Source organism: uncultured Roseibium sp. (assembly GCF_963675095.2).
Lineage (GTDB): Bacteria > Pseudomonadota > Alphaproteobacteria > Rhizobiales > Stappiaceae > Roseibium.
The window spans coordinates 1-57671 of sequence record NZ_CAXXSJ010000014.1; the positions used below are offsets into that span (position 1 = coordinate 1).

Consider the following 57671-nt stretch of genomic DNA (forward strand, 5'->3'; position numbering starts at 1 on the left):
CGAGCGATAAGCCAGCGTCCGACACCCGAAAACAGTAATCGTTTTCTTCTCCGAACCCGTCTGGAAAGTTTTCCTCGTCAAAGTAGCCGACCTTTTCGATCGCTTCCCGGGTCAGAGCAAAGCAGAACCCGTGTATGAGCGGGACGCGCGGGACAAAATCTTCCGGGCTGTTCTCTTCGCACCAGCGGTTCATATCCGCCACTGTGTAGCCGCTCGGCAAGTCATTGATGGCGGTTTGCGTTTTCGTGCCTTTGTGATTGGGAACAGACTGATGGCTTGCAGCGCTCGAAAGCGGTCCGACCACGCCGATGCCCGGGTTGGTAAAAGCGGTGTCCAGCAGTTTCTCGATCCAGGAGCGGGCAACGACCGTGTCGCTGTTGAGAAGAATGGCCAAATCCGCATCCGGAGCCATTTCCCGCAGGCCCAGGTTCGCAGAACTCGTATATCCGCAAGGTTGGGCGCGAGAGATTAGTTCAGTATTGCTGGTTTCCCCGGCAAAGCCTTCAAGCCATTCGGCCGTCTCTGCAGACGAGCCATCATTGACAATGATGATCCTGTGACGCTCCGGGTTCCTGCATTCTGCAACCGATGTCAGACAGGGTTTCACGCTTTCCAACGCATCGTGAACGCAGACAATGACGTCGACTTTTCTCTCTGCCTGGGCAGCAGCGCGCGCATTCATAACGTCTGCGTATTTGCGCTTCGGGCGCGCAGGCAAAGCAGATGAAGAACAATCGGGAACCTGATCGTAACCGTGTTTGAACCAGGCCAGAGCCGGGTGATTGTGAACGCTGTCAGGGCGTGTCGTCAGGCGAAAATAGTCCGCATCCGCTTTGCGAAGGGAATAGTTGAAAGACAATTGATCGCGACGGGACCCTTTTTCGATTTCCGACCACCAGATATTCAGGAAGGAAGAGAGCTTGGGGTGATCCAGTCGAAACATCAGAAGGTTCGTCTCGACTAGGTCGTCGCATTCAAACCCTTCCGCTTCATATCTGGACATCTGCTTTCGGATAACATCCGGATCGTCTTTATCTTTTCGGATACACGCCTCGGCCTCTCCGTAAACCGAAGTTCGCACCGGATGGGGGATGCCGCCGACAGGGAAACCGGATTGAGCAAAGCGCTCGATCAAGTCCGACAGGTCATTGCGTATCAAGATATTGCCGTCGATCCAGACGGCGATTTCGTAGCCGGGCAGCAAGATGTGCGGATGCGTTTTGACGTATCGGGCGGATCTTGCTGAATCGTCATCGAAATAAGGTGTTTCCTTTACATCGAAAGCATATGTGTTGCCTTTGGCGTCATCCAGGAACATATGATAATCGGATGACTTTATGAGATCCTCGTGCGGCATTACGGGGTCGTGGGCTCCGGTAATGCAGCTATAGATCGCGCACCTGTCTTTTGACCCTGTTGAACGGTTTTCGGAATAGGTATCGACTATCGATCTCAGGCGTTCGTTTGACATGAAACGGTAAGGTCGGTCTCCGTCATAGTCACTCGTCTTAAACTGAGATTGAGGATTAAGCGCAAGAATCACTTCAAATATTTTCCGGGAGTCTTCATGTTTTTGATTGCTATCAAGGTCGTCCTTTAAACGAAACAGTCTTTTGACTGCGGATTCTTTTACGTCCAATCCTCCGTATCGAGAATTCACGGCCCGGTCGAAGTAGACTGCGGCGCTCAAACGTCTGTCGGTCTTGAAGAGCAATTCTCCGATGCGTACGCAGGTCCGGGCGTCGTTGGGGTTGATTGCAAACGCGGCCTGATAAGCCTGCAGAGCATCTTCCCACCGTTGTTGAGCGGAATGGGTGTCTCCAACAAAGTGAAGGTTTCGAATGGCTGCATCCTGATAGCCGCGATCGCCCGGTTTGATCTGCAAGGCGAGAGCAAAACGCTCTCCGGCTTCGGCATGCCTGTCGATCTTTGTTAAGACCCGGCCAATCAAAATATGGGCATAGGCCAACTGATCGGGATCGAAACCGATTGCGGCGGCAGTCTGGTAAAACTGGATGGCCACATCCCATCTGCCGGCATTGAAGTTTGCATCTCCAAGACAAGTCAGGTTCTTGAAAGCCGCACTTCGACAGTCCTGGTGATCGGATTTGATTTTCAGAGCCTGATCGAAATGACGGACCGCCTCAGCGCGCCGGTCGGACTTGGCCAATGTTCGACCGATCAGGAAATGCGAACGGGCCAGCTGATCGGGGCCGAGACCGATCGCAAGAGCCGTCTCGTAGGCCTGTACGGCTTCATCCCATTTGCCGGCATCGAAGTTTGCATCACCAAGGCATATGAGGTTCTTGAAAGCCGCACTTCGACAGTCCTGATGATCGGGATTGAGTTTCAGGGCCTGATTGAAATGATCGGCAGCTTCGGCGCGTCGACCGGACTTGGCCAATGTTCGACCAATCAGGAAATGCGGTTGGGCCAGCTGATCGGGGCCGAGACCGATCGCAAGAGCCGTCTTGTAGGCCTGTACGGCCTCATCCCCTCTGCCGGCATCGAATTTTGCATCCCCAAGGCATATGAGGTTCTTGGCCGCGGCACTTCGATAGTCATGGCGCTCGGGTTTGAATTTCAGAGCCTGCTCGAAATGGTGGGCCGCCTCGGCGCGCCGGTCGGACATCACCAGTGTTCGGCCGATCTGGGAATGCGCACGGGCCAACTGATCGGGGTCGAGACCGGTCGCGAGCGCGGCCTTGTACGACGCTACGGCCTCATCCCATCTGCCTGCATCGAATTTTGCATCCCCAAGGCATATGAGGTTCTTGAAAGCTGCACTTCGACAGCCCTGGTGATCGGGTTTGATCTTCAGAGCCTGCTCGAAATGACCGGCCGCCTCAACGCGGCGATCGGACTTGATCAGTGTGCGGCCGAGCTGGGAATGCGCATGGTTCAGTTGATCGGGGTCGAGACTTGTTGCGAGCGCGGCCTTGTACGACGCTACGGCCTCATCCCATCTGCCTGCATCGAATTTTGCATCCCCAAGACATATGAGGTTCTTTAAAGCGGCACCGCGATAGTCCGGATGATCGGGATTGATTTTCAGAGCCTGATGGAAATGACGGACAGCTTCAGGGCGCCGGTCGGACTTGGCCAGTGTTCGGCCAATCAGAAAATGGACATGCGCGGACTGATCTGGATCGAGACTGCAAGTAAGAGCAGTCTCATAACAAACGAGGGCTTTCTCCCACCGAGCTGCGCTGAAGTGCGTGTTGCCGGAAGCCAAGGTTTTATTGAACTTCCTTGCTAGACGCTGATTTCTATTCAAGACTTGAAAAATCGAATTTTGACTCTGATGGAATGCGCTCAGCAATTGGTCATGCGCCATGATGTCGGTGTTAATCCTCATAATGATATTTCTTACAGGAGATATGAAATCGCTTAAATGAACACCGCGCCTGCAAGAGCTGATTTGATAGCAATCATAACGAGTTATCGTGACGACAAATGATTGTTCTCTTGTGACATGTCAAGACAGGCGAAATGAACCAAGCCGGGTTTGCGGGTGGCTCCAGCTCCTGAGTGGGAGGGGATGCGGCTTGTTTCCGCGATCGTGCGAGTTCGTCAGCTAGCGGGTCGTTCGACGAAGCATTGCGTTTCTCCTGTTGGTTTTTGACTTCGGCAGGTTTTGCGCCGCCGATGACCAATACCTAATGCGGAAAAGGGCGACGGACCTGTGACGCGCGACACTGCGCAATCCGACGGCTGAAAAACGGGGAGGGAAGAGAGGGCGAGCCCACACTGGTACCGCTCCAGGCGGAGATCGCTTCAGAGCCTGAAGGTGCACTCTCATGAAATAGCTCAGATTGCCGTACCGGGCACATGCAAGCCTCCTAAGTCGCGCCCGTAAAGATCGAGCGCTGTCGGGTGGCTGGAACGTCCTGGACGAGCAGATGAATGACCTGGATGAATCCAAGTTATCCGAATTTCTCTATGGGTCGGCCCTGCAGCGATGGAGTGCAGGAGTCTGAAGCAAGATATCTTGATTGGGCGAGGGACTGTGAAAAACGGTGCCGCGCGACGAGTAGAATGATGACCGATAGGCGCTGCGCTCTGGAAAATTCAATTGTATCAATATGATAAAAAAATGGCGGACAGAGAGTCCGCCAGTATGTGTATCTATATCAGTCTCATATGCTCTCATTCGAGTTTTGCAACATATTGTTTTTACGAATTAATTTGTAAATCCATCATCAATTATCGTATCAATCACTATCAGCTCCCAACATCCCATCTCACGTTTTTTGATGGGCTGAATGATGGGCTGGAGCTTTAGCCCATCGTAGCGTCTTGAGGGGGGGGACATGCTGAGTGATGCCAAGGCACGGAAGATAAAACCTGGCGACAAGCCGCTCTCTGATGGCTCCATCAAGGGCCTCTATCTGTTTCCAGTGAAGACCCATGGTGCGGGGAAATGGATCTTGCGGTTCACCTCCCCTGAAACCATGAAGCGCCGGGACATGGGTATTGGCAGTTACCCGCTGATCTCCCTGAGCCAGGCACGTGAACTCGGCTTTGAAGCGCGCAAGCTGATCGAGCTGGGCAAGGATCCGATTGAGGAACGCAAGCGCCTTTTAGAGACGGAGCGAATTAAGCTCTCGATTCCAAGTTTTGCGGAGGCAGCTCGCAAGGTTCATGGGGACAGAAAAGAGGGGTATCGCAACAAGAAGCATGCGGACCAGTGGATCAACACACTGGAACAATATGTCTTCCCATTCATCGGGAATATCCAAGTTCCCCACTTGACGGCAGCGGACTTTGCCAAGGCGCTCAAACCGATCTGGCTGCAGAAGCCCGAAACAGCCTCGCGCGTAAAACAACGTTGCGATACGGTGATGAGCTGGTGCGCTGCCAATGGGTTCATTGTGGCAAGTCCCGTCAGTGTCGTGACGCAACTCCTCCCGAAACAGCCGGGTAAACGGGAGAGGGTCGCGCATCAGCCGGCTGTTCCCTGGCGGGATGTACCGGCCTTCGTTCAGGACGTGCTGCATTCAGGCCTGCTGACGCAATCCAAGCTGATGCTGGAAGTCCTGATCCTGACGGCAGCACGCTCGGGAGAGATCCGTCAGATGGAATGGTCTGAGCTCGACTTCGATAATGGTGTCTGGGCGCTGCCAGCCCAGCGCATGAAGGCCAAGGTCGCGCATCGCGTGCCTCTCTCGCCCTATCTGGTTGAGCTCCTGGAGGGGCTAAAGCCGACCGACGAGGACGAGACATCACAGCTTGTATTCCCGTCCCGCAACAATACGCCGATCAGCGACATGACGCTGACGAAATGCGTCCGGGATCATAATGTGAAGAGTGACACTCCCGGTCGTATCGCGACCGTCCACGGCTTTCGGTCATCTTTCCGCGATTGGGCTTCCGAGAACGGCTATCCCCGCGATCTTGCCGAACGGGCATTGGCGCATACGATCCGCAACGCGACCGAGGCGGCTTACCACCGGACAGATCTGTTGGAGCAGCGTCGGGAAATGATGCTGGATTGGGAGAGCTGGGTCTTGGTGGCTGCCAGCCTTCCTTCATCGCATCGGCAATCTGGTCGGTAAACGGCTTCATCAGGTGCGCCAATATGGTCCTGTTGGCCGTGGCCACGAAGGCCTCCACCAGTATTGCATAGTTCAAGGCGGCGAATTCCGGCGCTGCCGCCACGAATTCTCTTGTATGTATCAAATAATGAATCCGTGTAATCAAGTCCTATTTAAGATGGAAAAACGGCAAAACTTAATGCCATATTAAGAGTGAAGTCTTAAATTCGTTCTTGTCGATAGGCGGGTAATTACTTTTGAAAGGCGGAAGTTTATTTTTGAAGCTGATTGATTGGGGCGGATGGATTTGGGAACACGATTAAACAGGCCTCTTCTTGGCGCCAATTTCTTTGCCGGGGATGTTGTCGCAGGGCTCGGACCTTATCTCGCGATCTATCTTCTGTCCGCCTACCACTGGAAGCCGGGCGGTATCGGAATGGCCCTTGCCGCCGGTTCGATCGCCACCGTTTTGGTTCAGACACCGGCGGGGGCGATCATAGACGCCACGCGTTTCAAACGGGCCATTCTTGCCGCTTGCACGATCATCATCGGTGTTTCGGCGATCATCATCGTCATTACCGACGATCCGCCCTGGCTCATCTACTCCGCCCAGATTGCCATCGGCATCGCCTGTGCCTTTCTGGGGCCTGCCATTGCGGCGGTGACATTGGGCATCACCGGTCCCGACCGCTTTACTGCACAAAGCAGTGCCAACCAGGCCTGGAATCATGCAGGCAATGTCTTCGGCGCGGCTCTGGGAGCGGCCCTGGCGATCTGGTGGCTGCCGGACGGGGTGTTCTGGCTGATTGCCGCCATGGCCTGCGGAATGCTCGCCAGCATCGCCATGATCGACAAGAACGCGATCGATCATGATGTGGCCCGTGGCGGGCTTGAAGAGACAGGCCCCGACGAGGGACGGGCGGAGGGATTTCTGGCCCTTTTCTCCGACAAGCGTCTTCTCACCTTCGCGATATCGGTGGTGATCTTTCATTTCGCCAATGCAGCCATGCTGCCCCTGGTCAGCCAGCAACTGGCGCTTGGCAGCGACACAGGCATGGGCATTGCCTTCACCGCCGCCTGTATCGTGGCCGCCCAGCTGTTCATGATCCCCATGGCGCTCCTTTGCGGCGCGAAGGCCGACATCTGGGGCCGCAAACCGCTGTTTCTGGCGGCTTTTGCCGTCTTGCCGATCAGGGGCCTGCTCTACACCCTGTCCAACGACAGTTATTACCTGGTCGGCGTGCAATCGCTCGACGGCCTGGCCAACGGCATATTCGGGATGATTTTTCTACTCATTCTGGCGGACCTGACCCATGGTACCGGGCGGTTCAACGCCGCCCAGGGCGCTCTGACGACCCTGATCGGTCTTGGAGCAACCTTCAGCAACCTCATTTCTGGCTGGATCGTCGAACTGGCCGGGTATTCCACGGGCCTCCTGTTTCTCGCCGCGATCGCGGTTGTCGGCGCCCTGGTATTCGGCCTTGCCATGCCCGAAACGGCACCGACGCTGCAAAAGACGGATGGTGGGGCAACCCATGATCCTGGCATTACGAAGACCTGACATCGCAACATGACCTTCAGCCTGGCAGTCTCAACTGCGATCTTCGCCCTGATCTCGATCCGGCAATGGCTGCCGGAGTCGGTTCGTATCTGGCAGATCATGACGACGGGTGCGCTTGTCCTTGTGCTCTCCGGCGAAATTCACCCCTCGGAGGCGATAAGCGCGGTCGACTGGAACGTGATCGCCTATCTGTTCGGTGTTTTTTCGATCTCCCATGCCCTTTACGACTGCGGAATTTCCCATCGTTTGAGTGCGCTTATCCGCGACAAAGGCAAGTCTGCGGACCGGACCTTACTCCTGTTCATGGCTCTTGCCGCTCTCATCTCGGCGGTTTTGACGAATGATGCCGCAGCAGCGATCGGTACCCCGATCGCGCTCACAATCGCATTCGGACTTGGAATCCGCCCGGCGGTCCCGCTGATTGCCCTGTGCGTTGCGGTGACCATCGGCAGCATGATGTCGCCGGTCGGCAACCCGCAAAACATTCTCATTGTAACCGCCGGTCAATTCGACAATCCGGTCGGCACGTTCCTGCGCTGGCTATTCGCACCAACGCTGCTGTCTCTGCTCTTCGCCTATGTTTGGTACCGCCGTTGTCTCGCCCGCGAGGCAAAGGTTGAGACCAATAGCCTTTCGTTACCCGAACCGACATCAAACCGCCCCTGGCCCGCGCTCTCTGCAACAGCGCTTCTCACCGTTCTCGTCATTGCCGATAGCAGCTTGCAAAGCCGGTTCCCGGAAATCGACGTCCCGCTCGGGCTCATCAGTGTGGCCGCCTCACTGCCGATTTATCTGTTTTCAAGACGCAGATTGACGATCCTGCGAGAGGTCGACTGGCACACGCTGATGTTTTTCGTAGCCATGTTCATCGTCACCGGTGCTGTTCTGAAATCCGGAGCCTTACAGGATATGCTCGGGCCCTGGCAGGACCGTCTCAACGAACCGTTCATCGTGGCAAAAGTCAGCTTCTGGGCCAGTCAGCTCTTTTCCAATGTGCCGGTTGTCCAGATCTATCTGAACCTGCTCCCGTCCGCGGATACGGCGACCCTGATGTTGCTCGCCGGGATCAGCACGCTTGCCGGCAATCTCTTTATCATCAGCGCCGCAAGCAATGTCATCGTGGTCCAGCAAACCGAAAAACTCGGCGCCCGCCCGTTCCAGTTCTGGGAATTCGCCCGCTACGTTCTGCCGGTTACGATCGTTTCTCTGGCGCTATGTTACGGCTGGGTCGTATATGGCATGACGCTGCTTGGACTCGACGCAAGCTGAGTTATCTCACCATCAGAAGGGCTGTCTCATCCAACACTCATGGCAGAGGCCGCGGGACTGGGACCCTTCAAACGATGGCGTATCCGACACTTTCAACAAGTTCCCGGGTATTGCTCAGCCTTCCTTCATCGCATGGGCGATCTGATCGGTAACGGGCTGCATCAGGTAGGACAATATGGTCCTGTTCGCTGTGGTGACGAAGGCCTCCACCGGCATTCCGGGAACCAGACCCTGACCGTCGAGTTTGGCCAGTTCGTCCTTGGGGATCTTCAGCCGGACATTGTAGTAATGTTCACCCGTGCCAGGATCGATGGTTTCGTCGGCCGCAACCCGCTGCACCTTGGCGACCAGGCGCGGCGTCGTCCGGTGATCCAGACCCGGAAAGCGAATGAATGCGTCCTGGTTCCGGTAAACCTGATCGATATCCGATGGCGTGACCTGAGCATCGACGACCAATTGATCTTCCCGTGGAACAATGTCCATGATCGTTTCGCCGGCCGGTACGACGCCGCCGATCGTGTGGACGGCCAGTTGATGGACGTAGCCGGCGCGCGGTGAGCGGATCTCCAGACGGTTCAACTCGTCTTCAACGGTCACTTTCTGCAACTCGAGCTCCGCGATCTTGGAGACAACGTCCTGCAATTCCTGCAGCACCTCGGCACGCCCATCCTCGTCGATCTGAAGGATCTGCATTCGCCGTTCGCTGACGGTTTCCTTCAGGCCGGCGATCTCCGATAGCAGTTCGCTCTTCTGACCGACCATGCGGGTCCGGTCGCGCTCGAGGCTGGAGATGCGGTTTTTCGTGACCAGCTTCTTGGCAAAGAGCGCTTTTACGCCGGCAAGTTCATCGTCAAGAAGGTCGAGCTCCTCCGCCTGCGCGGACACTTGCGCCTCCAGCCCGCTGATCTGCGCTTCAAGCTGTTGAATCTGATCTCCAAGCTGTTCCTTGCGCTTGGTCTGGCTTCCGTTTCGGGCACGCATCAACAACGCCTGACGAAGCTCCGTTTCCGCGGCTTTTTCTCTGGCGATACCTTCCGGGCGCGGTGGAAACTCGATCTGGTCCTTGCCGTCCCGCTCTGCTTCCAGGCGCGCTCGCCGCGCCGTCAACTCACTCAGCTGGTTGATGATGATGGAGTGATTGCTCCGCGCCATCGTGTTGTCGAGGCGAATGAGAAGATCGCCCGCCGACACTTCCTCTCCTTCCCGAACAAGGATCTCCCGGACGATCCCGCCTTCGCGGTGCTGAACCTGTTTCACCTCGCTTTCCACAACGAGGGTGCCGCGCGCGATCACAGCACCCGCGATCTCGGTGAACGTGGCCCAACCGCCCATGCCCACCACCAGGATGCCGACGATCGTCACAGCCAGCGACAGATGGTTGCGAATGCTGAGTGTCAGCGTTTCATTGCCTTGGGGCGACCTGTTCGGAAACATGGTCATGCCTGCTGCCTCCCGGCTGCTACGGATTGAACCGGCGTCATCATCTTGCGCATGACTTCTTCCTTCGGCCCTATGGCCGCAACCCGCCCGTCCTTGAGGCACAAAACCTTGTTGACCGCACCGATTGCGCGGGGGCGATGGGCGACCAGAATGACGATGGAACCTTGTTCACGCATCTTCAGGACCGCCTCCGCCAGGGCAACCTCACCCTCCGCATCGAGATTGGAATTCGGTTCGTCGAGGACGAGGACAAAGGGATTGCCGAACAGGGCCCGTGCAAGGGCGATACGCTGGCGTTGGCCACCGGAAAGCGACACCCCTTCGGAGCCGATGATCGTGTCATAGCCATTGGGCAGGGAAACGATCAGGTCGTGCACATCGGCAAGACGAGCCGCCTCGATAATCTCTTCCGACGTCGCACGCGGGTCGAAACGGGCGATATTGCTGGCAATCGTTCCGTCGAATAACTGCAGCTCCTGGGGCAGGTATCCGATGATCCGGCCGCGCCGGTCGGTGCTCCACTGATCGAGCGTCGCGCCATCGAAGCGAATGTCACCCTTGAGCAAGGAGGCCGTGCCGACGATCGCCTTGGCCAGGGTGGTCTTGCCGGAGCCGGAAGGCCCCAGTATCGCCAGGCCGTCGCCGGCGGCAAGGTCCAGGGAAACGCCGTGAATGACAGGCTGGCGCATCCCTGTCGGCCCGCAATAAAGCTGTTCGACGGACAGATGCTTGCCCGGAAGCGGCAGTTCCACGTTCTGTGATGGTTCCATCTGGATGCGGAACAGTTCCTGCAGGCGGTTGAAGCTTTGCCGTGCCGAGACGAAGCCGCGCCAATGGGCAACGGCCTGCTCCACCGGAGAAAGGGCCCGCGCAGTCATGATCGAACTGGCGATCATGACACCCGGCGATATTTCCTGGCGGATTGCGAGCCAGGCGCCGGTCGCCAGCATCGCGGATTGCAGGATGAAGCGGATCGTCTTGATGGCCGAGCTGTAAAAGCCCGACCGGTCTGCGGCAAAGCGCTGCCCGGCGAGATACGCCCCATTCTCCGCGTTCCACTGTTCCGACAAGGCATGGCCCATGCCCATGGCTGAAATCGCATCGGCATTGCGCCGGCTTTCCTCGACCAGCGCGCCGCGTCTGCCCCGCATCCGCGCAGCCATTGCGGACGGTTTGCGGGACGATACCTCGTTGAGCAACACCAGGACGAGAATGATGACAGCCCCAATTAGGGCGACAAAACCGAGCAGGCTGTGCAGGAGAAAGACGAAGCACAGATAGAAGGGGAGCCAGGGAATATCGAAAATGGCGGCAGGTCCCTGACCGGACATGAACTGCGTGATCGTATCGAGATCCTGGACGGGACGCAGGGAGCGTCCCTTCGCGCCCATCCTCGTTGGAATGCGCGACGAAAGAACGAAGGCTTCCGATGACAGGTGCGCATCCACCTGCTGCCCGATACGGTACAGGACGCGCGCACGCAGCCCCTGAAGCACACCGAAAAACAGGTAGAGAGCCAGCGCGAGGATACCGATCGCCACCAGGGTCGGCACGGATCCGCTGACGAGCACACGATCATAAACCTGAAGCATGAACAGGGGGCCGGTCAGCGTCAGCATGTTGATGACGAAACTGACGCCACCAACGCCCCACAGCCAACCCCGAAGAGAGGAAAGCACACTTGCGAGCGGCGACTGTTCCTCACCTGCCTGCCCAAGCGCATAAAGAGAACTTGTCTCTTTCAGGTTATGGTTAACGTAGGACATGCGATCAAAACCCACCGACATCAATATCAAAGAGATGATGACGCAAAACGAGGTAGTTTTCCGCCTTTATTGTAATTGTTAATTCGTCGAATTCTTATTTTATGCAAGTTACATATTTTTAATAATCAAAAAAGCAGAGGTAAGTATTGGATTTTATCATCAACTGATACAATCTGATACATTATTAATCTTGAGATATACTAATCGATAGACAAGTCATAGGCGTTGGGTGGGGGAATGCTGATAAAGGAAAACCCTCATGGCAGGTACTTTCGAAGATTTTCTTGATGCACTTCTGGCGTATGAATCCGGTTGGGACCGGGAGCGCTACGATGCAGGCATCATTGTGGATTCGCAGCTCGACACATGGGCCGGCGGATCGGTTCAGGACTTTTTTCCTGACTACTCGAGCTGGAGCGAGCTGACCGACGAGGAATGGGAAACCATGGCCTATCGGTCCATGAATTCCTATGGCTTCGTCGGCTACCAGTTCGGAGAGCCGTTCCTGATCGATCTCGGTTATTATGACGATGACGCCTACTATGGAAACGGCGCCTCGACGAACACCTGGGACGGCACCTGGACCGGCAAGAACGGTGTCGACTCCCTTGAAGAATTCATGACCCAGGAAGCGCAGGACGTCGCTATCCGGGAGGCCTTCGGATTCAATCTGGAGACCATCCAGGATGGGCTGGCTGCTGCCGGCAAGAGCCTCGACGACTACCTGGGAACGACCGTGACCTACGGGTCCGGGGATTCCGCAGTTACCGTCGAGCTGACGCTGACCGGTATTCTCGCCGGCGCCCACCTGAGCGGCGCTCCGGCCATCGTCTCTTTGCTGCTCAACGGAACGCTCGCCAACGATGAATACGGAACCTCGATCCTTCAGTACATCGATCAGTTCGGCGGTTATGATTCTCCCAGCATCGATGAACTCATCGAATATTTCGAGGAACGCCTGACCGGCGACGAGGGCTTGAACAACGACGACAACGGCACGGCAGATGTCACCGCGGATACTGCCGATGTGGTCATTGACTGGAACTGGGGCACGAACGCGGTCATTTCCGATTTTAATCCGGATACCGACACGATCTATATCGGCTGGTTCACCTCAAGCCAGATCGACGTTTCCGAAAGCGATGGAAATGTCGTTTTCACGATCTCGTCCAACAACCAGACCGTCACGCTGGAAGGGGTCTCTCTTTCAGACCTGACCGCCGCCAACTTCACCATCATGGACGACACTGCCGCTGAGGAAATCCTCTCCCAGGTCAGCCAGGAAGACAGCTCGGACGACGATACGGACGACACCGACACGGGTGATACCGATAGCGGTGATAACGATAGCGGTGACACTGACAGTGGGGACACCGACACAGGCGATACCGATACGGGCGATACCGATACCGGCGACGCCGACGACGGTGATACGGATAGTGGCGATACCGACACCGGTCAGGATCCGGATCAGGGCCGTGAACACGGGACCGCGGATGTAACCCCGGAGACAGCGACTGTTGCCATTCTCCGAGATCCGGGCAGCGACCAGGTCATCACGGATTTCGATCCTGATACCGACACGATCTTCATAGGCCGGTTCAATGCGAGGCAGATCGAGGTGACCGAAACCGACGGCAATGTCGTTTTCACAATTGCCTCGACGCATCAGACGGTGACATTGGAAGGTGTCTCCCTGTCCGATCTCAGCGCCGATAATTTCACGATCAGAAATCCCAACGCCGCACAGGAAATCCTAAGCCTGATCGGACAGGACGACTCTTCGAATGATGATGCGGATGATGACGATAGCGGCGACACGGATAGCGGTGACACGGATACCGGCGACACGGATACCGGTAATACAGATACAGGCGATACGGGCTCCGATGACAGCGATACGAACTCGGGAGACGGTACCCAGGATACCGTCCACATGACCTGGAACTGGGGTGCCGAAGAGGTCATCTCGGATTTCAATCCGTCTGAGGACGTCCTCGATTTCGGCTCGCTCTCCTCAAGGCACGTTGAGATTTCGGAAGTCGATGGGGACCTGCATATCGAAGTTCTCGGAAACGGTGGTCACACCTACATCATCGAGGATGTTCAAGCAGAGGATCTCAGCCTCGAAAATCTTGCGGCAGCGTCCTGGAATGACGGGGTCCTGAATGATCAGGATGGCGTCATCGATCAATTGGAAGTTCTCGGCAACGACGAGATTGCGTAACTGACATCCCTCTGCGGCTCTGGCGTTTCACCTCTGGTGGCACTGCCGGAGCCGCACCGGCTTCTTTCAAAGCAGACTGCGGCAAGAGTGATACGGTACGGTTTGCAAGGTCATTGCCATTCTTGACGTGCCCCGAGGATGCGAACGGGTGCCGCGGCCAATTCTCCATTATGCCCTATCGAATATCGGTGCTGTAACCGAGCAGATTTCTCACGCGTCAATGTAAACCGCGCCAAATACCTCCCTTATAATCTTCTGTTGATCCCGTTTCAGAGAGAAGGAAATACCATTGCAGAGGTAGAGGAATGGGGTTTTCCTTTGACAGGAAGAACGTCCTTCCATCGGGACGTGCTAAAGGCCAATTGGAGGTTCAACTTGGATATTCCTGGAAAAGTCGCCCCTTTTTGCCACAGCCTGCTCCGCCTGGTCGCGGGGCTCCTGTTTCTGGAACACGGCACGTCGAAATTCCTGGATTTCCCGCACAGCCAGTATTCCGGGACCGAACTCATGAGCATGGCCGGATTTGCCGGCTCGATTGAACTCATCGGCGGGCTCCTGATAACGCTCGGTCTGTTCACCAGACCCGCGGCTTTCATCGCTTCCGGCACCATGGCGGTCGCCTATTTCATGGCGCACGCTCCCCAGAGCTTTTTCCCGTTGATCAACGGCGGTGCCGAAGCGATTTTGTACTGCTTCGTCTTTCTCTACCTTGCCGCCGCGGGCGGTGGACCGATCAGTCTTGACGCGATCGTTCGAAAAACGTCGGGATGAGGAACGGCCTCGGTCAGGTACGGATTGCCGCCTTCAGAAGGCGTTTCCTTTGAAGCCCTCAAACCGAGGACACCGCGTCTATTCAGCGCCTACAAAGCGGACGGCCTTTTCATAGATCAAAAGCGCGATACAACCGTTCTTGCTGCCCGGCGAATGGCGCGTGCCGGGGCGGTTGATCACGAAGCTGCCTTCGGGATAGGTGCCATGTTCGTCATACTGGTCCCCCCGGATGAGATAGATATGTTCATGCCCCAGGTGTTCATGCAGAGGGACCCGCGCACCGGCTTCGTATCGTAGGAGCACGGAGGCCGCGCCGCCGTTCCCGTCATCGTAAAACCAATGCGCGGTCACGCCTTCATGGAAGGGTTTCCAATCCGCAGGTCCGTTCAGGCTGTTTGCGTATCCGGCGAGGTCCTGCAAGTTCAGCATGGGGGGCATTTCGATCATGTCGCTTGTTCCTTGACCGGTCCTCGGCGCTGCGGAGATGCGAGCGGTGACCCCGGCTCGTTTTCATCTTCGGTCCGGGCCCGAAAACCATGATTGTCGATCCAGTCCAGCGCCAGCAGAAACCAAACCGTCAGGACGAACGGGGCGGATAGCGCCTGTAGGCCCAGGAGCGAAAATAGCGGCATCAGAACGGTCGCAAGAAGTGCTGCAAGAAGAGAAAGCGGCAGGCGTCCTCCGCAAATGACATAGACTGCGACAGCCGCAAGAACACCGTTGAAGCCATAGAGGCCCGTGTCGGCGTTCGCCGCACCGGTGCCGCCGTAATAGTAGGAAACCAGTGTCCCTATTGCTGCTCCAAGTAAGGCAATAATGGCGTGACGCCAGTTGCTCACAAGAAGCCCGAGCAGGAACAGGGAACCGGACACGACCGTTGGCGAGAACAATGCCTCTCCCAGGCTGCGACCGACCGCCGTGAGCGGATGAAAATCCGCAACCTGCGTCGCGCTGAATTCGATCGGCTGAAGCACATCCAGATAGGGTGCGAGAGCCCACAGGACCCAGAAAATGATGAGAAACGGCAGTGCGGTGATCGGGAACGGCAGCCTGGCAACCAGGATGCGCACAAGAACGATCGCGGCAGCCACACAGCACAGCAACACGCCCCACATGCCGAAGTCGTTCCATCCGGTGTGATAAAACGAAGGAAGTGAGATCGCGATCAGACAGGGATTGATGCCGGGCAGCCCGGTTTCGAGTGTCTGCTTCTGGCCCAGCAGCATGCGTCCGCCGGGTGCCAGGATCGCCGCGACCAGCATATAGGCTGCAGTTAGCGGAGAGGCGGCAAGAACGGCCGCAAGAAACAAAAGCCCCGTCAGTTCATTGGTCTGGAAACAAAGCTGGGAACAGCCCCTGAGCACCAGCCTCCAATACGGAAGCTTGCCGGAGACTGCCGGAGGCAGGATCATCTCTACCAATGGGGTCATGGAACCAAAGCCTCACACACCTGAGCGTCACCAATCCGGGAATGATTGGCAGCGGTGTTGCGGACGGCAGCAGCGCGTCCGCAACCCGGTTGCATCAAAGCGCGGCGATCAGGTCGAGGACCTTTTTGGACGGTGCCGTCCAGCCGACGATCCCGCCTTGTGCGGTCAGGGCGCGCAGCGTGACTTCCTTGAATTCGGGAAAGAAGCTGTCGGTACCGTCTTCGACCAGGAGACAATCATAGCCGCGGTCGTTGGCGCAGCGCATGGTGGTCTGGACACAGACTTCCGTCGTGACGCCCGTAATCACGAGATTGGAGATGTTCCGCTTCATCAGATACTCGTGAAGGATGGTGTCATAGAACGCGTCCTTGCCGGGCTTGGAGATAACCAGTTCGCCCTCCAACGGTGCGTTTTGCGGAATGAAATCCGATCCCTCTTCGCCATCGATCAGGATGCGGCCCATCGGGCCCATATCGCCGATCTTGATTTTCGGATTGCCACGGTTGCGCTTGGCTGTCGGCAGATCCGAGAGGTCCGGCTTGTGGCATTCCTTGGTGTGGATCACGGGAAGGCCGGCCTTGCGGAAGGCGGCCTGCAAATCGGCGATGACCTGAATGCAGGGTTGAATGTTGCTGAGATCGTTGCCGAGCGATTCCGCAAATCCGCCGGGCAAACAGAAGTCCCGCTGCATGTCGATGCAGATCAGGGCAATGTGGTCGATATCGAATTCATAGGGAAACGGAGTCGCGTCGAGAGTCGGCATTCAAAGGTTCTCCTGTCCAGAGCTGCTGACGTTCTGATCGAGCCGTTTATCGACTTGTGCAGACGTCAATCAGGTTTCCCAAAGTCTCCCGCTAAACGCCGGAATACTCTCGGAAGACTTAAAACGGTTCTTGGAGAACTATCATGCAGACCTTATTAAACCATTGAAGAATATGAGTAAAATAGGATCAGCGTATCATAAAGAATAGGATGCCCGTCTCACGCGGCAAATTATTCAAGAACTAGATACTCTGCAGCCACGCGCTCAACTGACCGTAGTTGATAGTGTTGTGGCTTATGGGGCTCTGCGCTTCTTTAAAGTGCCTTCCGCCCCGCAAATTGGTTGCCTCCATGGGTGTCATTCCGAACCGCTGGCGAAACAGCCGGCTGAAATGAGCCGGATCTGAGAACCCGACACCGTAGGCAACTTCCTTGATGCGGCGTTGTCCGAAGGGGACGGATATGAGCTGATAAAAGGCGCGTTCCAGACGGCGCATGGTGATGTAGTTTGCGACGCCTCCGTACTGAGCGAACTCCCTGTACACGGACGGCCGGGAGATATTGAAGATCCGGCAAAGATGCGCAACTCCCAGTTCCGGGGTCGCCAAATTGCGGTTGATATAGGCCTGCATTTCCTTTCGCCGCTCGTCGCGCTTTTTTTCTTCGGACGGCCCAAGCGGAGATCCGGAAACAAGAACATTTTCCATCAGGCCGCAAAACCCGCTCGCCAAATCCTCCTCTTCGTCTTTTTTGATGTCCGGGAGCTGATCCAGCAAAGCGCGCAAGGTATTGGCGAGAAACCGCCCGATCCCCGTATCATGCGAAAAGACCATATGGCCCGGATGCAGGGCAGGATCGTAGCCGATTTTCTCGTGCGGAATGACGACGCCCACGACATTCGAATCGCAAGCCGAGGAATAAAACTCCCTCGAAAAATCATAGACGTGGATGTCTCCAGGAGATAACTGCCAGGACTGATCTTCGATCAATCCTTTGGAGCCGCCTTTTTTATAAAGCTGAAGGGAAATGAAATTCGTGTCTTGTGCCAGCCTTGCGCCATGACTGAAGGTCTGGGCGGAGAACTCCACATCTGTGAATATCAACCCGTTCATCAACCACGCAGTCACGCTTTCCCTGGTACTTGAACCGTCCGCCAAAGGATTGACGTCGTATACCGAGCGTACGGCCTCGCGCCACGCGTCGAAGCAGTATTCATCTCCAACAATCGACGCATCAAGATGCAGGGATGGGATAGAGGTGTTGTCGGTCATAGGGTCGATTTGGTTTCTTGTCGTTTTTACCTAGCTCTACATCGGGATATGGGCCTTGGCGGTTCCGTTTGGCCTCCACGGGGACGCATTTACGGATGTCTTAAAAGTCGGCATGCATTTCAGCAGACGCCAAAGGCGCGTTTCATTTCCAAGATTATCCGCAAAAACAAAACTCCGTAATGGTTCGATAGCGGTTATCCCCATAGTACTGCCAGTAATTGACACTTTCCGACCCTTCGTTTTCGACTTCCAGAAACAAATAGAAACATAAGTCAGGTAGTAACCGTGCACCGGACTAAATGTTATATTATTCTTGAAACATTTCCTGGCGCTGCTTCAGCTCTGTTTCCATTCTGCCGGCGTCTTCGCAATCCAGCCTCGCAAGCATCCGTACAGACATGGCAGACTTGTCGGTCGCCGATTTCGCATGAACGTAGAGGAGCCTGTCCGGTCCGGACATCGTCACATGGTCCAACCCGCCGTTGGGGAAACCGAATGTCAGGTAACCGGCCTGGGGGTTGTAGGCTCCATTCTGGTAGGTCGGGCCGAGCACATAGGTGTTCTCGTCATCCCATTCATAGATATGGCTGAAGACAAGGTAGTCCGTGTCCTCGATCATGCGGATCTTGAGCCACATCTTTTCGCGTACGAGTGTCGCGCTTTCGGGCTTGCTGGCATCGGCCAGCAAGGATGTCGGCGCAAAGCTCTCGCTGACCCAGCAACCGATGAATGGCTGCAGGCCACTACCCTGCGCTTGCGCGAGAGCGGAAACGGGCAGGAACAGCCCAAGCAGCAGGAACAGACAGGCTCTCACGGGACCTTCCTTTCGTCGGGAACCTGAGGGATCACAAAGTCCCTGGTGTGGCCGGAATAGCCCGGGTTGCTTTCCGGCCCGATGATCGGCGTAGAGCCGCGATAGCCGAGACGCGAAATGCCCTTGTTGCCGATTGTGAAAATATTCTTTGCCGGGAGACCGGCATCGATGAACGCATCCGTCACGACATCGGAATCGACGTAGCCATAGCGCGGATCCAGGCCGAACTTGCCTTTCGCCTCTTCGACAAAGGACTTGATCAGCGCCGTTCCGTGATCGCCCATCCACTCGGCCATGGCGGTTCCCCGGTCCTTTGCTTCCGTCACCGCGGCATCGCCATTGCGCAGCAACAGGAGCGTGTCGCCTTCTTCCACCGGGAAACCGTTTTCCTGAAGCCAGTCCAGGGTCGCCTGACACATCGACTTGCCGAGCACTTCCATTTGCCGGGGGCGGCCGGCCATATAGACGATCGCATATCCGCGGCGATGGTAGATGTTGAGCATCAAGGCGGCATCTTTGCGCGGGTAACTCACGCCGATGTCGAGAAACGCTCCATTCGTCGGACCGTAGTCAAGCAGGATGTACTGCCCGAGCACACCGTCTATGTCGGTCACCACCGCGGGCCTGTCCTTCAACATTGCCGCGGCCTGCGGGGTCACCTGCCGGCAATAGTCCGTTTCTTCCGCCACAGCGGGAGAGACGATTATTGAAAGCAGTACGGCTGAAACCAGTTTCTTGAGCATCGTAATCCCTTTGCCTCTTGTCGATCGGGGACGGGAAGGGGTGCTGCCGCCGACCTCTGTTCGCTACGGAACGATCCTGAAATTCTGCAGCATCCCCGTTTCCTCATGTGCGAGGAAATGGCAGTGGAACACGGTCTTGCCCACAAGCTCCGGATCGAACCGCATCCATATGCGCAGCATTCCCTTTTGCGGGATGATGATCGTGTCGCGCCACATGTTCGGCCGGTCCAGGTGGCGCATGGCGTTGATACGGTTGGTCACGATCTGGCGCTGGTGTTCCGGAACCAGTTTCTCGTCGACCGAATAGGCGCCGTACACTTCCTTCACCTGGAACGGATTGACATGAATATGAAACGGGTGCGTCGCTGCCGAAGGGCTGGAGATCACCCATTCCTCGGTCGTGCCGGCCTTCACATCGAAATAGGTGTCGTCCGGGCGGTAGTCCCTGTCGTCGATCCGGAACTGGGGGAACGGGAACTTGCAAGTGTCGCCGGCCAGATCGAAGACGAAATGGCGCCGCCGGACGATTTCCTCTTGCCGGATATTCTGTTCCGGCGGGATACCCGGGGTGAAGGTCATTTCGGAAATCAGCGCTTGTCCTTCCGCCGTTTCCTCCGTCACCCGGAACGTTGCCAGCAACTGATCCTTGGGGCCGCCACCATAGAACTGGATGGTGCCGCAATGATCGCTCCAGACCTCGTAGATCCCGGCTTCGGGGAATTGCACCAGCAGGTCGTGCCGTTCGCCGCCGCCCATGACCATGGACATCCGCCTGACCGGCCGATCGTAGGCGATGCCGTCGGATGCGATGATGTGGAAGGGAATGTTGTCGTCATCCGTGTCAGGTGGAGTTGGCGTACCCGTTCCCCTGGCCTTGACGATCCGGAAGGCGTTGAGGTTTTCGATGGTCGCGCTGAGATGACGGATGAGGAACACCTCGTTGCGCTTGACCGTATATTCCGGCCGGTATCGCCCGGTCACCATGAAGGAATAGTCATCGCCGGTATTCTGGGCCGCCAGGAACCGGGCGACCTTGGCAACGCCCGGCGTTGCCTTTTCCGGCGCCTTTTCAACCGTGTAATGCGGGTCGTGAACGGCGAAGGGAATTTCCGTCGTGACTCCGTAGGATTTCAGTTCCGCGTCGTACTTGCCGCGGACAAGCACCATGCCGGCCATGCCGCTCCAGGCCTGGATGGCGACGGAATTGTGCCGGTGCGGGTGATACCAGAAGGTGCCGCAGGGATGATCTTCGGCCAGGGTGAAGGTGTAGGTTTTTTCCTCGCCCGGTTTGATGGTGATGTAGTCGGAGGCCTTTTCGAGCGTGCCTTCCGGCTCGAACAGATGCGGCGTGATCTGAAGGCCGTGCAGGTGAAGGTTGGTCCAGTTGTAATTCTTCGGGACGTTCACCTCGTCGACCGTGAAGTCTGCAATCGGCGTCGTCGGCTTGCACACATTGGCGAAGGGCATGCCGAGCGGATCCTGTTCGTGCAGGAAGGAATAGGGACCGTTCTTCTGCCGGATGATGTTCAGCCAGTCCTCCGCCTTCGGCTCGGCGGGACCGATCCCTTCGTAGATACCGTCTTCTTTCAAATCGTTGACGATCTTGATGCTGAAGGTCTGGCCGGGCTGCAGCTCCAGGACCGGGCCGAGGAAGTTTCCGTCAAAGACCCCGTCAAGCCCCCAGCTCCGGCAGAGATACTCGAATTGGCCCCGGGCCATTGTATCGCTGCCCTGGTCGACCTTGCCGTTCTTGTCGACACCGTATTCCAGCTCGAGGGGATAGGTCGCAAACTTGGCGACCAGTTCATAATCCGGCTTCACCGGCACCAGCGGCTCGCCCTGCAGAGCCTCTTTGTTGGTCGTGGTCTGGGCATATGAAAACGGCGGCGCGGCAAAAAATGCGGCGCTTCCGGCAAGCCCGGAAAGAAGCGCCCTTCTGGAGACTCCGTTGCTCAAGGTCGCGTTTTCGGTTTCACCGTGATCAGAAACGAAGCGGTTGGTCTTTGCCATGAATTCGATCCCCTATGGATTGGGATTTTGGGCGCCGACGGCGCCTTGCAGATCATTCACATTCAATTTGCCGTTTCCTCATCGGCTGTCTTTTCCGCGAGCCATTCGTTCAGCGACTGGATCGGAGAGACGATGCAGCCATCGGCTTCCGGGTTGTCGCAGCAGCGCTGCAGGTCCATCACGTCCTGCTGGTAGATCCTGTTCCATTCGGCGAGCGGCAGGTCGTTTCCCGGCGGCATCCAGTAGGAATGCGGATAGGAAGAAGCCCACTTGCTGTAGGGATCGGGCGGTGCCTCGTGGATTGTTCCGGGACGCGCACCGAGCCGCCCGTGCGGGGCCTGTCCGATGGACTGAAGCATTTTCGCCGGCTGCTCGCCGAAGGTCGGAATATCCCTCGACCCGCAGGTGTTGAGAGATCCGATCCTGTGGCAGCCGGTGCAGGTGTTGCCTCGGGTGGAGATGCTTTTCGGTTTGGGCCATGTCTTGAACGGGCCGCCGGCATCCACCGAATGGAACCCCCAGGGGTCGGCCGGCAACTGGCCGTTTTGTTCCGACCATGGCGTTCGCATCCAGGGGTCGCTGTCATGGCAGTAAATGCAGCCGTGCTGGACAACTTCCTGAGGCGTTGCCCAGAGCTTTTCTGCGGAAATCTTGCCCTCCGGCGGCGAAAGCTCGGACGGAGGCGGGACCCGGCTGCCGTCGTCGCCTTCGGGTTTTTCGCCGAAGTTCTTGGAAATGAAGAAGCAGGTGCTGCCCGATTTGACGTTGTGCATGATGATTTCGATGGAATCGAAATGCGGATCGTCGACCGGCCGGATGAACATGCGGCGGCACAACAGGACCATTTGCACATCGTCGTCCCGGTAGGCCGTCATACGGCTGTAGGGCGCGCACTGACCGTCGGTCTTTTCCGGATAAGGCAACATCGCCGGGCGGTCGCATATCATGTCCGGCGTGTAAGTCTCCGGAACCTTGCCATTGACCGTTACCGGAACCAGATCGAGGTCCAGGCAATTGAAGACCGGCGCTTCCGCGATCAGGCTGGCGCATTCCTTGCCGTAGTCGTTGAGCGTATAGCTCTCTTCGGCAATGGCCTTCCCGAGGCCGCAGCTCAACAGCATCGCGGTGACTGCGCCGGTCAGGTTTTTCATGGCCACCCCTCCCATCACGTCACCAGCCCCGGTGTTTCCAGAAGGACCTGTCGGATGGCCTGGTGATAGCGGACGTAGCCGGTGCATCGGCAGACGTGCTGGCCGACGGCGTCCTCGATGGCCTCGTCCACCTTGTCCGCGGGGATCGGTTGCCGCTTGAGCCTGTCCAGAAGCGCATAGGACGCCATCAGAAAACCCGGGCAGCAATAGCCGCATTGGAAGGAGAAATTGTCCAGAAACGCCTGCTGAAGCGGATGAAGGGTTCCCGCTTCTTCAAGCCCCTCGACCGTCGTTACATGCCGCCCGTTGATGTCGCTAAGCGGCGTTGTGCAGGAGCGGATGGCTTCCTGATGGGCGCCTTCCTCCCGGGCAACACTGACCGTGCAGACCCGGCAGACGGCGATGCCGCAACAGAACTTGGTGCCGGTCAGACCGAGGTCTTCCCGCAGGAAATCGACGAGCTTCATGTCACCTGGAACGCCCGTCCGGCTGACCTTTTCGCCGTTGAGTGTGAACGCGAGATCGATCTTTTCCATCATCCCCTCCACGCGGCCCGGACGTCTTCAGGCAGGATCGGCAGCTTCCGGAACCGGATGCCGGTGGCATGCGCGAACGGCATTGCCGATGGCAGGGGCAATCGGGATCATCGCGACTTCCGCAATGCCCCGTGCGGGGGCATCGGGCGCTTCAGGCGGCAGGATGACTTTTTCGACCTTGCCGAGGGCGATGTCGGACGACAAAGGGACGTGATAGCGGTGAAGGTTCCAAAGACCGTCTCCCGCACCGGTTCCGTCAGCTGGCGTCACTTCAAGCAGGGCCTGTCCGACCCCCATCGCAAAACTTCCGTCCATCTGCCCGTCAACAAGGTCTTTCTGCAGGACTTTGCCGGGCGCCAGGAACTGAACGGCTTCGTCCAGCCGGACCTGTCCGGTCCGGCGGTTGACACGAACCGCGGCAAGGCAGGCCGAAGCGCCCGAAAGACTGCCCGTTGCCTTCCCAGATGCTTTCAACCGTGTAGAGCTTCGGGTTCTTGCGGTCGATCAGGTCCCGGTCCTGCCGTCCGCCGCGCCGGACCGAGAGCGCATCGATCTGCCAGCGGAACGTTTCTTCACCGACCGTGTAATCCGCCTCCACCCAGCGTCCGCTAAAGAACGCGTGGATCATGGCCGACACGACAAGGCCCTTCTCGTGCGCGGTTTTCGCCAGTACGGGAAGCGGAATCGGCGCATGCCCGTCACTGACGAGCTTGCCGTCCTCCCATCGCACGGCATCGAGAGAAAGTTCGCCGGAGCCCCAAAGCGCGCGGGCAGCGGGCAGAAGACCCGGTCGCCAGAAGCACCAGACACGCCTGCTCAACGCCGTGCACCCATTTGGAGGAGGTCGACGATGCCTTGGTGGATTCGAAAATGAGCGGCGTCCATCGCGGATTGTCCGGCTGCATCTTGAACCCTTCTTCAAGCTGCAGATCCGCAAAGGGTGCCAGGAAGCCGGTGTTTATCTTCGCCGCATTCGCGCCCAGGTGTTTTGCCGTGGCAATCGCCAGGGTCGTCGCAGTGCCGGAGCCCATGTCGATGACGTTGGTGGTTACCGTGATATTGCCCTGCGCATCGATCGCCACTTCGTCGAGCGCGGCATCCGCGCCGGTGCCGTAGTTCTTGATCGCCGCGGCGAAGCCGACACCGTAGGCCTCGTCGCTGCCGGCGGCTTCTTTTTGCCTGCTGTTGCGGTCCTGCCAAAGGCGGTGTGCGGCGGCTTGCTCACACATCTCTGCCAGACCGGGAGGCGCCACCGGTGCGCCGGTGCCTAGAACATCGCCTTCTGAAAGAACGTTCAGCCTGCGGAATTCGATCGGGTCGGCGCCGATTTCCACCGCCAGCTCGTCGACGATGGTTTCAATCGCAAACTGGCTTTGGACAGCCCCGAACCCGCGCATCCGAACCGGCCGTGATCGCCTGGGTTTTTCGGATGCCCGGGACCAGATATCGGCAAGCGGTACCGAATAGGGACCGGTTCCGTTGATGCCCGCTACCTGGGCCACATACCCGCTGACGTTTCGGCGGCCGCCTCCGTTCAGATAGATGTAGTTGCTGAGCGCCGTGAACTTCCTGTCCGGACCGACGGCAAGCTTCACTTCGCAGCGCGAAGCATGACGTTTAACGCCCGCCTGGAACTGTTCGAACCGGTCGTTGACGATCCTGACCGGCTTGTCCGAATAGGCGGCTGCGATCGCAAGATGCAGGCACAATATCGAAGTGTCGCGACCGCCGAACCCGCCGCCGGGATAAGCCGCGATCAGGTTGACGCGTTTGACTCCCAAGGCAGACATCGGTTCGGAGAAAATCTGAAGGGCGGCCGTGGCATCGTAGCTTGGCGATTGGGTCCCGATCAGCAGATGCAGCGTTCCTTCCGCCCTGTCGAACCAGGCAAGGCCGGACTCCGGTTCCATGAACATCGGATCGACCATCTGGGTTTCATAGGTCCCGCTGATGACCTTCCAATCCTGGGCTTCGGCGTCCCTCGAATTTCTCGCGGATCCTGTCCACCCAGCCCATCGCCTCGATATCGCGCTTGGTCGTGGCGAGCTGCGGACGGACCGGGCCGCCGGAGACCTGGGAGAAGACCTCCTTGCCTGCCGCCGACTTGACGTGAATAATACTGGTTTCGGGTGCGTAGTATTTCGTCCTGTCCGCCGGCACTTCGTCACCGAAGACGAGACATGTCGTCATGTCGGATCGGATCTCCCGCCTGGCCTTGTCCATCGTATGATAGTCGTCGAAATAAAGCAGTCCGACGGCCTGGCCGAGATAATCGGGAACCTTGTTCTTCGGCAGCAGATAATCGCCTTCCGGATAGTCCGATTTCGCCAGGCCGGTCCGGTCTACCTTTAGGTTCTCCGCGGTGACCGTCTTTGTCGGAATCAACTCTTTGGGAAGGCGGCTGAGGTCGAGGCCGAGAAAGATCCGGTCCGCGATCGGTGTCCTGGCAATCAGGACCACCTCTTCCGTATCCGGCCATCCGTCCAGATCGCGCGCACGAAAATCACGTGCATAGATTTTCCGCCCCGTTACCTTGTCGAGGCCGTCGATACGAAACTTCGCCTTGCCGGGGCCGCCGGACCAGTCGGGCGGGCGGTGCGATCGTCGCCGCATTCGCCGCTCCCGGCCCCAGGCGCAATCCGGTCTGCCCAAGGGAACACACCGTCAGCGCGATGCCGCCCACGGTCGTTTTCAGGAAATTACGGCGTGTCGTATCCAATCGCGACCAACCTCCGTCTTTGGCTGCGCAGGGTATTCCGGCAATCTTGTGCGGGCCTGAATGCGCCAATTCTCCGGCACGGAATCCCAACTCGAGGACCTTTGAGTTTGGAGCCGGGTAGTGCCTCTTCCTCAGCGCGCGCTGTCATTTGGCTTTTTCAAACTTGATTCTGTCCATGGATGGACGTCTCTAAGTTTCTTGGATGATTATCTCATGGTGCCTGACCCGCTTTTCTATCCACAATGAATGCGGCGAAGCGTTTTTGGGCTGAAGTTCAAGGCTCCGGCCCAGTTGCTCCCCTAAAGTCCGTGTATCCGCGGGCCTCGGCCTGCTTGGTCTTTGCTTTCCAAAACCTGCAGACTTCGATTTACGTTTTTCCGCTCAGGCTCAGTTGCATGCGCTTGTTGCGCCAGGGGATAAGGTTGGGACCTATGAAGAAGCGTGAAACTTCCGACAATCAATCGAAATCCGAAAGTGGTTCCGCAGGGGTGAGCCGAAGGACAGTCCTGCAGGCCGGAACGGGCGCGGCCGCTCTTGGAACCATCGCTGGTCTCTCAACCGCCGACGCACTGACGACCGCGTCCCGCCGAAACAACGCAATCCGGTTCTCAACCGGCGAGCCGCGAGACACCGGCGGACCATCCCTATAACGTGATCCTGATCATTTCGGACGAGAGGCCTACCACATCCGGCCGGCGGACGGTTATCCACGCCCGCCCGCGAGAACTTCAGCGCCGGGCACGACGTTTCACAACCACTACATCGGCGCGGCCATGTGTACCCCTTCGCGCGGCGTCATGTTTTCCGGCCAGACCCCGCAGGTAAACGGTGTCTTCGATCAAATGGAGGCCGGCTATGTGCCCAGCCTTCGAACCGACAAGCCCAGCATGGGGACGATTTTCAAGGACCTGGGATACGAGACCGCCTATTTCGGCAAATTCGAGCTGCGCAAGGATATCATCTCACCCAAAACCGACGTGAACTACACGGATGCACTGCGGGAATACGGGTTCGACACCTTTGCTCCGGACGGCGACAAGGTCGGTGCGCCGGATCAGGCTTATGATACCGACACCTACACCGCTGGTGCGGCCATTCGCTGGCTAAGGACCAATGCACAAGAGATCAACCGCCAGGGCAAGCCGTGGTGTCTTGTGGTCAGTTTCGTGTCGCCGCATGACATCATGTATGCGGACGTCAACCCGCCCGGTGAGAAAGTGCAGGTCTCGCAGGTCGGCATGAAGATCGTACCGCCGCCGGACAACGCTCACTTTGAAACGCAATGGAAATTTCCGCCGTCGCCGAGCGCGCTTGAGCCGATGGATTCCCCCGGCAGGCCGCGTGCGCATTTGTCCTACATGGTTGGCTGGTCGGCTTTTCTCGGAGAAATTCCGGTTCACGAAACCCGGATGTGGAACACCTACTACAACTTCTATCTCAACCTCATTCGCGATAATGACCGGAACCTTCAGTCGGTGCTGGATACGATCAGCGCGCTGGATCTTTGGGAGTCCACCGTCGTTGTGAGAACGGCCGATCATGGCGAGCTGGGAGGCTCCCACGGCGGGCTGCGCGGCAAGGGCCCCTTGCCTTACGAGCAGGAAGTTCATGTCCCCAGCCGTTGTTGTTCACCCCGAACATCCAGGCGGCGGGAACTGCAATGCGCTGACAAGCCATATTGATTTGCTACCGACACTCGTTGGAATGACGAACGCAGATGAGGCCAAGCGCAAGGCTGCACTATCCGGCCTGCCGGGCCACGATTTCTCGTCCGTGTTGTCTTCGCCGGATCAGGCTGCCGCAGACGCTGTCCGCGAAGCCGTTCTCTTCAATTATGTGGGCCTGCAGACCGTCGATTCCCTCTACATGATGCGTGTTTGCCGCGACATATCCGAAGGCCGCTTCGCTCCGCCTTTTGCCGAAGCCAAACCGGACATGTCCCGCCGCGGCTTCATCAGCTTTGTCTTTGACGGGCGCTTCAAGTTTTCGCGCTATTACGCTCCCGACAATTTCAATACGCCCGAGACGCTGGAGGATCTGTTGGCAAACAATGAGATCGAATTGTTCGATCTGAAAAATGATCCGGACGAACTCGATAATCTTGGCGTCGATACGAAGACAAATGCCGAGCTGATCATGCGCATGAACGGCCTGCTCAATCGCATGATCGCCAAGGAAGTCGGCAGCAATGACGACAGGTTCTTCCCGGAGGATCTGCGCAAGGCGTAAAACGCAAGCCGCCCAGTGCCTTCGGTTGGCGCGTCCTTGCCCGTTGCCGAGGGATGCCCGACCGGCGCGCATGGCGACGTTTCAGAAGGTTCTTTGAACCCGAAATGTGGCGTAGAGTTCATTCTTGTCGGTCATGCCCGAGGCGGCCTTGTAGTTGACGCGACGATACTGAAGTTCCGTGCCGACATCGAGGCCGCTGATGGGTGACCAGACCAGGTTGCCGGTAATGCCCCACTGGGAAAGGTCGCGGGCATCCGTTGACGCATCGGCGATGTGATAGCCACCTTCGAGGTTAGCCTGCAGCATCTCGGTGAGATTGTGACTCCAGCCACCGGACAAGTTCCATGACCGGGTCGTGCGGGTGACGCCACCGGAATTGATCGCGTCCGTGATAAAGCTGTCCCAGTCATCAAACGGATAGCCGCTCGCCCCCTCCGCATAACCGGCCTGGAGGGCAATTGTATCGCCCTTTCCGAAAGCCGGAACATTGACCTCCAGACCCCCGCCAAGCGCCCAGCCCAAAGCGCCCTCGGCCGCGCTGTCTGCAAACCTGACATGATGAAGCGCACCCATGATCTGGGCCGTTCCCCATCCCTGTTTGATCCGGAGATTGGCGACCAGGTCAGGCCATTTCATTCCTGCATTGCCGTTTGGAGATGAGGCTGGGGTTGCAGGAGCGACGAGCATGGACTGCCGTGTCACGGATCCTTCAAGCGAAACGGATGCGGACAGGCCGTTTCCGAAATCGGCCGTATAGGCGAGAACCTCGTTCTGGGCGTCGGAGGCGTCGTCCAGTTGGGCGCCGAAGTTGTAACCGATCCAGAAGTCGTAGAAGGATTGCGCCCGACCGAATGTGAACCCACCGAATTCGACATATGCATATTCGACCGTGGTCGATTCAGCACCGGACTCATGCGTGAAATACACGCTGGTGTAGGTTCGAAGGAGACCGAATTCGGTTTGTGTCCGTGAGTCCAGATAGACGTAGGCGCGCGCCAGAAAGGCGGTCGCATCATCCTCGTTGTCGTCCCATTCATTGGGCGAACTGCCGAAGTCGTTGAACTCGTAGTCGAGCCGGGCACGGCCGCCGACGCGCAGACAGGTTTGTATCCCCGGAACATAATGAAACCGAAGCCCGTACGCGTTGCATATGCGCACGTAGTCGACGGGCTCCGGTGCGACCGGAAAATCGGCCGCCAGTGCGGACCTGACTTCGCTTTGAAGAGATGTCAAGGCAGCCGAGATGACGCAAACGACACCATATCTGAAGCGCATCAATATCCTGCCTTCTCTGCACCACCGGAGCGGTTCGGTGGCGGCGCAATTGTAGTCGCCTGGGCGGCTTGCAGTCCGAGGGTCAAATTGCTTTCCGGCGACGCCCGCGCCTCGAAATATTTATCTCCGGCCAGGGAAAAGGGATCGACAATCGGACTTCTTCTCAAAGCTTTCCCGATTGTTTCCAATTCGTTCCCTGCCTTTTCCTTTAGATAAGCGGCCGAGTGCTGATTCTGTCGATAGACGGATGTCTCAAGTTTGACTGGAGAGTTGTTTCATGCGGCCCGGTCTGGCGATTGTTCTGTTGAGACGAGGGCAAGGACTGCCTTGTTGCCCCGCCAGAGAACGGTCATGAGCGCCAAGGCCAAAGCGCAACTCCCGATGGCGATATAAAGCGGGAGTGCGGGATCAAGTGCCGTCGCGGTTCCGCCGGCGATCGAGATCGACCCGGAGCCCAGCGTATAGAGCGCGACACAGACGCCCATTGCCCAGCCCTGACGACTGGCGTCTACGCTGGCGGAAAACATCGACAAAAAGGTCGGATACGTAATCCCGAAGGCCGCAATGATCGGGATCACCAGCACAAAGGCGAGCCATGCGACCTGATTGAGGAGATAACCCGTCATGAACACGATCATGATCGACACCGTGACGGCGATAATGTCGATACTCCGGAAGCGCCTGGAGACAGGTCCGACCAGGTACAGGCTTACGGACCCCATGGTTGCCCCGAGAACCACCAGTACGGCGCTGTTTTTGAAAGCGCCGAACGCGAAACGGGCGATCAGAAAATCATCGAGAAAAATGTAGAAGGCGTTGAAGCCCATAACCGCAAAGAAGAAGACCGGTGCAAGCCGAAGGGTAACCGGATTCTGGACGACACGGACAAGCGTCAGGAAAACCTCGCTCGGCCCGAAATCGATTTTGCGGCGCGCCGGCAGGGTCTCGCGGAAATACCGCAGGATCAAAACAATATTGACGACGACAAGCATAAGCGCGGCCAGGACCGGCAGTTCGAAGCCTGCGGATTCCCCCATGACGGCCTTGCTCGTGAGGGAGGCTGTCAGGAGGGGGCCGGAAACAAGGCCGATTGCAACCGCGGCCACCATTTGCCCCATGAATTTGGCTTTCTGCTGAGCGTCTTCCGCTTCATCGATCAGGGCGGCCTGGGCGATCGGCTGATTGCCGGCTGTAAACCCTCCGATGACACGGCCGGCCAGCAGCAGCAGAACGCTCGAAGTTTCCAGCGCCAGGAATGTCAGGAGATATCCGGAGAAGGCACCGCAAAGGCAGATCAGGATCGCGCTCTTGCGGCCAATATAATCGGACAATTTCGATATGAATGCCGCGCCAAAAAACCAGGAAAAGAAGAACGCACCTAAGATTGTTCCGTAAAGAAGTTCGCGCCGGTCCCCACTCACCGAATTTGGCAAGAATTTCTGTCCCGGATCCAGGAGTATTTCGCTCAATACGGGGATCATGAGCCCCAGTCCAAGAATATCCACGAAGACGACAAAAAGAACCGCGAGACGTGGCAAGTCTTTCACCTTCTATCCGATAGCTCTCGGGCGGCAGGAAGGAGGTTGCAGCATCCGGTTCTCAGCTTCCACCTTCGGAAATTTCCGGTTTTCGAGAAACCTGTCCAACAACATTCGAGACCCTCATCCATCGACAAAACCCGGCAATACACAGAATCTCATAACCAGTCTCCGATTCGTTTTTTCAGTTGTCAACGTGAGGCGAGCCGCGAAAGCAGAAATATTCAGAAATACTTATCCTGGGCTGGGGCGTGAGGCCATGAAAAGAAGAAATAATTTTTGCGAAAGTGTAAGGGTTTTTGCTTGTTCGAAAGGGCGTGACTACGAAAAATGTTTCTCGGACATTACTCTCTTTGATGTCCGGGCAAGTGAAAAGGAAAGACTGACAGGCAGATCCTTGCGTGCGTTTATCGCATCGAACGCTCTTCCCCTGTTCTTGGGGTTGTTGTTTATCAACACCACAACCCAAGCTCTGGCCGACTGCTCGACCTCGGATTCGATCATTACCTGCAGCGGGGACCTGTCCTCGGACCAAGCCATCGATGTGGATGACGTAACCGAAATCGATTTCGAAGATCTGACCGATGACACGGGCGAATTGAGCATTTCTTCGGAAGGGGACGACGGCAGCGATGGGGTGTTTGAGGACATCGATGGCGGCGACGGATCGGGTGCAAACTCCTACACGATCACCTTCGACGGGTCCTCGAACTACGGCATAAGCACGAGCAGCGATTATGCGTTCGAGCTTTCTTCCACCGGCGGGACGGGCGGCGAGGGCGACGAGTCGACAGGTGTCAGCGGATCAGGCGGTGACGGAGGCGCGGCCGGCGATGTCAAGCTGACCATCGGCAATGCGACGACCTTCAGCGCGGACACGGTTTTTTATACCGTTGTCGTCGGAGGAGACGGCGGAAAAGCCGGCGCGGCGAAGAACACCGCCAGCAGTTCGGCCCATGCGTCCGACGGTGGCGATGGCGGCGATGGCGGCGCGATCACGATCACCGTCGACGACGGTGAACTCTCCTCCATGACCGCGAACAGCGGGTCCCTGCTCTATCTCATTTCCCAGGGCGGAGATGGCGGGGAAGGCGGCAAAGGCAAGGACGAAGGCATTAACGCCACCAACGTCCATGGCGGCGACGGTGGCGACGGTGGCGCGGGCGGCGACGTAACGGTCACCCTGTCGACGACCGCAACAACATCGACGGAGGATGAAAACGAACCGGGGTTGCGGGTGGAATCTCTCGGCGGTGCGGGCGGTAAAGGCGGAAAGACCGAAGGCACTTTTTCAAAAGTGGCGTCCGGTGGGGACGGTGGTTCAGGCGGCGCGGGCGGCACCGTCGAGCTGACGTTCTCGGGCGCGACGATCAAGACTGTCGGCGAAAGATCAATCGGGGTGCTGGTGCGCAGCTATGGCGGCGCGGGCGGAGACGGCGGCTCCGGGCATACCAGCGACGGCTCCGGGGGCGGCAGCGAGGGGGGAGGCATTGGCGGAGACGTGACTGTCGATCTTTCCGCATCGGTCACCACCTACTCCGACGATTCCAGTGCCGTTCTCGTGCAAAGCGTCGGCGGGTTCGCCGGCGATGCCGGGACATCGACAATTACCAGTTACGGAGCCAGCGACGAGAGTGGGGGGGATGGCGGAGCTGCCATGCTCACGCTCGAGGCGGATGGCACCTACAGCGCTTCGGGCGACGGTTCCCACGCCATCCTGGTGCAAAGTCTCGGCGGCGGCGGCGGCAAGGGGAGCTCCAGCGACGGGATAACCGCTCTCGGCGGGTCCGGATCCGCGGGCGGCGACGGCGGCACAGCGACCCTGATCGTCGATGACGGCAACTATATTTCTACGGCCGGTGAAAACGCGACCGCCATATCGCTCATGAGCGGCGGCGGCGGCGGCGGCTCGGGAGGCGGAGCAGACGGCATCAAGTCGGTCGGTGGGTCGGGCGGCTCCGGTGGCGATGGCGGCGAAATATCGCTGACCCTCGGTGTGGCGACCATCTATACCTCCGGCCTCGCATCCGAAGGGGTTTATGCATCGAGCTATGGCGGCGGCGGCGGCTCGGCGAAATCGACGGACGGCATCACCAGCATCGGAGGAAGCGGCGGCTCCGGTGGCGATGGCGGTACCGTCGAAGCATCGCTTGCAGGAACCGGAATTCAGACCCTGGGCAATGATGCATCCGGTATCGTCCTGCACTCGATCGGCGGCGGCGGCGGGCGCGGCTCGAATGCCCTGGATATCGGCGTCGACTTCTCCACAGCCGTTGGTGGGTCAGGCGGAGATGGGGGCAGCGGCGGCACCATCACCTTCGATAGCGACTCCGGCTCGATCGGAAGCATTCAGACCAGCGGGTCCCGGGCGAGCGGTCTCGTCGCTCAGTCGATTGGCAATGGCGGTGGCCACGGCGGCAACGATATTTCCATCAGTGCCGGAATTGTCGTGGATGTGAGCACTGGGTCCAGCGGCGGCGGGGGCTCCGGGGGTGACGGCGGTGAGATCGACATAAAGCACACCTATTTCACAATCGACACGGAGGGGGATCACGCTCACGGCATCCTCGCCCAGTCGATTGGGAATGGCGGCGGGTCTTCCGGCTCGGACATCAACTATTCCGGAGCCGTTGGCGTGGACGTGAATACAACCACCGGCGGTTCCGGTGGCGAAGGCGGCGATGGCGCCAAGGTCCAGGTTACCGCCAATGAAAAGATCACGACCGAAGGCGATAAAGCGCATGGCATTCTCGCTCAGTCGATCGGCGGCGGCGGCGGAGCCTCGGGGACGGTAATCGCAGGGGATTCACCATCCGCCGCCACAATGACGGATACGGTCGGCGGCAGTGGTGGCAAAGGTGGAGACGGTTCTTCAGTAACCGTAACGACCAAGGCCGATATCGGAACGAAAGGCGACGGTTCCGATGCAATCCTGGCCCAGTCGTTGGGCGGCGGTGGCGGATCCGGGGGCTGGACGTCATCCATCGATACCATATCCGGTGCGACGATTGACTTCACCACGGGGAGCTCCGGTGGCGACGGTGGCGACGGTGGCCGTGTGGAGGTCTATTCCCAGACCGGTGCGACAATCTCGACGACCGGCGACAACTCGGCCGGTATCAATACGCAAAGCATCGGCGGCGGCGGCGGCGATGGGAACATCACTGTTTCCGGCGACCTTCTGTCCGGAGCCCAGCTCAGCCTGACAACCGGCGGCTCCGGAGGCGATGGCGGTGACGGTGGTAATATTATCATCGTGACCGACGGCATGATTGAGACCGAAGGCGCAAACAGCGTCGGCATTTTGTCTCAAAGCCTGGGAAATACCGGTGGCAACACGTCGTTTGCGATGAGCGCGAACACCTTGAACGCGGGGTCGCTCAGCGCGAACGTTTCGGGCAATGGCGGGGACGGTGGCAGCAGCGGCACGATCACGATCGACAACGGCGCCGGCATCACCACTGAAGGCTACAATTCCAGCGGGATCATCGCGCAAAGCATCGCCGGCGGAGGCGGGAACACCACCGGCAGCATCGATGTCGATGCTCTCACGATGAGCGAGTTATCCGTAAGCGTCGGCGGATCAGGCGGCGAAGGCGGCAAGAGCGAAGAAGTAAAAGTTTCAAACACCGGCGACATCAACACCTCCGGTGTCGCATCCTACGGCATCCTTGCCCAATCGATTGGCGGGGATGGAGGCAACGGCGGCTATTCCATCGATGGCGGCTTTACGGCAGGCACTTATACCGGCGATATCACGATTTCAGCGAGCGGTGATGGTGGATCCGGAAATGAAAGCGGCCTGGCTTTTGTCAGTAACACGGGCGATATCACCACCGAGGATTACCAGGCCCGGGGGATTTATGTTCAATCCATAGGCGGTTCGGGCGGCAATGCGCATGCAACCCTTTCCGGCACACTCTCTGCGTCGAGTGAATCGTCACTTACAATGGATTACTCCATCTCCGGTGACGGGGGCGACGGGGGGACTGGCGGCGATGCCGAGGTTAAAAACTACGGCAACGTGACAACGAAATGGCATTACGCGGACGCCATCGCCGTACAATCCATTGGGGGCGATGGCGGATCGGGGGGCAGTTCTTTCGTTGTAACCGGCGATGGCTCCGCGGAGGGGAGCGTTGCGGTCAGTGTTGCCGTCGGTGGATCCGGAGGCTCCGGCAGCGTCGGGGGAGATGTAAGTGTCCTCAATGCCAGCACGCTGACCACCAGCGGCAACTCCTCATCCGGCATTTACAGCCAGTCGATAGGCGGCAACGGCGGGCAAGGCGGCTCCGCAGGCACATTCCTGGTCGACTTGACATCAGGTTCCTCCTCTTCCCTTGCAATATCGGCAGACGTCTCGATCGGTGGAGAGGGAGGAACCGGCAGCGACGGAGGAGAGGTCACAGCCGAAAATTACGGTGACATCTACGTCTCGGGCATCGCTTCACGCGGCATCTTCAGCCAATCGGTCGGCGGTGGTGGTGGGGATGGAGGTTCAGCAGCTGCCTATTCTTATAATTCGATCCTGGGTAGCTCGTCGAGCAATGCCTCCACGTTCAGCGTGTCGTTCTCACTGGGCGGAGATGGCGGTGCGGGTGGCGATGGCGGCATTGTAAAAGCGACGAACACCGAAACCATCAGTTCCTCCGGCATCGCAGGTTACGGCATCTTCGCACAATCGGTCGGCGGCGGGGGCGGCAATGGCGGCGATGGCGCACTTGGCGCGACTGCCTTTGTGGATGACGTATATGACGCGATTGAAGCGGGCGATACCGACAGCGCCAAGTCAGCTTTTCAAGACTTTCTGTACACCTCCAAGTCAATCGCAGATGAGGCGTTCACCTGGTACTCTGACATCAGCGATGTTACCAGCATCTCGTCAGTTTTGGACTCATTTTCGGTCGCTATCGGGGGGGCCGGCGGGGCTTCTGGTGATGGCGGTGATGTGACCGTAACCAACTCCGGTGACATCACGACAACGGGCAGCAGCGGCACAGCGATTTACGCCCAGTCCGTCGGCGGCGGCGGCGGCGCAGGCGGCGATGGCAGCAGTGGTTTGCTGACGGATGCGACCGTCGGGGGCGGCGGCAGTGGCGGCGGCGATGGCGGCACGATCTACATTGACCACACCGGGACCATCAAAACGACAGGTGCCGGAGCCATGGGGATGTTCGTTCAGTCCATTGGCGGCGGCGGTGGAGCGGCAGGGGACGTCGAACTCGGATTTAGTGAAAGTGTTCTCGATCTGAGCAGCACGTTTGGCCTGGGTGTGGCAACGCAAGAAGACGCCGGCGACGGCGGTGACGGCGGTGATATTACAATTGAGTCCGGCGCGATCACGACAACCGGCAAGCAATCTCATGGCATCTGGGCACAGTCGCTTGGTGGGGGTGGTGGCGCCGCCGGCCTCGCCGATGTTGACGACCCTTTTACATTTGCGGGTAACTCCGGCGACGAAGGTAAAGGCGGCAAGATCGAAATAACGTTAAACGATGCCATGAGCCTGTCCGGCGACTATTCGACCGGGATCTTCGCGCAGAGCCTCGGCGGGTCGGACAGCGACGGCGGCGAAATCGTCATCACCCTGAACGCCGACCTGTCGTCCTCGGGCACCGGCGGTTGGGGCATCGTCGCCCAGAGCGACGGCTATGACAGTGGGGGTGCCGTCTACATCAACGTGGAAAGCGGTGTCACCCTGTCGACGGGCAGTTCCACGGTTGAAGGCAATGCGGCCATCTACGCTATATTCGGCGGCGGCGTGAGCATCAAAAACGCCGGCACGATCACCAACCTTTATGCCGGCGACGCCATCGTCTCCGAGACGAAGGTGAATATCACCAACAGCGGTACCATCTACGGCAACTTCGATCTGAAGGATAGCGTTGCCAACAGCGTGATCAACGAAAGCACCGGCGTGCTTGAGCCCGGCTCGACCTTTGATATCGGCACCAGCGGCACCTTCTACAACTCCGGCACCCTGTCGCCGGGCGGGGAAAACAACATCATCAACACCGATGTGACGGGGGCCTTCGATCAGGATACGACCGATGGCACCCTGCTGTTCGATGCGGAATTGCAGGCAGGTGACGAGGCAGGCGAGATGGACCTGCTCAAGTTCCAGGACACGAACCTCAGTGACAAAACCTGGTATCTGACCGGCACGCTCGATGTGAACGTCACCAGCGACAGCCTGATGTCCTCCGGCGACAGCGGCACGGTCGGTTTTGCCGAAGTGTACGACCTCGTCAATACGGTGGATATCAGTGGCCTGACGGTCACCGACACGGCCACGGTCGATTATGAGATCTCCACGGAATATGACGACTATCTGGCGCTTCTCAGCTACACCGTGGATTATACGTCAGACTCGATTGAGTTTTCGTCGAACCAGCAAACGGCCGGCGATCATCTGGACACGTTGATCAGCGAGCGCAAAAGCGAAGTGGCGGCGAGTACAGCCTCAAGCGCGGCCTCGAGCCTGGAAGCTTCAGCACTCTCGGCGTCTAGCCTCGACGGATCGACGTCCGCCGGCGCCCCGGCCGCGGGCTTTGCAAACCGCTACGCCTTCATTCAGCCGATCGCCGCACGCATCATGAACCTGAAAACGGCGGAAGAGCTGAAGGCGGCCTATGACCAGCTGGCGCCGGGCGATGTCTTTGCCGCGACCGATGCCGCACTCTACGCCTCGCTGCGTTTTTCCGGCCAGTTGGCGTCGGATTGCTCCGGCAATGGGGGGCAGTCGGTCGCCCTGTCGGAACCGGGCGCCTGTGCCTGGCTGAAGGTGGGCGCGAACCACCATCGCCGCGAAGGGGGCTCCAATGCGATCGATTATGTAGAGACGGCGCTCGGCACCGCCGGCGGTGTCCGCATTCCGTTTGCCGGCGACTGGTATGGTGGAACCGCCTTCGCCTACGAAGATGTTGCCCAGTCGAACCGCAATTCCAACTCCAAGGGGTTCCGGCTCCAGGGCGGCGGTTTGCTGGGGTATGCCTTCGGGGCAACCGATGTGTCGGCCTCCCTCTCCGGCGGCTACGGCTCTTACCGGTTCCGGCGGGACACGTTCGAGGCCAACGGCACGGGCCTGGCCACGGCACACCCGGACCTCTGGTGGGGTGCGGCCCACGTGATGCTTGCCCACGAGTTTGCGCTGAGCGAGGCCTTCAGCATCAAGCCGTCCATGGATGTCGGGGCCACCTACACCCTGCAGCCATCCTTCAATGAATCAGGGCAGGGCGACACCCATTTGCGGGTGAGCGAGATCGAGAACACGGTCTACAGCTTCAATCCCGGTCTGGATCTGACGTCCGCCTTCCTGATGAACGGGCTCAAGTCCAAAGCAACGCTGCACACGGGTCTTCTGGCGCTGGCGGGCGACACGGACCAATCCGCGACCGCGCAATTCGCAGCCGTCACCAGGAACGGGCCGAAGTTCGGGCTTGTCGACGAGGGCGAGCACCTGTTTGCCGAACTCGGCGTCTCGTTCGAGACCGAGATCCGAGAAGGTTTTTCCTTCCAGGCAAGCGTCGACAGCCTGCTGTCCACCGAAAGCCAGAACCTCTCCGGTTCGGCCAGGCTCAACTTCGCGTTCTGAACCCACAGCACCTGACGTCCGCCAAGCGCAGCATGCAGAGCAAGACGACACCCAATTGGAGAACTGATGACCCGTAACATTGCCTCCTTCTATTCTCCCGCCTGTCTTGCTCTGACGGCACTTGCAGGGTCCTTTGCCGTTTATTCGACGGTTCCGGCGGTGGCCGCCTGCTCCACGGCCAGCGGCATGGTCACCTGCGAGGGCGATCTGTCCAGCGGGGTCGATGTGGACGTCACGGGCGTCAGTACTGTCAACATCGACAATCTGACTGCGGATACCGGTGAGATCTCCCTGTCGGAGACCGCCGCAGACAGTTCCACCACAGGCGATCCGGGCGGGGATGCCAGCACGATCGACGTCACCTTTGACGGTTCGTCCACCTATGGCGCGGTGAATGCCGACGGCACGGCCCTTGAGATCGTCCTCTCGGGCGGCGACGGCGGCAAGGCGTCAAATAGTTCGGACGGTGGCGATGGTGGTTTCGGTGGGGCGGTAACCCTGTCTTTCACCGATACGACTGAGATCTCCGGCGAAAGCCCGATTTCCATCACGGTCACCGGTGGTGATGGTGGTGATGACACAAAAAGGCAGACCTCTAAACGACGAACGGTGCGAGGGACGGATGGAGGTGCAGGCGGTGCGGCAGGAGATCTGACGCTTGAGATCGAGGGCGATGTCGACACCCTGCAGTCCACCGACGGCACCCTGGTCTTCCTGTCCTCGCAGGGCGGCGACGGAGGCTACGGCCGTGAAATTAAGAACGAAGGCGATGGCAAAGCAGAAGGGGGTGATGGCGGACAGGGCGGGGCCGGCGGCGATGTCACCCTGACGCTGACCGGCATCGACACGCTGTCCGCCACCACGACCGGCGACGGGATCGCCGGCGTTCGGGTCGAGTCGTTCGGCGGAACGGGGGGCGATGGCGGAGAAGCCACCAGTGGCGGGGGAGAAGAGAACCAAGGTGGCGATGGCGGCGGCGGCGGTGCGGGCGGCACGGTGACCGTCGAACTGTCGGACATCACCATCACGACCTCAGGAGACCTCGCCTTCGGTGTTCTGGCGCGCAGTTACGGCGGTGTCGGCGGCGATCGTGGAACGACTACTTATGGCACCAACGGTTCCTACGGCGGTACCTTCGAACTGGGGACCGGCGGTGAGACCAGCCTGACCTTCGATGGAACGGTGACCACCTCGGGAGACAATGCCACCGGCCTGCTCGTCCAAAGCATCGGCGGGTTCTACGGCGCCAGTTCTGACGCCAGTTCCGTTTCCGCCTATGGGCTGTCGGGGGAAAGCGGCGGAGCCGGCGGAACCGCCAGCGTGACCTTGAGCGGCACGGACACCGTGATCAAGACAGGCGGTGTCAATGCGGAGGCCGTCCTGGTCCAGAGCATCGGCGGCGGTGGTGGCAAGGCGGATGCGGACGATGATGTCACCCAGCTTGGAATGGACTCCCATTCGGGCGGGGATGGCGGCGAAGCCACCGCGACCCTTGGCTCCGGGGTGACGCTGGAGACCGAAGATGAAGCCGCCTCTGTTCTGGTGCTGCAAAGCATCGGCGGTGGCGGTGGAGCCGCCTATGACGAGTCGGACCACGTCACGCGCCTGGGCGCTTCCGGCGGCCTCGGCGGCACTGGCGGCACGGTCTCGGCCACGCTGAACGGGGCAGGTCTGACCGGCAACAGCAATTATTCAACCGGTGTCCTGCTGCAGTCGGTCGGCAATGGCGGCGGTGTCAGCGACAGCGTGCTCACCCGCACCAGCGACCTTTCGCAGGTTCTGGGGGGCAGCGGTGGCGATGGCGGCGACGGCGGCACCATCACGGTCGATGGCGACGGCACAACCGGCAGCGTTCAAACTGCGGGGGAACGCTCGCGCGGCCTTGTCGCCCAATCCGTCGGCGGCGGCGGCGGCGACAGTGTCCAGGAAATCACCACCGCCGACGATATCTCGATCAAGCTGTCGCTCGGCCAAAGCGACGGCAGTTCCGCAGGCGGCGATGGCGGCGAAGTCAATATCACTCACAGCTACTTTACGACCACGACCAGCGGCAACAACGCTCACGGCCTGGTGGCCCAGTCCATCGGTGGCGGCGGCGGATCCGCCGGTGGTGTGCTCGAGTATTCCACCAACACGGATGCGACGGCAGAGGTGATCCTGGGAGCAAGCGGCGGCAACGGCGGTGACGGCGAGGATGTGAGCGTCTCCGTCGATGGCGACGTGACCACCGGCGGCAGCAATGCCCACGGCGTTCTCGCCCAGTCCATCGGCGGTGGCGGCGGAGACACCGGCTTTACGCTGACGGGCTCGACGCCGAGCGACCTGACCCTGTCCTCCACGCTTGGCGCCAGCGATGCAAGCGGTGACGGCAGCACGGTGACCGTCACGGTCAATGAGGAAATCGAGACGACGGGCTTTGCCTCCTATGGCGTTCTCGGACAATCGATCGGCGGCGGCGGCGGTCTGGCCGGCTGGGTGTTGTCCATCGATGACGTCAGCGGTGCGGACATCGCCATGACCCTGGGCGGATCCGGCGGTGACGGCGGCAGCGCGGACGAGGTCTGGATCACCAACAGCTCCACCATCATGACCAGCGGCGACAGCAGCTCCGCGATTGTCGCCCAATCGATCGGCGGCGGCGGCGGTCTGGCCGGTTGGGTGTTGTCCATCGATGACGTCAGCGGTGCGGACATCGCCATGACCCTGGGCGGATCCGGCGGTGACGGTGGCAGCGCGGACGAGGTCTTGATCACGAATACCGGTACCATCAAGACCAGCGGCGACAGCAGCTCCGCGATTGTCGCCCAGTCGATCGGCGGTGGCGGCGGCCTGGCGGGCGATGGCCTTGGGGACGTGATTACCGATGCGGCTGCCGGCGGACAGGGCAGCGGTGGCGGCGATGGCGGCTCGGTCGAGATCAATCACAGCGGCACGATCACCACGTCGGGCGACGGCGCGATGGGGGTCGTCGCGCAGTCGATCGGTGGCGGCGGCGGCCTGGTCGGCGATGTCGAGCTGATCTTCGGCTCCGATTTTTCCACCGATGACGTCGGCCTCGGGGTGATCGACCAGGACAGCAGCGGCGATGGCGGCGACGGCGGGGATATCACCATCAGTGCCGGATCGATTACCACGACCGGCGATCAGGCGCATGGCATCTGGGCCCAGTCGATCGGTGGCGGTGGCGGCGCCTCGGGCACGGGAGACAGCAGTTCGTCCTCCGCGGTGGCGGGCAATGTCGGCGATACGGGAGAGGGCGGTGACATCAAGATCACCCTGAACGATGCCATGAGCCTGTCGGGCGACTACTCGACCGGGATCTTCGCGCAGAGCCTGGGTGGCTCGGACAGCGACGGCGGCAAAATCACGATCACCCTGAACGCCGACCTGTCGTCGTCGGGCACCGGCGGCTGGGGCATCGTCGCCCAGAGCGACGGCTATGACAGTGGGGGTGCCGTCTACATCAACGTGGAAAGCGGCGTCACCCTGTCCACGGGCAGTTCCACGGTTGAAGGCAATGCGGCCATCAACGCCATATTCGGCGGCGGTGTGAGCATCAAGAACGCCGGCACGATCACCAACCTTTATGCCGGCGACGCCATCGTCTCCGAGACGAAGGTGAATATCACCAACAGCGGTACGATCTACGGCAACTTCGATCTGAAGGATAGCGTTGCCAACAGCCTGATCAACGAAAGCACCGGTGTGCTGGAACCCGGGTCGACCTTTGACATCGGCACCAGCGGCACCTTCTACAACTCCGGCACCCTGTCGCCGGGCGGGGAAAACAATATCATCAACACCAATGTGACCGGGGCCTTCGATCAGGATACGACCGATGGCACCCTGCTGTTCGATGCGGAATTGCAGGAAGGTTACGAGGCAGGCGAGATGGACCTGCTCCAGTTCCAGGATACGAGCCTCAGTGACAAAACCTGGTATCTGACGGGCACGCTCGATGTGAACGTCACCTCCGACAGCCTGATGTCCTCCGGCGACAGCGGCTCGGTCGGTTTTGCCGAAGTGTTCGACCTCGTCAATACGGTGGATATCAGTGGCCTGACGGTCACCGACACGGCCACGGTCGATTATGAGATCTCCACGGAATATGACGACTATCTGGCGCTTCTCAGCTACACCGTGGATTATACGTCGGACACCCTGGGCCTCTCCGGCAATCAACTGACGGCCGGCACACACCTTGAGACCCTGATCGACCTTAGAAAGGCCGAAGCGGCGGCGAACGCGGCGTCCAGTGCGGAGCTTTCGACGGTATCGGCCTCAAGCCTCGGGGGATCGTCGTCCGCAGACGCCCTGGCCGCGACCTCTGTAAACTACTACGCCTTCATTCAGCCGATCGCCGCACGCATCATGAACCTGAAGACGGCGGAAGAGCTGAAAGCGGCCTATGACCAGCTGGCGCCGGGTGATGTCTTTGCCGCGACCGACGCCGCACTCTACGCCTCGCTGCGCTTTGCCGGACAGATGGCGTCGGATTGCGCCGGCAATGGCGGTCGGTCGGTCGCCCTGTCGGAACCGGGCGCCTGTGCCTGGCTGAAGGTGGGCGCGAACCACCATCACCGCGATGGGAGCTCCAATGCGATCGATTATGTAGAAACGGCGCTCGGCACCGCCGGCGGTGTCCGCATTCCGTTTGCCGGCAATTGGTACGGCGGAACCGCCTTCGCTTACGAAGATGTCGCCCAGTCAAACCGCAATTCCAACTCCAAGGGGTTCCGGCTCCAGGGCGGCGGTTTGCTGGGGTATGCCTTCGGGGCAACCGATGTGTCGGCCTCCCTCTCCGGCGGCTACGGCTCTTACCGGTTCCGGCGGGACACGTTCGAGGCCAACGGCACGGGACTGGCGACAGCGCGCCCGGACCTCTGGTGGGGGGCGGCCCATGTGATGCTTGCCCACGAGTTTGCGCTGAGCGAGGCCTTCAGCATCAAGCCGTCCATGGATGTCGGGGCCACCTATACCCTGCAGCCCTCCTTCAATGAATCGGGTCAGGGCGACACCCATTTGCGGGTCAGCAAGATCGAGAACACGGTCTACAGCTTCAATCCCGGCGTGGATCTGACCGCCGCCTTCCTGATGAACGGGCTCAAGTCCAAAGCAACGCTGCACACGGGTCTTCTGGCGCTGGCAGGCGACACGGACCGCTCCGCGACCGCGCAGTTCGCGGCCGTCGCCACGAGCGGACCGAAGTTCGGGCTTGCCGACGAGGGCGAGCGCCTGTTTGCCGAACTGGGCGTCTCGATCGAGGCGGAGATCCGAGAAGGTTTTTCCTTCCAGGCAAGCGTCGACAGCCTGCTGTCTTCCGAAAGCCGGAACCTCTCCGGATCCGCACGCCTGAATATCGCGTTCTGAAAGTCAGGTGGCATCACCTTTGAAGCCATCTCGCGACCGCAAAAGCAGCTGGCCTTCGTGACCGTCATTGCCGTCCGGAATCTGCAGAGGTTCGATGCCAGGACGACAAGTCTGTTTCGCAAATTTCCCTTCTAGAATCTAACCTGAGACACGAAAACATCCAGTTTGAAGTAGAATTCGTCGGTACCAGGAAATGGACGAAATGAAGCGTTCACGGTTTACGGAAGACAAGATTATCGACATTTTGCGGGATTAGGAGAGCGGTCAGAAGGTGGTTGATGATTGTAGGAGGAACGGAGCTCCAGAAGCTCCTAGTGGAGGCCATTCTCAACAACGCCAGGCTGTACGCTACTGTTTAAAAAAGTGATTGCAACCAATGCAAGGCGAAGTGCGGTGGCTCGCTTGTGCACTGGTCATGGTCTAAGCCAACGCTGCAACCGCCGGTTCTTTTATAATTCCGCCTTAGTATAAATGCGATCGGTGCCTCCGAAAACCAGGAAGCAAGTCAGATGCATCCTGCCTCTCAGTCAGTTTTTCAGAAGAGCATGAGCCATAGTCTTCAACACGCACCGATCCTCTGGAGATAGTCGTTTGATCAGGTCTGCCAGCTCTTCATCCTCTTCGGGAGCTTCCCTTCGCTCCCACATTCCCAAAAGCAACTCGTGCTGGCGATCTTCGCCGAGCGTAGCGTAGTGCTTCATGGTCGTTCCAATGTCTTCATGACCTAGGTTCTGGCTGAGAGCCTTCAATTCCTCCGGGGAGCGGGCCCAGGTTAAACACATGCGGGCGATTGTCGCCCTTATCGCATGGGGACGAAAATATGGAACGCCTGCAGCCTCTGTTGCCTTCCGAATAACCTCGCGAACCGGAGACGAGGTTTTCCAGAACTCGTCCCTGATACTCGACATTCGACTGCGAACTGCGCTGGGCGTGCGCGGAAAGAGCGGATCATCATCCTGAGCCCCGGAGGCGCGTCTTTCGTCAATCCAGTTCGTCACGATGGTCGCGATGTCTGTTCCCACAGGAAACCAAAGTGTCCGCATGGTTTTAGAGAATTTCGTATTCACCTCACTCGCATCTTGGTTCACGAGCTTGCTCGCCGCGTCTACATGCTTGAGACGCAAGCTGATGAGGGCGCCGTCCCGAACACCGGTAAGGTAAAGGAAGGCGATCGCCGCGCGGTCCCGTCGTTCTTGTGACGTAGTTGTCGGCATGGCCTCCAGCATCGATTTAATTTCGTCTGGAGACGGCTCGTACCTGGCCTTCGGAGCATGGGCCAGGGCAGTCATGCGGCGAGATGGGGTGCAGTAGTCAGCCAGATCTCTTAGAAGGGACCGATAGCCAGGCTGTTTAGAGAGCCACTCGATGAACGTTCTCAGATCGTGACAGGTCTGCACGATGGTCGGAGCTGCCAAAGACACACTTTCAGGGACATTTTCTTTATCCGGCCCATTCAAACTCTTTTTGAAGCAAATAATGTCATTTGGCTTCAAACTGGTAAGGTCTTTGCCCGCAAGGCTTGCCGCAAACTGCCCGAGATGGCGCATCCGGGCATCGATCGTCTTTACGTCCAGGCCGCGGGCCTCTTTCATATGGGTCTGGTACAGATAAAGCATCCATGCCGTGGGGCCGTGCATGTTTCCTACCTTCAGCTTGCGGGATACAAACAAATTCAGCTTGGAGAGACGAGATTCCTTAATCGGGAATCTCGGTGTTGGATTTGTGTTTTTGAAGCATTCTCAACCGGGGTAGATCGCTCTCGCGGACGAGCTTTCTCGTTCTTCCACCTGTTTCGGGGCATTGGATGGAGACAGCGGTTCGGAACTTGTAACGTTCCTCAATCTTGAATGGCTCTATGAGTAACGAGTGCTTCCGCTTGCAACAGACACAATAAATTTCCTCAAAGGAGCAAGGCACCTTCGCATCTTTCTTTCGGCGGGCCTGAAATTCGTTCAGGGATTGACCAAGAAAGAGGGTTTCTTGAGCGTCAATCGCTTTCAGGCCATAGCATAGCCAGTTCCGAATGGTATTTCTGGAAACACCGTAAAGAGCCCGAGCATCCTCGATTGTATAGAACCAGTGGGCCCGCGCGGCTCGTGAGCTTTGGCGGTTCTTCCATCTTGCGGGTTTGGTGTTTGCGGGTGCGCTCATTCAGCTTTACCCCGCAGCATTACGTTATACCGTTCCAGGTCCTCCCGGTACCAACGGGTCGTTCCTCGGGAGAGCTCGTGTCCCTTTGGGAATTCCGGGTTATCTTTGGCCCAGCGCCAGATAGTCGGTACACTTACGGAGAAAAAGGCTGCGACTTCGCGAACATTCATCCAGGGAGTTTGGATGTCGGGCCTATTCGGCGTTCGTTTTGGTGCTTTCTTGGATGGCTTCGATGCGGGCCTCGGTCGATCAGGCGCAGCCTGTTCGGATGAACGCGCTTGCGGATGCTCTTCAGGCATAGCTTCAGAGCTGGAGGGTTCAATAGCGGGGAATAGATCTGATTGCTGTGCCGGGCACATGCAAGCCTCCTAAGTCACGCCCGTAAAGATCGAGCGGTTTTGGATAGCAAGCACGTCCTGCGCTAAGCGTCGAAAAGCTCAGATGAAACCGATTCACCCGAACTACATATTTGTTAAGCCCGGCTAAGATGTCGTGCAAGAGTCTGAAACGAAAAAATCTTGATTGCACGAGGGGCTGTGAAAAACCATGTCGCGTGATGGGCTAAATGATGGGCTAGCAGATCGAGAAATCGAAAAACTAAATTATATCAATATTTTATGAGAAAAAATGGCGGACAGAGAGGGATTCGAACCCTCGATAGAGTTGCCCCTATACACGCGTTCCAGGCGTGCGCCTTCAACCACTCGGCCACCTGTCCTTATTCGCTGGCGAAAAACCCCGCCCGCGAGTTGCGCAATATACTCAGGCATTGCCGGAGTGCAAGCGACTGTGAAAGTTTTTTTGCGTGCCGGTGCATATGTCCTTCGAACAGGCCCGATTTTTCGGGATTGCACCGGTTGAAATAAGCTGTGCAGGGGTTGCGGAAGCCGCTTCAAGTCAGCCTGAAAACGTAGTGTCAGGATCTTTGCTGTTGTTTTTTATGAGATTCCTTGTCAATGTATTCATCATGTGCGGCGGCGCCCTGTGCCCGGTCATCATCCGTCCGGAAGGCCATATAATGCCGTGGATTGCCACTTAGACTAAATATTTGTTTTTGATCGTTGAGACGAAGGCCCGAAGTGTTTGCGTTGTTGAGATTACTGTTCCGGCTTGGCGGCTATGTCATGCTGGCGTGTGCATTGGTCGCGATCATCGCCGATGCCAGCAAGAGCATTGCCCAATCCGAGCTGGTCCTGCTGCCGCTCGGCCAGTTGTGGTTCGATCAGTCGCCGGACACCCTGAACATGGCGCAGGCGGCGATCCAGCGGCATGTGAGCCCCTTCCTCTGGGACCCGATTATCCAGACATTGCTGACCTGGCCGGTCTGGGGTGTATTTGGCTTGTTCGGGCTGATCTTCCTGTGGCTTGGCTCCCGCAGGAACAGACAGACGGTCGTTCTGGTCTGACTTGAGCAGACCGTCAGTGCGCCTGGGCTACGTTGGCCCAAACTTTCCTTGCAAATTCGGTTCTCTGCGCCATCTTTCTGGAAGAGATCTGTGCCTGCCTTGCGAGGGGCGGGGGGCGACGTTTTCCGGAGGTAAAGCCACCATGTCCTTCATGACCATGCTGACCAAGAAGTTTACCTTGCCGACGGCAGACGAAGCGCTGCCGGGGAGGGACGATGCCACCCGTCCGTCGGAACCGCATTTCGTGAACGGCCGGTCCCTGACGGAGCCTTATCCGGAGGGAATGCGCACGGTCCTGTTTGGCATGGGGTGCTTTTGGGGCGCGGAGCGCCTTTTCTGGCAATTGCCGGGCGTCTACGTGACGGCGGTCGGCTATGCCGGCGGGCACACGCCCAACCCCACCTATAACGAGACCTGCACCGGCAGGACCGGACACACGGAAGCCGTGCTGGTTGTCTATGACCCGGAAAAAATCTCCCTGCAGGACCTGTTCAAGGTCTTTTGGGAGCATCATGACCCGACCCAGGGCATGCGCCAGGGCAACGATACCGGAACCCAATACCGGTCGGCGATCTATCTTGCCGATGCCGAAGACGTGACGGCTGCGGAAGCCTCGAAACAGGCCTATCAGGAGGCCCTGCGGGCAGCCGGGATCAAGGCCACGATCACTACCGAGATCCGTCAACTCGATACGTTTTACTTTGCGGAAGACTACCACCAGCAGTATCTGGCGAAAAATCCGGGCGGGTACTGCGGCATTCGCGGAACGGGTGTCAGCTGCGCGGCGCCACTTTGACGGCATTTCTCCCTATTCGATAACGCTGGAGACCGAATAGCCGCATCAGGCGGCGGCTCCTCTCGGCAGGTTATCGGCTTGTGGTGTGCCGCAAAGAAACTTCGTCTGTCTCAAGTTTCCTGAAATAACGTCCAGAAAACAACCGATACGTGTTTTCTCTCATGCAATATTGCAATGCAGCATGACGAAGAGGACGCGGCGCTTTTTCATCAGATATTCAATGAATTTCAGAAATTGTTAAATCAGCTGGGTCATAAACATCCCTACGCCTAGTGCGCTTTGGGACCTGATATGTCAGCGAAAATATCGAAACGTTTTGTCGCTACCTATTTTTCCGGCGCCTGCCTGGTCATGGTTTTCGCGGGCCTGCAACCTGGAGCCGAAGGAAAGATAGCCGTCTTCGCGAGCCCGTGGAGCGAGACCGCTCCGGAGATCGTGGCAGAGGCCGGCGGGCGGATCATATCAACGGATTCATCCGGCTGGATCGCAGTCACTGAAGCCGACTCCGACGGTCTCGTCGGCCGCCTGTATGCCTCCGGTGCCGCGTTTGTTGCGTCGTCGGTTGTTGCCCGGGCCTGCGCAGGGTTCGTGAAAGTCTATGGGGGAGAATAAATCATGAGTGAGCAAACGCAGGCTGTGGCGAGCCTCGATGCCATGCGCGAAACCTATTCGCGCTACATCATCTATTTCGTCTGGGCGAATGTGTTCCTGGTCATGGGAACCGCCTGGTGGGTCGGAACCATCTCCGTTGTGACCGTTTCCGGCGCGGCGCTTCTGTTTGGGGCGGCGGCGACCGGGACCTGGGTCAAATACAAGGCGGGAACCGAAACCCGGATCGCCACGGCAATCTCGCTTGCGGCGCTGGTGGCCTTGTTCGTGGCCTCGCTGTCGACGGACGACCCGGCTACCTCATTCCAGGTCGACGGGCATATGTATTTCTTCGCCGTGCTGGCCATCCTCGCCGGATGGGTCGACTGGCGGGCGCTTGTCGCTTATGCGGGCGTCGTGGCGGTGCACCACATCGTCTTCAACTTCGCGCTTCCCTGGGCGGTGTTTCCCGGTGGTTCGAATTTCCTGCGCGTCGTCTTCCATGCGGTGATTGTGGTGGTCGAAGTGGCTGCCCTGTGGTGGATCGTGGAACAGCTGTCCCGCGCCTTCGCTGCCGCGGACAGGGCGCGCAACGATGCCGAGGCCTCGCAAATCCAGGCCTCGTCGATGCAGCAGGCCGAAAACGAGCGCATGGCGGAAGAGCGGAATCATCAGGTCCGTGTCGGTGAGCGCATCGCCGCCTTCCGGCAGGAAATTGCCGGCAAGCTGGAAAGCGTGACGCAGCAGGTGCGGGCGATGCGCTCTGCCTCGCAGGATCTCGGCTCCGTTGCCGAAGACACATCCGACCGGGCCGCGACCGCCGCTCAGGCGTCCGATACGGCGTCTTCCAACGTGCAGATGGTCGCCTCCGCGGCTGAGGAACTGTCTTCCTCCATCGCGGAAATCTCTCGCCAGGTCGAACAGACCACCGGGATTGTCGCAAAGGCCACCCAGGGGGCCCAGACCAGCAACCAGAAGGTTGCCGGCCTTGCCGAAGCCGCCAACCGGATCGGTGAAGTCGTTACTCTGATCCAGGCGATTGCCGAACAGACCAACCTCTTGGCGCTGAATGCCACCATCGAGGCCGCCCGGGCCGGCGAGGCCGGCAAGGGCTTTGCGGTGGTTGCCGCGGAAGTGAAGGAACTGGCCACCCAGACGTCCAAGGCGACCGAGGAAATCGGCGCGCAGATCTCTGCGATCCAGGGCGAAACCAAGGAGGCTGTGGATGCGATCGGCGCAATCGCCGCCACCATGGACGAAGTCAACAATTACACCTCGGCGATCGCAGCGGCGGTCGAACAGCAGGGTGCGGCCACGGACGAGATTTCGCGCAACGTCGCGGAAGCCGCCAACGGCACCGGTCTTGTCGCCACCAACATCAGCGGTTTGAGCGAAGCGGCTGAACGGACCACCGGGTCTGCCACGTCCGTCGCGAACTCCGCCGAAGAGCTGGAGCGTCAGGCGACGGAAATGCAGGCCTCCATCGACGGCTTCCTGCGGGATGTGGCCGCCGCGTGACCGATCGTTGAACAGACATGAGAAAAGCCGGCCCCAGTGGCCGGCTTTTTTATGTCGGCTTTTTTGTTTGGACTGCTGGTGCGTAGCGATCGGCGCCTGAGCGCTTTCAGGTCGAGTCCCAGTCAACGACGGTCAGCTCCGGCCACAAGGCCGTCATTCGCCTTGCCTTTTCGTCATAGGTCGGTCGGTTGTCCGTGGAAAGATTGGGAACCAGACGCATCGCGAAAATCGGCGCCAGTCCGAAAGGCGCCTGAACTTCAAGGGTGCCCCTGTCTCCGAGCCGAACGGCGACTGCGTGGGTCTTGGCGGCATAGGTCGTCAGGGATTCCATGGCGCAGATCAACGGAAAGTAAGGCCGTCCGAAACGCCTTTCATACCACAGGTGAACCCGTGCCTGATTACGGACTTCCAGCTTGTCCGCCAGATCCGGTAGCCTCGCATTCATGTCCCGGATCACCGCGTCCTCTGCCTCGTAGGACAGGTCCGTGCCATCGAAATAGATGACGTCATAGTCCTTGATGCCGAAATCCGAAGGCCGGCCGGTGAGCGCATTCCAGACGGTCTGGTAGACGCCTCCGGAGACCAGCCAGGCATCCGGTAGACCTATATCCTTGATCGCGTGCAGGATCCGCATCAGCACCGGGGTCCCGAGGACGATTTTCTGCAGGGCCGCGATCCGCTGATCTTCGGTTGCAGCAGAGGGATTTCCAAGCGTTTGAAGGTCCATGATCTGATATTTATCCATTGCGGAAAGGATAGGCCTCGAACGGGTGAGAACAGACAAACGAACTGGCGTCAGGTCCATTTCAGATGATTTTCGTCGCGCTATATCATTGAAACGAAATCAAAAATCAGAGCGGACGGTCTTTAGTTAAAATCCGACCCTTTGTGTTTGCCTCGGTGTTTTCTTTTCTTCGTAGCCTATCCCGATCAAATCGTTGCACCGCGCTCATGCTTGCGGCTTGAAGGGGTATTGTGGAGGAGATGTGAGGCCATGGCCAGAATGCATCCTTGCCGGAAGGTCAAACACCTGTCCATTCTTGCAGCCGGCTTTTTCGCTGCAGGCGCGCTGACGCCTATGGGTTCCGCTTCGGGGCTTTTCGGAGCAGGGAATGCGAAGGCCGTTGGGTTCATGCAGGCCTTGGTGAAGAGCACCCTGACCCAGGCTGCGGCCGGTGGCGGCAAGACGGTCGATCAAAGTGGGTCCTCCGCGGCCGACGAGCCGGACTCTGTTTCAGCCACGACGGAGACGTCTCCCGTCCGGAACCTTGACCCGGACGTCCCGCAGATCGATGGCACGGGACTTTGACGGCGAGGCCATATCGGCTGTCGCCTGATATCGGTGTTTGGAAATGAAAAAGGCGCTCCGCCGGGAAGGTGGAGCGCCTTTTCGTTTAAAGACTATGCGCTTACCCGCGCAGGGTGCCGCCGGTCGCCTTTTCCACGGACGCGATGATCTTCTTCGCCACGGCGTCGATCTCCTCATCCGTCAGCGTCTTCTGCGTCGGCTGCAGGGTGACGTCGATGGCGAGCGACTTCTGGTCTTCGGCGATGCCCTTGCCTTCATAGACGTCGAACAGGGTCACGTCGGCAATCAGGGACTTCTCCGCGCCCCTGGCCGCCTTCAACAGCGTTTCGGCCGGGGTCGCCTTGTCGACGACGAAGGCGAAGTCGCGGCGCACCGGCATCAGGTCGGAAACGTCGAGCGCGCCCTTGGACCGGGTCGCCTTGGCCTTGGGCTGAGGCAGGTTGTCCAGGTAGATCTCGAAGCCGACAAGCGGACCTTCGATATCGAGCAGTCCAAGCATGCGCGGATGGATCTCGCCGAAGACGGCGAGCGTGTTCTTCGGACCGAGCTTCAGCGCGCCGGAGCGACCGGGATGGAAATAGTCCGGCGCGTCCGTATAGACCTGCAGCTTGTCGACAGGCGCGCCGATGGCGGCCAGCACCGCGGCCGCATCGGCCTTGGCGTCGAACACGGTGACGGCCGGCGAGGAGCCGGACCAATGGCGACCGGCCCCGTCCAGGACAGCCGTGCCCCGGCGAACGCCGGCGGCAACCATGCTCTGGCCTTCCGGCGTGTCGTCGGCAAAGATCTGGCCGACTTCGAACAGCGCCACGTCCGGATAGCCCCGGTCCGCATTGCGCTGGGCCGCGGTCAGGAGGCCCGGGAGCAGGCTCGGGCGCATGTCGGACAATTCCGGCGAGATCGGATTGGCAAGCGCCAGTTCCGGCGCGCCGCCGCCGAAGGCTTCCGCCTCTTCCCTTGAGACGAAGGACCAGGTGACCGCTTCGTTGAGACCGCGTGCGGCCAGCGCACGGCGGGCCCGGTTGCGGCGGATCTGGCCGGGGGTCAGGACCTTGGCGGCAACGCTGCCGATGCGCGGCAGCGGCGTGGACGGCACCTTGTCGAGACCTACGATGCGGACCACTTCCTCAGCCAGGTCGGCCTTGCCTTCGATATCCGGGCGCCAGCTCGGAGCGGCCACCTTGACCGTGTCGCCGGAGCCGGAGATCCAGAAGCCGAGCGCCCTCAGGGTGACGTTGATCTCCGCCTGGGACACTTCGAGACCCGTCAGGCGTTTCACTTCCGAATAGGGGAAGTCGACGATATGGGTGTCCTCGGGAACCTTGCCGGCCACGACGACCTCCGACGGCTCGCCGCCGCACAGGTCCAGGACGAGCTTGGTCGCCATTTCCAGGCCCGGCAGCATGTAGTCGGGATCGACGCCACGCTCGAACCGGTAGCGGGCATCGGTGTTGATGCCGAGCTTGCGGCCGGTGGCGGCAATGCCGTCCTCGTCCCACAGGGCGGATTCGATCAATACATCGACGGTCTCATCCGTACAGCCCGACACTTCGCCGCCGAGAATGCCGCCCAGGCTTTCCAGGCCGCTGTCATCGGAAATCACGCAGACGGTGTCGTCGACTTCGTAAGTCTTGCCGTTGAGGCCCTCGATGCTTTCGCCCTTCGCGCCCCGGCGGACGACCAGATCGCCCTTCACCTTGGCCGCGTCGAAGACGTGCAGCGGACGGCCCTGATCGAAGGTCATGTAGTTGGTGATGTCGACCAGCGTGTTGATCGGGCGCAGGCCGATGGCGATCAGCCGCTCCTGCATCCACTTCGGCGAGGGCCCGTTCTTCAGGCCTTTCACCATTCGCAGGCCGAAGGCCTTGCACAGCGGCTTGGTGTCGCCGAAGTCGAGCGTAACGCCCGTCGGGCAGGGGAAGCTACCACGGATCTGGTCGTGGGAGCGTTCCTTCAGCGTGCCGAGGCCGGCCGCGGCCAGGTCGCGGGCGATGCCGTAAACGCCGGTGCAGTCCGGGCGATTCGGCGTCAGGCCGATTTCGATCACCGGATCGTCCAGCCCGGCGTACTGGGCATAGCTCACACCTACGGGGGCATCTTCCGGAAGGTCGATGATGCCGTTGTGTTCGTCGGACAATTCCAACTCGCGCTCCGAACACATCATGCCGAAGCTTTCCACGTCACGGATCTTGCCGACGGAGAGCGTCACGTCGATCCCCGGCACGTAATCGCCGGGACGGGCGAGGACGCCGACCAGACCGGCGCGGGCATTGGGCGCGCCGCAGACGATCTGCAGCGGCTCGCCGCCGTCGCCGGCATCCACCTTCAGGACGCGCAGGCGGTCCGCGTTCGGGTGCTGCGTTGCTTCGATGACCTTGGCGATCATGAAGGGCTTCAACCGGTCGGCCGGATTGGTCACTTCCTCGACCTCAAGGCCGATCATGGTCAGCCGCTCGACGATTTCGTCGAGACCGGCGTCGGTATCAAGGTGTTCCTTGAGCCAGGACAGGGTGAATTTCATCTGCTCACTCTTCGTATTCGTCTTGGCGCTTCAGCGCCTGAAATTGGGTCGTGCGGCTTATTGGCCCTGGATACGGCTGATCTCCGGGATCGGCGTCGCATTGGTGTAATTGTCGGCAAAGCGCCGTCCGATCGCGGTCAATTCGTGTGTCCATTCGCGCACGATCTCCGGTGTCAGCGTCTGACCGGTCGAAATCACCTGTGCCGTTTCTGCCTCGATCCGGTCGCGCAGGATGCCGAGCTCCATCTGGGCCGCATATTCCGCCCGGTATTTGCCGAGCCAGCCGAGCGACATGACGACGATCACCACCAGCAGCGCCGCCGAACTGGTCAGCGTGGCCCATCTGGCGGTTCCCGCCAGCTTCTTGTCGGCCGCCACCAGGACCATCGAGCAGATCGTCAGGAAGGCGACGATATAGATCGACGACAGGAAGCTGTCGTATTTTTCTGCGGCCGACGAAGCATGAGAGGCGCGCAACTGGGTGATCCGGTCACGCAGGTAGAGCAAGGCGTCTGCCTGGGTGCCCAGCTTCTGGCGGAAATAGTCGCCGCAAAACCGAAGGCGGCCGCGCTCCTGGCTTTTCTCCGCGCAGGCCTCGACGAAAGAGGTCGGCGTGGCCACGCGGCTCGAACGGTCTTCCGTCTTCTGGGCGTTTGCCGGAAAGACGGCAACCAGGGTCAGGAAGACGACTGCAATTGCACGAATGAAAAGGGTCATGTCGCTCTGCCTTTTTTGCAGAAAGGGCCGTTTTTAGCTGGAGAGGCCGCCTGCGAGGGTCGGCATGTCGAGCGGGCGGAAACCGTAGTGCTGGATCCAGCGCACATCGGCGTCGAAGAAGGCGCGCAGGTCCGGCATGCCGTATTTCAGCATGGCAATCCGGTCGATGCCCATGCCCCAGGCAAAGCCCTGGTATTCATCCGGGTCCAGTCCGCAATTGCGGATGACGTTCGGATGGACCATGCCGCAGCCGAGGATCTCCATCCAGTCGTCGCCTTCGCCGAATTTCACTTCCGCGCCGGACCGGTCGCACTGGATGTCGACTTCCATGGACGGTTCGGTGAAGGGGAAGAAGGACGGGCGGAACCGCATCTTGATGTTATCGACCTCGAAGAAGGTCTTGCAGAATTCTTCCAGGATCCACTTCAGGTGGCCGAGGTGGCTTCCCTTGTCGATCACCAGGCCTTCGACCTGGTGGAACATCGGCGTGTGGGTCTGGTCGCTGTCGCAGCGATAGGTGCGGCCCGGGATGATCACGCGGATCGGCGGTTCCTGGGTGCGCATGGTGCGGATCTGGACCGGCGACGTATGCGTGCGCAGCAGCAGACGATTGCCGTCTGCCTTCTCGTTGAAGAAGAAGGTGTCGTGCATGTCACGTGCCGGATGGCCTTCGGGGAAGTTGAGCGCGGTGAAGTTGAGCTCGTCGGTCTCGACATCCGGACCTTCGGCGATGGCAAAGCCCATGTCGGCGAAGATGGCGGAGAGTTCGTCGATCACCTGGCTGACCGGGTGGATACGTCCCGATTCGACGGGCGACGGCCGCATCGGCAGGGTGACGTCGACCCGCTCGCTGGCAAGGCGCGCCTCCAGGGCGGCTTCGGCCAGCACCGTCTTGCGGGCGGCAATGGCGTCGGTGACGCGATCCTTCAGACCGTTGAGCGCCGGTCCCATGGTCTTGCGTTCTTCCGGGCTCATCTTGCCGAGCGTTTTCATCTGCTCGGAAATGCTGCCCTTCTTGCCAAGCGTCGCGACACGGATGTCTTCAAGGCCAGCCTCGGTTGCCGCCGCGTCGATGGCGGCGAGGATTTCGGATTCAAGGGTGTTCAGGTCGGACATGAGTGCTCGATCTATCGTGCTGCGCGAACGCGCGATTTTCGGTCGAAAGTGAATTCGACGGGTCTTTTAGCAGAATTGCCGGAGGATGCCACAATCGGCATGCAGTTTCTCGAAAAGAGGAACGTCGGCCAATAGGCGTTTTGATCGGAATTAGCGCCTAAATCGCCCGCAGGCGGGGCCATGGCCGGTCGCGAGGCGCAACGAAGACAGGCACTCGCCGGCTGTCCTGCCGCGAAGTGTCGTGCCGGTCATGTTTCTCGAACAACGGGTCATTCGGTGCCTCTATCGGGCGAAGGAAGGATCCTCGCCGGACGGGAAGGTAGCCGAAGTGCCGTCCCTTTCACAAGATCTATTGCGGCACTCGCCATATCCCGGAAACAATCAGGTTCCAATCGAACGGGCGAGTTCCGCCTTCATCCACGAACCGAAGGCCTTCATTGGCCGGGTCTGCACCCGGTTTCTCCCGGTCAACAGCCAGTAGTGAAATCCGGTCTGAAAACGCCCCGGAAAGGGGGCGACGACCTGACCGACCTGAAGCGCGTGATGGGCAAGCGTTTCCCAGGCAAGAAACAGGCCCTGGCCGGCAATGGCAGCATCCAGGCACAACGCACCGTCGGAAAACACCGGGCCTTCGCCCAGCAGGCCCTCGTCCAGGCCGTTTGGTTCCAGCCAGGTCCGCCAGGAAAACATCTGTCCCCGGTCGCGGATGATGGGCACGTTCGCGATATCGGCAGGATCCTGGAGTGTTGCGGCAACTGCCGGGCTGCAGACCGGAAAGATCTTCTGCGCCAGCAGCTTTTCCGCGTGCAATCCCGGATAGGGCCCCTTGCCGACACGAATGCACAGGTCGACGTCGCTGAGATCGGGATCGACCAGATCCACGGTCGCCTCCACCCGCACGCGGATATCCGGATAATCTCTAGCGAAAGACTTCAGGTGCCAGACGAGCCACTTGCCGGCAAAAACCGGTGCGACCGAGACGGTCAGGCTGTCGTCGCGCCGCCGCTCCGTCATGGCGACGGCCGCAGAAAGCGCGGACATGCCGACGGTGAGTTGGCGCAGAACGGCTTCGCCCGGGCCGGTCGGATGCAGGCCGCGGCCGCGCCGTTCGAACAGGGCTGTCCCGAGTTGTTGCTCGGTCTTCTGGACCTGCTGGCTGACCGCCCCGATGGTGACGCCAAGCTCGTCCGCAGCCGTCTTCAGGGAGCCGAGCCTGCCGACAGCCTCGACGGCACGCAGGCCTGCAAGATGGATCCGGTTCAGATTTTTCATATAGAAAACCTAAACTTAAACTCAGAGAAAATCGATATTTTAAAGGGGATGTAAGCGCTATCTATTTAGCTATGTTAAATTTCGATCTCATCCTCAAAAGGCTGCTTCTGACGTCGCTTTTTCGTCAGCGGGAAAGGATGTCGGACGAGGCGCGATGGCGGCACGATCCGCTGTCGCATCCCGCCCTCCGGCGGATGACGCCGCACGAGCTGGCGGATCTGCCTTTCGACCGCTAAGGGCAAACACCCGAGCAGGCGAAGCCAT

General features: G+C 59.1%; 39 protein-coding genes and 1 tRNA gene. 14 read left to right on the forward strand and 26 right to left on the reverse strand.

The features are described 5' to 3' along the window. On the reverse strand, positions 1 to 3358 hold a 3358-nt coding region (locus ABIN98_RS05215), incomplete at its 3' end, for a tetratricopeptide repeat protein (RefSeq protein WP_346908027.1). A gap of 955 nt (positions 3359 to 4313) precedes the next feature. On the opposite strand from ABIN98_RS05215, the gene ABIN98_RS05220 reads away from it, so the two are divergent. The 3 genes from ABIN98_RS05220 to ABIN98_RS05230 all read left to right on the forward strand — a co-directional run bounded on the left by ABIN98_RS05220 (position 4314) and on the right by ABIN98_RS05230 (position 8367). Then, positions 4314 to 5558 (forward strand): tyrosine-type recombinase/integrase, encoded by a 1245-nt coding sequence (locus ABIN98_RS05220; RefSeq protein ID WP_346908029.1) that lies wholly within the window; start codon positions 4314 to 4316, stop codon positions 5556 to 5558. Between the two features lie 286 nt (positions 5559 to 5844). Further along, complete coding sequence (locus ABIN98_RS05225; RefSeq protein WP_346908030.1) at positions 5845 to 7098, forward strand: MFS transporter; 1254 nt, start codon at positions 5845 to 5847, stop codon at positions 7096 to 7098. A 9-nt stretch (positions 7099 to 7107) separates the two neighbouring features. Continuing rightward, positions 7108 to 8367, forward strand: coding sequence for an SLC13 family permease (locus ABIN98_RS05230; RefSeq protein WP_346908032.1), 1260 nt, complete (start codon positions 7108 to 7110; stop codon positions 8365 to 8367). Positions 8368 to 8481: 114 nt separating this feature from the next. Here the strand turns inward: ABIN98_RS05230 and ABIN98_RS05235 are convergent, their stop codons facing one another. Together ABIN98_RS05235 and ABIN98_RS05240 are read right to left on the reverse strand one after the other, a co-directional pair. Further along, positions 8482 to 9807: an HlyD family type I secretion periplasmic adaptor subunit gene (locus ABIN98_RS05235; protein WP_346908034.1), complete on the reverse strand. Its 1326-nt coding sequence runs from the start codon at positions 9805 to 9807 to the stop codon at positions 8482 to 8484. Continuing rightward, positions 9804 to 11573, reverse strand: coding sequence for a type I secretion system permease/ATPase (locus ABIN98_RS05240; protein ID WP_346908036.1), 1770 nt, complete (start codon positions 11571 to 11573; stop codon positions 9804 to 9806). Before ABIN98_RS05240 ends, ABIN98_RS05235 begins: the two co-directional genes overlap by 4 nt. Before the next feature lie 259 nt (positions 11574 to 11832). On the opposite strand from ABIN98_RS05240, the gene ABIN98_RS05245 reads away from it, so the two are divergent. Both ABIN98_RS05245 and ABIN98_RS05250 read left to right on the forward strand, forming a co-directional pair. Beyond that, entirely contained in the window at positions 11833 to 13800 is a 1968-nt protein-coding gene (locus tag ABIN98_RS05245) for a hypothetical protein (RefSeq protein WP_346908037.1), read from the forward strand. Positions 13801 to 14175: 375 nt separating this feature from the next. After that, positions 14176 to 14571 carry a DoxX family protein gene (locus ABIN98_RS05250; RefSeq protein ID WP_346908039.1) on the forward strand — a complete coding sequence of 132 codons (396 nt, stop codon included), beginning with the start codon at positions 14176 to 14178 and terminating at the stop codon, positions 14569 to 14571. 78 nt (positions 14572 to 14649) lie between these two features. Here ABIN98_RS05250 and ABIN98_RS05255 read toward each other — a convergent pair whose 3' ends face one another. From ABIN98_RS05255 to ABIN98_RS05315, 13 genes are all read right to left on the reverse strand, one after another. Continuing rightward, on the reverse strand, positions 14650 to 15018 hold the full coding sequence (locus tag ABIN98_RS05255) for a cupin domain-containing protein (RefSeq protein WP_346908040.1): 369 nt from the start codon (positions 15016 to 15018) through the stop codon (positions 14650 to 14652). Further along, entirely contained in the window at positions 15015 to 16001 is a 987-nt protein-coding gene (locus tag ABIN98_RS05260; protein ID WP_346908042.1) for an urea transporter, read from the reverse strand. Before ABIN98_RS05260 ends, ABIN98_RS05255 begins: the two co-directional genes overlap by 4 nt. A 94-nt stretch (positions 16002 to 16095) precedes the next feature. After that, complete coding sequence (locus ABIN98_RS05265) at positions 16096 to 16764, reverse strand: isochorismatase family cysteine hydrolase (protein ID WP_346908044.1); 669 nt, start codon at positions 16762 to 16764, stop codon at positions 16096 to 16098. 241 nt (positions 16765 to 17005) lie between these two features. Then, a complete protein-coding gene (locus tag ABIN98_RS05270; RefSeq protein ID WP_346908046.1) occupies positions 17006 to 18034 on the reverse strand; it encodes a helix-turn-helix domain-containing protein in 1029 nt (342 codons plus the stop codon). Between the two features lie 307 nt (positions 18035 to 18341). Beyond that, on the reverse strand, positions 18342 to 18848 hold the full coding sequence (locus tag ABIN98_RS05275) for a hypothetical protein (protein ID WP_346908048.1): 507 nt from the start codon (positions 18846 to 18848) through the stop codon (positions 18342 to 18344). Then, entirely contained in the window at positions 18845 to 19591 is a 747-nt protein-coding gene (locus ABIN98_RS05280) for a hypothetical protein (protein WP_346908050.1), read from the reverse strand. Before ABIN98_RS05280 ends, ABIN98_RS05275 begins: the two co-directional genes overlap by 4 nt. Before the next feature lie 63 nt (positions 19592 to 19654). After that, entirely contained in the window at positions 19655 to 21601 is a 1947-nt protein-coding gene (locus ABIN98_RS05285; protein ID WP_346908052.1) for a multicopper oxidase domain-containing protein, read from the reverse strand. A gap of 62 nt (positions 21602 to 21663) precedes the next feature. After that, a complete protein-coding gene (locus ABIN98_RS05290; protein ID WP_346908054.1) occupies positions 21664 to 22752 on the reverse strand; it encodes a hypothetical protein in 1089 nt (362 codons plus the stop codon). Positions 22753 to 22766: 14 nt separating this feature from the next. Next, on the reverse strand, positions 22767 to 23288 hold the full coding sequence (locus tag ABIN98_RS05295; RefSeq protein WP_394701442.1) for a (2Fe-2S)-binding protein: 522 nt from the start codon (positions 23286 to 23288) through the stop codon (positions 22767 to 22769). A 27-nt stretch (positions 23289 to 23315) separates the two neighbouring features. Further along, positions 23316 to 23669, reverse strand: coding sequence for a molybdopterin cofactor-binding domain-containing protein (locus ABIN98_RS05300; protein ID WP_346908174.1), 354 nt, complete (start codon positions 23667 to 23669; stop codon positions 23316 to 23318). Next, positions 23611 to 24018 (reverse strand): hypothetical protein, encoded by a 408-nt coding sequence (locus tag ABIN98_RS05305; RefSeq protein ID WP_346908179.1) that lies wholly within the window; start codon positions 24016 to 24018, stop codon positions 23611 to 23613. The genes ABIN98_RS05300 and ABIN98_RS05305 overlap by 59 nt, the downstream gene beginning before the upstream one ends. Further along, the gene (locus tag ABIN98_RS05310) at positions 23987 to 25216 is read right to left on the reverse strand and encodes a molybdopterin cofactor-binding domain-containing protein (RefSeq protein WP_346908058.1); all 1230 of its coding nucleotides are present in this window, start codon (positions 25214 to 25216) and stop codon (positions 23987 to 23989) included. The genes ABIN98_RS05305 and ABIN98_RS05310 overlap by 32 nt, the downstream gene beginning before the upstream one ends. A 7-nt stretch (positions 25217 to 25223) precedes the next feature. Then, positions 25224 to 25901 carry a hypothetical protein gene (locus ABIN98_RS05315; protein WP_346908060.1) on the reverse strand — a complete coding sequence of 226 codons (678 nt, stop codon included), beginning with the start codon at positions 25899 to 25901 and terminating at the stop codon, positions 25224 to 25226. 792 nt (positions 25902 to 26693) lie between these two features. Between ABIN98_RS05315 and ABIN98_RS05320 the strand changes: the two genes are divergently transcribed. Together ABIN98_RS05320 and ABIN98_RS05325 are read left to right on the forward strand one after the other, a co-directional pair. Continuing rightward, complete coding sequence (locus ABIN98_RS05320) at positions 26694 to 27689, forward strand: sulfatase-like hydrolase/transferase (protein ID WP_346908176.1); 996 nt, start codon at positions 26694 to 26696, stop codon at positions 27687 to 27689. Positions 27690 to 27711: 22 nt separating this feature from the next. After that, the gene (locus tag ABIN98_RS05325) at positions 27712 to 28236 is read left to right on the forward strand and encodes a hypothetical protein (protein WP_346908062.1); all 525 of its coding nucleotides are present in this window, start codon (positions 27712 to 27714) and stop codon (positions 28234 to 28236) included. A gap of 81 nt (positions 28237 to 28317) precedes the next feature. On the opposite strand, the gene ABIN98_RS05330 is transcribed toward ABIN98_RS05325, so the two are convergent. Both ABIN98_RS05330 and ABIN98_RS05335 read right to left on the reverse strand, forming a co-directional pair. Further along, positions 28318 to 29511, reverse strand: a complete 1194-nt coding sequence (locus ABIN98_RS05330) for a porin (protein ID WP_346908063.1) — start codon at positions 29509 to 29511, stop codon at positions 28318 to 28320. 275 nt (positions 29512 to 29786) lie between these two features. Beyond that, positions 29787 to 31058 carry an MFS transporter gene (locus ABIN98_RS05335; protein ID WP_346908064.1) on the reverse strand — a complete coding sequence of 424 codons (1272 nt, stop codon included), beginning with the start codon at positions 31056 to 31058 and terminating at the stop codon, positions 29787 to 29789. 535 nt (positions 31059 to 31593) lie between these two features. Between ABIN98_RS05335 and ABIN98_RS05340 the strand changes: the two genes are divergently transcribed. Continuing rightward, complete coding sequence (locus tag ABIN98_RS05340) at positions 31594 to 38643, forward strand: autotransporter outer membrane beta-barrel domain-containing protein (protein WP_346908066.1); 7050 nt, start codon at positions 31594 to 31596, stop codon at positions 38641 to 38643. Positions 38644 to 38709: 66 nt separating this feature from the next. Beyond that, positions 38710 to 44013, forward strand: coding sequence for an autotransporter outer membrane beta-barrel domain-containing protein (locus ABIN98_RS05345; RefSeq protein WP_346908068.1), 5304 nt, complete (start codon positions 38710 to 38712; stop codon positions 44011 to 44013). A 527-nt stretch (positions 44014 to 44540) separates the two neighbouring features. On the opposite strand, the gene ABIN98_RS05350 is transcribed toward ABIN98_RS05345, so the two are convergent. The 3 genes from ABIN98_RS05350 to ABIN98_RS05360 all read right to left on the reverse strand — a co-directional run bounded on the left by ABIN98_RS05350 (position 44541) and on the right by ABIN98_RS05360 (position 46882). Then, entirely contained in the window at positions 44541 to 45650 is a 1110-nt protein-coding gene (locus ABIN98_RS05350; RefSeq protein WP_346908070.1) for a site-specific integrase, read from the reverse strand. A gap of 510 nt (positions 45651 to 46160) precedes the next feature. Next, positions 46161 to 46523, reverse strand: a complete 363-nt coding sequence (locus ABIN98_RS05355) for a helix-turn-helix domain-containing protein (protein ID WP_394701443.1) — start codon at positions 46521 to 46523, stop codon at positions 46161 to 46163. 269 nt (positions 46524 to 46792) lie between these two features. Beyond that, positions 46793 to 46882: transfer RNA gene (locus ABIN98_RS05360), tRNA-Ser, on the reverse strand. Between the two features lie 370 nt (positions 46883 to 47252). Here ABIN98_RS05360 and ABIN98_RS05365 point away from each other — a divergent pair. From ABIN98_RS05365 to ABIN98_RS05380, 4 genes are all read left to right on the forward strand, one after another. Beyond that, positions 47253 to 47570, forward strand: a complete 318-nt coding sequence (locus ABIN98_RS05365; RefSeq protein WP_346908072.1) for a hypothetical protein — start codon at positions 47253 to 47255, stop codon at positions 47568 to 47570. A gap of 142 nt (positions 47571 to 47712) precedes the next feature. Then, positions 47713 to 48366, forward strand: coding sequence for a peptide-methionine (S)-S-oxide reductase MsrA (gene msrA / locus ABIN98_RS05370; RefSeq protein WP_346908073.1), 654 nt, complete (start codon positions 47713 to 47715; stop codon positions 48364 to 48366). A gap of 291 nt (positions 48367 to 48657) precedes the next feature. Continuing rightward, on the forward strand, positions 48658 to 48978 hold the full coding sequence (locus ABIN98_RS05375; RefSeq protein WP_346908075.1) for a hypothetical protein: 321 nt from the start codon (positions 48658 to 48660) through the stop codon (positions 48976 to 48978). Between the two features lie 3 nt (positions 48979 to 48981). Beyond that, positions 48982 to 50472 carry a methyl-accepting chemotaxis protein gene (locus ABIN98_RS05380; protein ID WP_346908076.1) on the forward strand — a complete coding sequence of 497 codons (1491 nt, stop codon included), beginning with the start codon at positions 48982 to 48984 and terminating at the stop codon, positions 50470 to 50472. Positions 50473 to 50578: 106 nt separating this feature from the next. Here ABIN98_RS05380 and ABIN98_RS05385 read toward each other — a convergent pair whose 3' ends face one another. Beyond that, on the reverse strand, positions 50579 to 51199 hold the full coding sequence (locus ABIN98_RS05385) for a nucleotidyltransferase family protein (RefSeq protein WP_346908078.1): 621 nt from the start codon (positions 51197 to 51199) through the stop codon (positions 50579 to 50581). A 267-nt stretch (positions 51200 to 51466) separates the two neighbouring features. On the opposite strand from ABIN98_RS05385, the gene ABIN98_RS05390 reads away from it, so the two are divergent. Further along, positions 51467 to 51781 carry a hypothetical protein gene (locus ABIN98_RS05390; protein ID WP_346908080.1) on the forward strand — a complete coding sequence of 105 codons (315 nt, stop codon included), beginning with the start codon at positions 51467 to 51469 and terminating at the stop codon, positions 51779 to 51781. Positions 51782 to 51881: 100 nt separating this feature from the next. Here ABIN98_RS05390 and pheT read toward each other — a convergent pair whose 3' ends face one another. The 4 genes from pheT to ABIN98_RS05410 all read right to left on the reverse strand — a co-directional run bounded on the left by pheT (position 51882) and on the right by ABIN98_RS05410 (position 57407). Further along, positions 51882 to 54302: a phenylalanine--tRNA ligase subunit beta gene (gene pheT / locus ABIN98_RS05395; protein ID WP_346908082.1), complete on the reverse strand. Its 2421-nt coding sequence runs from the start codon at positions 54300 to 54302 to the stop codon at positions 51882 to 51884. 57 nt (positions 54303 to 54359) lie between these two features. Then, the gene (locus tag ABIN98_RS05400; protein WP_346908084.1) at positions 54360 to 55019 is read right to left on the reverse strand and encodes a phenylalanyl-tRNA synthetase subunit alpha; all 660 of its coding nucleotides are present in this window, start codon (positions 55017 to 55019) and stop codon (positions 54360 to 54362) included. Between the two features lie 33 nt (positions 55020 to 55052). Continuing rightward, positions 55053 to 56135: a phenylalanine--tRNA ligase subunit alpha gene (gene pheS, locus ABIN98_RS05405; protein ID WP_346908086.1), complete on the reverse strand. Its 1083-nt coding sequence runs from the start codon at positions 56133 to 56135 to the stop codon at positions 55053 to 55055. Between the two features lie 381 nt (positions 56136 to 56516). Beyond that, a complete protein-coding gene (locus tag ABIN98_RS05410) occupies positions 56517 to 57407 on the reverse strand; it encodes a LysR substrate-binding domain-containing protein (protein WP_346908088.1) in 891 nt (296 codons plus the stop codon). Between the last annotated feature and the right edge of the window lie 264 nt (positions 57408 to 57671).

What these genes read in the sequence shown, in the direction of transcription:
- ABIN98_RS05350 (WP_346908070.1), bottom strand. Translation starts at nt 45,650, where the DNA reads ATGCACGGCCCCACGGCATGGATGCTTTATCTGTACCAGACCCATATG.
- ABIN98_RS05355 (WP_394701443.1), bottom strand. Translation starts at nt 46,523, where the DNA reads ATGTGCCCGGCACAGCAATCAGATCTATTCCCCGCTATTGAACCCTCC.
- pheS (WP_346908086.1), bottom strand. Translation starts at nt 56,135, where the DNA reads ATGTCCGACCTGAACACCCTTGAATCCGAAATCCTCGCCGCCATCGAC.
- ABIN98_RS05375 (WP_346908075.1), top strand. Translation starts at nt 48,658, where the DNA reads ATGTCAGCGAAAATATCGAAACGTTTTGTCGCTACCTATTTTTCCGGC.
- ABIN98_RS05265 (WP_346908044.1), bottom strand. Translation starts at nt 16,764, where the DNA reads ATGCCGACTCTCGACGCGACTCCGTTTCCCTATGAATTCGATATCGAC.
- ABIN98_RS05220 (WP_346908029.1), top strand. Translation starts at nt 4,314, where the DNA reads ATGCTGAGTGATGCCAAGGCACGGAAGATAAAACCTGGCGACAAGCCG.
- ABIN98_RS05400 (WP_346908084.1), bottom strand. Translation starts at nt 55,019, where the DNA reads ATGACCCTTTTCATTCGTGCAATTGCAGTCGTCTTCCTGACCCTGGTT.
- ABIN98_RS05315 (WP_346908060.1), bottom strand. Translation starts at nt 25,901, where the DNA reads ATGCGGCGACGATCGCACCGCCCGCCCGACTGGTCCGGCGGCCCCGGC.
- ABIN98_RS05230 (WP_346908032.1), top strand. Translation starts at nt 7,108, where the DNA reads ATGACCTTCAGCCTGGCAGTCTCAACTGCGATCTTCGCCCTGATCTCG.
- ABIN98_RS05390 (WP_346908080.1), top strand. Translation starts at nt 51,467, where the DNA reads ATGGCCAGAATGCATCCTTGCCGGAAGGTCAAACACCTGTCCATTCTT.
- ABIN98_RS05380 (WP_346908076.1), top strand. Translation starts at nt 48,982, where the DNA reads ATGAGTGAGCAAACGCAGGCTGTGGCGAGCCTCGATGCCATGCGCGAA.
- ABIN98_RS05325 (WP_346908062.1), top strand. Translation starts at nt 27,712, where the DNA reads ATGACGAACGCAGATGAGGCCAAGCGCAAGGCTGCACTATCCGGCCTG.
- ABIN98_RS05285 (WP_346908052.1), bottom strand. Translation starts at nt 21,601, where the DNA reads ATGGCAAAGACCAACCGCTTCGTTTCTGATCACGGTGAAACCGAAAAC.
- ABIN98_RS05240 (WP_346908036.1), bottom strand. Translation starts at nt 11,573, where the DNA reads ATGTCCTACGTTAACCATAACCTGAAAGAGACAAGTTCTCTTTATGCG.
- ABIN98_RS05270 (WP_346908046.1), bottom strand. Translation starts at nt 18,034, where the DNA reads ATGACCGACAACACCTCTATCCCATCCCTGCATCTTGATGCGTCGATT.
- ABIN98_RS05330 (WP_346908063.1), bottom strand. Translation starts at nt 29,511, where the DNA reads ATGCGCTTCAGATATGGTGTCGTTTGCGTCATCTCGGCTGCCTTGACA.
- ABIN98_RS05280 (WP_346908050.1), bottom strand. Translation starts at nt 19,591, where the DNA reads ATGCTCAAGAAACTGGTTTCAGCCGTACTGCTTTCAATAATCGTCTCT.
- pheT (WP_346908082.1), bottom strand. Translation starts at nt 54,302, where the DNA reads ATGAAATTCACCCTGTCCTGGCTCAAGGAACACCTTGATACCGACGCC.
- ABIN98_RS05260 (WP_346908042.1), bottom strand. Translation starts at nt 16,001, where the DNA reads ATGACCCCATTGGTAGAGATGATCCTGCCTCCGGCAGTCTCCGGCAAG.
- ABIN98_RS05235 (WP_346908034.1), bottom strand. Translation starts at nt 9,807, where the DNA reads ATGACCATGTTTCCGAACAGGTCGCCCCAAGGCAATGAAACGCTGACA.
- ABIN98_RS05245 (WP_346908037.1), top strand. Translation starts at nt 11,833, where the DNA reads ATGGCAGGTACTTTCGAAGATTTTCTTGATGCACTTCTGGCGTATGAA.
- ABIN98_RS05385 (WP_346908078.1), bottom strand. Translation starts at nt 51,199, where the DNA reads ATGGACCTTCAAACGCTTGGAAATCCCTCTGCTGCAACCGAAGATCAG.
- ABIN98_RS05295 (WP_394701442.1), bottom strand. Translation starts at nt 23,288, where the DNA reads ATGGAAAAGATCGATCTCGCGTTCACACTCAACGGCGAAAAGGTCAGC.
- ABIN98_RS05290 (WP_346908054.1), bottom strand. Translation starts at nt 22,752, where the DNA reads ATGAAAAACCTGACCGGCGCAGTCACCGCGATGCTGTTGAGCTGCGGC.
- msrA (WP_346908073.1), top strand. Translation starts at nt 47,713, where the DNA reads ATGTCCTTCATGACCATGCTGACCAAGAAGTTTACCTTGCCGACGGCA.
- ABIN98_RS05410 (WP_346908088.1), bottom strand. Translation starts at nt 57,407, where the DNA reads ATGAAAAATCTGAACCGGATCCATCTTGCAGGCCTGCGTGCCGTCGAG.
- ABIN98_RS05310 (WP_346908058.1), bottom strand. Translation starts at nt 25,216, where the DNA reads ATGGTCGATCCGATGTTCATGGAACCGGAGTCCGGCCTTGCCTGGTTC.
- ABIN98_RS05345 (WP_346908068.1), top strand. Translation starts at nt 38,710, where the DNA reads ATGACCCGTAACATTGCCTCCTTCTATTCTCCCGCCTGTCTTGCTCTG.
- ABIN98_RS05255 (WP_346908040.1), bottom strand. Translation starts at nt 15,018, where the DNA reads ATGATCGAAATGCCCCCCATGCTGAACTTGCAGGACCTCGCCGGATAC.